This is a genomic window from Pseudomonas sp. 9.3L (assembly GCF_058536285.1).
Genome location: NZ_JBZUBK010000001.1, coordinates 1,811,697 through 1,865,936, shown reverse-complemented (window position 1 = coordinate 1,865,936; position 54,240 = coordinate 1,811,697). Strand labels below are relative to the sequence as shown.

Genomic DNA, 54,240 nt, shown 5'->3' with positions numbered 1-54,240 from the left:
TCTCCCGCTGCACTTGGCGCATGTACTGCTCCAGCACCTGATACACCGTCCAGCCGTTAGGGTGCCAGAACACCATGCCAGGCGCTTCTTCCTGGAGATGGAAGAGGTCCAGCTGCTTGCCTATACGGCGGTGATCGCGCTTTTCGGCTTCTTCTATACGTTGAATATAGGCAGCCAGCTGCTTCTTATCCGCCCAGGCGGTGCCATATACGCGCTGAAGCTGCTCATTCTTGGCATCGCCACGCCAGTAGGCGCCGGAGAGCTTGGTGAGCTTGAACGCCTTGAGAAAGCGGGTGTTAGGTACGTGGGGCCCGCGGCACATGTCCACGTACTCTTCGTGATAGTACAGGCCCATGGCGGTTTCGCCCGGCATGTCGTCTACCAACCGCAACTTGTACTCTTCGCCACGCGCCTTGAATACCTCGATGACGTCTGCACGAGGGGTCATCTTCTTGATGACGTTGTACTCGGTATCGATCAGCTCACGCATACGAGCTTCGATCGCCGCCATGTCGTCCGGCGTAAATGGCCGTTCGTAGGCGATATCGTAATAGAAGCCGTCGTCGATGACCGGGCCAATGACCATTCTGGCAGTGGGGTACAGCTGCTTCACCGCGTGCCCTACCAGGTGGGCACACGAGTGGCGAATGATTTCCAGCCCCTCTTGGTCCTTGGGGGTGATGATTTGCAGGCTTGCATCGCTGCTGATCAGATCGCACACATCGACCAGTTGGCCGTCTACCTTGCCGGCGACGGTGGCCTTGGCAAGGCCGGCACCGATGGACGCGGCAATCTCGGCCACGGAAACGGGATGATCGAACGAACGCTGACTGCCGTCGGGAAGAGTAATAGTGGGCATGGCGCCTCCTCTCCTAGTGGTGACCCCTACCAAAGGTCACGTGGGTTGGGATGAGCCAGTACAGGATTCGGCGGTATGCCTGCCTCACAGTGGCAGGAGCCAAAGGCCAACCAGGGCCGAACCGGAGTGACTGGAAGTAAAAGGCCGCCTTTATTGACGGCCGAGCATCTTAGCACACTTGCACCAGAGGGTTAGGGCATACACAAGGTGAACTTGAGCTGCCTCTATTACCTCCAACCCTGTAACGCTGCATCGGCAGCAGGCATTCACCTTCAGGAGCCTTACATGCGCCTTTCCACGCTATGCTCGCTTGCACTCCCGGCTACAGTGGCCATCCTGTTACCGTTAACGGCCCACGCCCAGACCGGTTGGCCAACTGGGGCTCGTGCGCAGTACATGAACGACTGCGTGGCCACGGCCAAGCAACAAGTTGATGTTCAGACGGCCAGCAGCCATTGCGACTGCGGCGCTAAGGTGATCGAGGCGAAGTTCAGCACTGCGGAGATTCAGCAGTTGATGAGCAAAGCCCCGGAGCCGCCCATGGAGTTACGCGACCGTCTGCAGCGCGAAGTTCAAGTATGCAAGGCTAAAGGGTAAAACCTCGGCGCCAAAACATTGCCAGGGCGGTTTTCATAGCCGCTCGTCCGCTTGACTCGATCAAGTTCTGGGTTATTTAACGAAATCTCAGCTTTTTTATCTTCGACGGGGTTACCTGCGCCGCGTTTGTGTCTATGATGGCCGTGTACTGTTCGGTTGAGCAGTACCCGTACTAGATACTTTTGTTTCCTGGAGATACACCCCATGTCCAATCGCCAAACCGGCACCGTCAAGTGGTTCAACGATGAGAAGGGCTTCGGCTTCATCACTCCTCAGGGCGGTGGTGATGACCTGTTCGTTCACTTCAAAGCGATCGAATCTGACGGTTTCAAAAGCCTGAAAGAAGGTCAGACCGTTTCTTTCGTGGCTGAGAAAGGCCAGAAAGGGATGCAGGCCGCGCAGGTTCGTGGCGAGTAAGACTCAGCCGCCTCCAGTGCTTGAAAAGCCCGCCAAGGCAACCGCAAGATGCGGTTGAACTGGCGGGCTTTTCTTTGCCTGCATTTTTGCTTTAACCGCAGTTGGCGCGAATGATCTTGCCAGTATCATCGGCATTGAGGTTCAAGCGCTCGGACCGGTAGTCCATGGTGATCGCATCACGCGGGGCCAGAATCCGAGCCATCACTGAGCCTGATCGCAACCGGGCTTGCTCCAATAGCTCTTTGGACGCTGGCTGACCTACCGCGAACTGAGCCGCCTCTGCATTACAGCGCCCTGCGACTACCGCACTATTGCCCTGAGCCTTGGCGCCGGACGGTTCCGGCGTTGACGTACCCGCACAACCTGCCAGCAATGCCACCGCAGTGAATAACAGCCCTGCCCTACCTACACACCTCATGAAGCCTCCTCGATATAAAAGCGTTGCTCCCCTGCGACCACGCTGCAGCCAGGAGGTTGCACTGACCAAGTGTGCCTGCTCGCGCGAGGAGAACGCTCTTGGAAAGGTGACAGGATGTGTCTAGAAGCCTGCAGGCATTAATAGATGTCCAGGTAATCAGAACGCGGGTTTGGCCAGTTGGTCTGCAGCGCCTGTTGGATCTTTATCACCCACGCATCATCCTCTGCAGCCGCCTGCCCTACGCACCCGCTGCCAGCTGCCCAGGTTTCGAGCCGAAAGTGCACGCCTTCCAAGGCCTGGCCGCCCACTGCCGAGGTGGACAACCAGGCGATGCCTGCCGTATTCACACGCAGTTGAGAATGAACACGGTCATTGCCTTGCGCAAGCAGGCGCCGAACAGAGGTAAGGCTAGGCTCACCAGGGAGGGTAAGGTCAAGGTTCATGGCCAACCTAATGCTGATGGAAAGCAATAAGTGTGGCATGGCTCAAGGTTTATGCCTAAGTGTGACTGTTTAGGCATAACTGTCAGTGCTAAACGCTACGCCAGGTGATTAACTGCGCTTTTCACTTCACGGCGAACCGGCCATGACGTTAACGCTTATTACCGACATCAAAGCCAAATGGGCAGAAGGACAGTGCTCGTACAGCCCTAGCAGCCCGGAAGAACTGGCAATCATCAGCATCGACCTGCTGGTACGCGAGCTGGGCACTGATGCGGCCAGCCTGTTTATCCGCCAAGTGTTCGAGCGCTTTGCCAATGACACCCGACAGCCGAGCCCCACCTCAAAGTCCCTTGAGCGTTACCAGGGCCAGGCCAGTACCTGTTGACGTGTCGGGATCGAAGGCTGCGCACCTTCTCGGGTAACCGACACGGCCGCAGCCTGCTGAGCGAAGCGAACGGCCTCTACTTCTGCGCTGCCCTGCGCCAACGCAGCAGCGAATGCACCAGTGAAGGTGTCCCCCGCCGCCGTTGCATCCACGGCGGTAACGCTAAAGGCAGGGAAGTACTGAATGCCTTCGGGGCCCGCTAGTAGCGCACCGGCCTCCCCCAGGGTGACCAGTACCTTACCTGCGCCCCTGGCCAGCAAGGCCCGGGCCGCTGCTTCGGCACCCGCCTGCCCCTTCACAGGCATGCCAGACAGCAACTGGGCTTCAGTTTCGTTGGGCACCACATAATCGATCCAGGGAAGCCACTGAGCCAGCAGTGGGCCCGTGGCTGGCGCTGGATTGAGGATGACGGTCTTGCCCAAGGCGTGTGCCCTGGCCAGGGTATAGCCGACGACGGCTTCAGGCACTTCCAATTGGCACACAACGACCTTGGCCGCCAGCATCGCGTGCTCAATAGCGTCCACATGGGCAGTGCTTAAGGTGCCGTTAGCGCCTGGCACGATAACGATCGTGTTTTGACCCTCAGCGTCCACGGTAATCAGGGCGACGCCGGTGGGCACCTCGGGTACCAAGGCTACGCCACTACAGTCGATGCCATCGTCCAACAGTGCCTGGCGCAGCGCCCTGCCGTAGGCATCATCGCCCACGCACCCGACCATGCACACATCAACACCGAGCCGAGCCGCAGCGACGGCCTGGTTAGCCCCTTTTCCGCCTGGCGCTGTCGAAAAATTCGCCCCGGTTACCGTTTGGCCCGGCTGGGGCAGCCCTTGGACGCGGACGATCAAGTCCATGTTGAGGCTACCTACCACCAGCACGCTGGCCGTCGGTAGCACTGCAGGTTTATCACTCATCAATCAGGTGTTCCTAAAATAGCGTGGTCATGCTCACGCCGCCGAGAAGGGCGCGGTGGACTCACGGTGAATGATATGCGGCGTAATCACATGCCTACGGGGGGCGCCAGTGGCCTTGCCCTGCACCCGCTGCAAAAGGTGTTCAGCCGCCAACTCCCCTAATTGCATGATCGATTGCCCTACCGTGGTAAGCGCGGGGTACACGTAGCGGCACATTTGAATGTCATCGAAGCCTATGACGGACAAGTCAGTTGGCACCTGCAGTCCGCGCTCGGCGGCTGCGCGCAGCAGGCCCATACCGAGCATGTCATTAGCGGCGAACACTGCGCTAGGGCGTTCCTGATCGAGCAACAAGGCACCTGCGCGGTACCCGCCATCGGCGGTAAAATCGCTCTCCACCCGCCACTGTGGCTGCACGCTCAGGGCAGCTTGCGCCATGGCACAGTCGAACCCTTCCTGGCGCGACCTCGCGACGGACGCACTGCCCGGCCCATTGACGCAGGCAATCCGACGGTGCCCCAGGTCAATCAGATGGCGCGTGGCCAAATAAGCGCCCTGAGCATGATCGATGCACACTACATCTGCTTCGAAACCCGGAATTTCACGGTCTACTACCACCAGTGGCGCATGCGGCCAGCCGCCTTCTGCACCAGGCTTGGCATCATCGACCGACGCCAGGACCAAACCATCGATGCGTTTTTCCTGAAGCATGCGCAGATAATTGCGCTGCTTGGCCGGGTCATCATCGGAGTTGCAGAGGATCACGCAATAACCGTTGCGCTCGCACAGGTCTTCGATGCCCCGAGCCAGCTCGGCAAAATAAGGGTTAATGTTATTGGGCAATACCAGGCCGATGGTTGCAGTGGTGCGGGCCTTCAGCGACCGCGCCACGCCGCTGGGCACATAGCCCAACTGCGCGATGGCCGCCTCCACCTTGGTACGGGCAGCCTTGCTTACCGGCCTGCTGTCATTGACCACATGTGAAACGGTTGTGTACGAGATGCCCGCCAGGGCTGCCACGTCCTTGATGGTCGCCATATCAGCTGGCGCGTGCTGTGCGGCGGCTTCGGTAGGTGTCCAGCACCACGGCCGCGACGATGACAGCACCCGTGATCAAGCGCTTGGTCGGCTCGCTCGCGCCGATCTGCGCCAGGCCTGCAGCCAACACCGAGATAATCAGTACGCCGAACAGCGTACTGATCACAGAGCCCCGCCCGCCCATCAGGCTGGTCCCGCCAATCACGACGGCGGCGATAACCTGCAACTCAAGGCCAGCACCGGCGTTGGGGTCTGCCGCTTCCAGGCGCGAGACTTGAAACAGCGCCGCCAGCCCTGACAGCAAGCCCATGAGCGAAAAGACCAGTACCTTGTAAGGGCGAGGGTCTACACCCACAAGCCTTACCGCCTCTTCGTTGGTACCAATACCCACCAGATAGCGCCCGAATACGCTTCGGCTAAGCACCAGTTGGGCACAGCCCACCACGGCTAACGCAATCAAAAACGAGGGCGAAATGCCCCAGAGTAGCGGCTCGGATAACGCACTGTAGGCATCACCGATGTAAGCCGTTCTCGAATCGGTCAACTGGTAGGCCGCGCCTCGGGCCATTTCCAGCACCCCCAACGACACGATAAAAGAGGGTATGCGCCAGGCTACGGTGATAAGGCCGGTCAAGGTTCCTGCCAGGGTGGCACAGGCCAGACCGAGCGCGGCCGCCGGCAAGGCGCCCCAGCCCCAGCCGAGCATGGCAACACTCACCGCCGAGGCCGCCAAAGCCAGTACAGACCCCACGGACAGATCGATACCGCCAATGATCAGTACGAATGTCATGCCAACGGCCAACACCATCAAATCCGGGATCTGGTTGGCTAACATGCTGAAGGTGCTGTACGACAAGAAGTGGCTACTGAGCGTGGAGAACAGTACCACCAGCACCAGCAGCGCGGCCCCCAGCCCCAGGTAGGTGCGCACCGCACTTGAGGCTTGGCGCAGGCCGCCGCCGGGGTTGGACGCGAGTGTGGTTTTCATGCGAGTTCCTTGGCCCCGACCGGGGCGTGTTCAGTGCGCTCGCCCGCCAAGGCGGCGGCAAGCAATTGTTCCTGACTCCATTCGGCGCGATCAAAGATGCCGTTCATGGCGCCCTCGCACATCACCCCGATACGGTCACACAGCAGCATCAGCTCACGCAGATCGCTGGACACCACCACCAGCGCCTTGCCTTGACGGGCAAGGTCGCCCATTAGGCGGTAGATATCGAACTTGGCGCCTACATCGATGCCACGCGTGGGCTCATCAAACAGCATTACCTGGCAGTCGCGCTCCAGCCAACGCCCGATGACCACCTTCTGCTGGTTGCCACCCGACAACTCGCCAACCGGTTGGTCGGGCCCAGCGCTGCGGATGCGCATGGCCTCGATCCGGCGACGCGCCAGGTCGTGCTCACGCGGCAGGCTCATCCATCCCATGGCGGACACATTGGGCATATTGCCTAATGCCAGGTTTGCGGCGATGGACTGGCCCAACAACAGGCCTTCACCCTTGCGGTCTTCACTGATAAGGACGATCCCCTGGCGTACCGCTTCTGCGGGTGACCCCAGGCGTACCGGCACTAGCGGGTTGCCCATGTTCACACGGCCCGCGTCGGCCGGGTCAGCGGCGAACAGCAGACGCAGCAGTTCCGTACGTCCCGCACCGATCAAGCCAGAAATGCCGAAAATTTCGCCAGCACGTACTTCAAAGCTAACGTTACGGACTTTGCGCCCTCGGCTGAGCCCTTCTACTTTCAGCAAGGGCGAGCCTATACGTCGCTCGCCCAAGTCGATGCGCTCTCCCAGCTCCCGGCCGACCATCAGGTTGACCAATTGGTCTTCGCTAACATCACCCGTGCGCGCCACCGCCACCAAACGGCCGTCACGCAGTACGGCAACGCGCTGGGCAATACGGGCGATTTCTTCCAGCCGATGAGAGATGTATACCAGTGCCACACCTGCAGCGCGCAAGCGCTCCACTTGGGCGAACAATAGCTCCACCTCCCGCCCGGTCAGCATGGCAGTGGGTTCATCGAGGATCAGCACCCGGCAATCGCCGATAAGGTTGCGTGCAATCTCCACCATTTGCTGATGGCCAATGCCAAGCGCCGACACCGGGGTATCCGGGTCTAACCCGTCAAGCCCTACTCTGGCCATGGCTTCGACCGCATCGGCCCGCAACCGGGCGCGGTCTACCCAGCCGAATCGGCGAGGCAGACGTTCCAGAAACAGGTTTTCGGCGATACTCAGCGTTGGCAGCAGGTTCAACTCCTGCAATACCATTCGCACGCCCTGGCGTTCGGCATCACGCCGGCTGCCCGGCTGCCAAGGGCGATCAAGGAAGCTCAACCGGCCCTCGCTAGGCGTCGTAAGGCCAGCGATGATCCGTGAGAGCGTGCTTTTACCGGCTCCGTTTTCGCCGGTAAGGGCTAGCACTTCTCCGGCGATCAGCTCCAGGTCTACCCCGGCCAAGACAGGCTGGGCGTAGGTTTTGCCTACGCCTTCCAACCGTAACAGGGAGGCGCCGGGAATCATGGCGCGTCCTGGGTGACCAGGTCTACCGGGGTCTGGACGTTACCGCCACCCTCGCCTTTCTCGCCCTTGATCTCACGCAGGGCTTCTTCTATGCCGAATACCGCCTGCTTGGCCGCGTATTGGTCAGCGGTCGCAAGCACGCGGCCGTCTTTCAGCATCGGGGCAATGGCCTTGATGTTGTCATAGCCCACAACAAACACCTTGCCCGTCTTGCCAGCCGCCCGTACTGCCGACACCGCACCGAGCGCCATGCTATCGTTACCGGCCAGCAGCGCCTTGATGTCGGGGTATTCGTTCAACATAGCGGTTGCGACGGCATTGCCTTTATCGATTTCCCAATTGCCCGACTGCACCGACACCACCTTCATGTTGGCAGCGCTCATCGCGTCTTTGAAGCCTGCGCTGCGCTGTTGCGCATTAGTGGTGGTAGGCACGCCCTCAATGATGCCTACTTGATCACCGGCCGATAACTTCGCGGCCAGGTACTCACCCACCTTGCGGGCGCCGGCACGGTTGTCAGGCCCTACAAAGGGCACTTCAAGCTTTTTGCCCTTCAGCACGTCCGCATCGAGCTGGTTGTCGATGTTTACCACTTTGATACCGGCATCCGACGCTTTTTTAAGCACCGACACTAGCGCTTTGGAGTCTGCTGGCGCGATAACCAGCGCCTCTACATGGCTGTTGATCATCTGTTCAACGATACGAATCTGCGCAGAGGTGTCTGACTCGTCTTTTATGCCGTTGGAGATCAAGTCGAATTGATCGGCATGTTGCTTCTGATAGTCCTTGGCGCCGTTTTCCATGGTAAGGAAAAACTCGTTAGCCAAGGACTTCATGACCAGCGCAACTTGAGGTTTGTCAGCTGCATTCGCTGGAGAGCCAATAAGGCAGGCGCAAGTAAGCAGAGACACGGACAGAGAGCGTAGGAATGGCAGGGTGGTCATGGGGCATCCTTCTTATGATTATTGGCCCGTTGCCTGAAGGCAAACGTTTGCGCCTGCAAATATGGAAGGAGTTCGGTTATCTGTCAAATCCACCTGAGCACAGTGAGCAGGCCCTCGCAGTTCTTTGACGCCCACGCTGTTCGCCCTAAAACGTGTAGGCAAACTGGCTGATTCTTAAAAGTAAGTCGTTAAAGTAGGTTGCGAAAAAACAGCGCCAGCAATACTGTATGCGTATACAGCAACAAAAGGAAACATGGCGTGGTCCCTTCCCCACCCACTTCTAAGCCTCTCTGCTCCTATGAGCGCCTGGCTCAACGCGTTCAAAAAATCATTAACGGGCCAACCGCACAGCGCTCACGTTCGGCATTGTTGGTGCGCCAGCCTGATGAGAGCCCTGAGGATTGGCAGCGCTTGCTCGACGAAATTTCGGAGAACGACAACGTCACGCTGGCATGGCGTGACGATGGAGGGATTCAGCTGTTCTGGGTGGTACCAAGCGATGATTGAAGGCCGTGTGCTGAAAGGCCTTGCCGGGCTGTGCCTGGTATTGGCAAGCACGGCGCAGGCCGACGCGCCGCGCACGTTTTCCGAAGCCAAAAAGATTGGGTGGCGGTTGTACGCCCCTCAGTCCACCGAGTTTTACTGCGGTTGCAAATACATAGGCAATAGCGTTGACCTCAAAGGTTGCGGGTATAGGCCCAGAAAGAACCTGGCTCGCGCTTCTCGCATCGAGTGGGAGCACATCGTCCCCGCGTGGCAGATCGGCCACCAGCGCCAATGCTGGCAGAAAGGCGGGCGTCAGTATTGCACCCGGCACGACGCGCTGTACCAACAAGCCGAAGCTGACCTTCACAACCTGGTGCCTAGCATTGGGGAGGTAAATGGCGACCGCAACAACTTCAGTTTTGGCTGGCTACCTGAGCAAAAGGGTCAGTATGGCAGCTGCCTCACCCAGGTAGACTTCAAGGCGCGTAAAGTCATGCCCCGGCCGACCATTCGAGGAATGATCGCTCGTACCTACTTCTATATGAGCAAGCGCTATCGCCTGACATTGTCCAAACAGGATCGACAGCTTTATCAGGCCTGGAACAAGACCTACCCCGTGCAGGCGTGGGAACGCCAGCGTAACCAGCGCGTAGCCTGCGTGATGGGGCATGGTAATGAGTTCGTAGGCTCGGTGAACCTCAAGGCCTGCAATTGATCAGGGTGCAGGGTGTGGCTCTACTGCCGCCTGGATGCCTTGGCCGGCCATCAGGCGGTCACGGGTTGCCAACGCTTCTTCTCGGGTACCGAAGGGGCCAATGAAAATTCGCGGTTTCGGCCCGTCATTGGCTACATTGGCCACAAAACCGTGCTCAACCAGGCGCGCTGTCATGTCGCTGAGCGCGCCCGGATTATTGTCAGCGATGCGCACGTCCCAGCCATTGGGGGCATGGGCAGCTGCCCTGGCATTCTCGGCGTCAGGTTCGCCTGGCTGCTGCGCCAGCCCAGCCCCACAGGCCGCCCTCACCACGACATTGCTGCCGTCGCGATCAATTACCGCTTGATACCCTTCCTCGGTCTTGATCGCGGCATAGCTTTGGAAACCACCATATATACCAGTGGAATCCTTGCCCTTGACCTGCCCGCACACGTTGCCCTGAGGCGTGGTGCGGACGTTGGTGAACTTGGCCGAACCGGGGTTCTCCAGTTGCCCGGACACCGCCTTGTGCGCTTCTTCCACTGCGCTGCCGCAGCCCGCCAGGGCCAACAGTACCGTTACCGTCATTAATTTACGCACAGACCTGCCTCCAAACCGTCAAGCGAAGCATTCTACCACCACCCTAGTGGCTCGGCGTCTGAGCCGGGTTGTGGCATCATGTCGCTTTACACTTGCTGACCGAGGTCACCATGAGCGCCACTGACGAACGCCAGCAACTGGCCTATCACCGCTATCTGTTGGCTAATCCTGAGTTGTCGCAGGACATACAGGCACTGTCTGACGAAGAGCAATACCAGCAGGTGCAGTGGGCGTTTGAAGATGCCGCCCAGAGCTTGGGTCTGCAGCCCTGGGAGTATGTACTTGAATTGGTGGCGGACAGCCCGCAAGCCTTGGCGACGATGCGCGAAGCGGTTCATCGCGAGGTGGCCGAGGCTCTTGGCATGACCTGGCAACAGTACCAGGCCGTAAACGGCCTTTGACCCAGGCGCCCTGTGCCAAGCAGCCTGCAACAGTGAGCGCGTGGGACAGGTGTAAAAGCCGACTAAACGAAAAAGGGTGACCCCTGAGGATCACCCTTTTTCGTGCCTTGCGGCGAAGCTGGTAGGCACAATTGGACTCGAACCAACGACCCCCACCATGTCAAGGTGGTGCTCTAACCAACTGAGCTATGTGCCTGCTGTGGGTGCGCATTTTACGCACGCCTAAGGCAGTGTCAACTTGTAATTTCCGTAAGCCGCTGATTGACGGGGGAAATCCTGGTAACGCTTACCTGGTTTTGCCCAGATAGCCTCCCGGCAGGATGGCCCTAGCCGATACGCAGGGTTATGAGGTAGCATCTAGACGCTGTCAATAATATTAAACAACGAGTTGCTGCCATGCCGAACACTGCATATCCACCGTCTTACTACGCTGCATCGGCCAACCCTGCACCGGCGCGCCCGCCGCTTGAAGGCGCCTTTGAGGCCGACGTTTGCGTTGTAGGCGCAGGTTACACCGGCTTGTCCAGCGCCTTGCACCTGCTGGAGCAAGGGTTCTCCGTGGTGATTGTCGAAGCCGCCCTCGTAGGCTTTGGCGCTTCTGGCCGCAACGGCGGGCAGATCGTCAACAGCTACAGCCGTGATATCGACGTCATCGAACGCACGGTTGGCCCCCGCCATGCCGAGCTACTGGGCGCCATGGCGTTCGAAGGTGGGCGGATCATCCGCGAGCGGGTGGCGCGTTACAACATTGCCTGTGACCTCAAAGACGGCGGGGTCTTCGCGGCCATCACCAGCAAACAGATGGCCCACCTCGAAGCGCAGCAACGGCTATGGGAGCGATACGGCAATACTCAGCTTGAGTTGATGGACCGCCGCCGGATTCGTGAAGTGGTCGCCTGCGAAAAGTACATTGGCGGCTTGCTAGACATGAGCGGTGGCCACATCCACCCCTTAAATCTTGCGCTTGGCGAAGCCGCTGCGGTTGAGTCGCTGGGCGGTCGTATTTTTGAACACAGCCCTGCAACCCGTATAGACCGTGGCCCCAATCCGGTGGTGCACACCCCTAACGGCCAGGTAAAAGCCAAGTTCGTGATCGTCGCCGGCAACGCCTACCTAGGCAACCTCATCCCCGAACTGGCGGCAAAGTCCATGCCCTGTGGCACTCAGGTGATTACCACCGAGCCGCTGGGGGATGAGTTGGCGCATAGCCTGTTACCCCAAGATTACTGCGTGGAAGACTGCAACTACCTGCTCGATTACTACCGACTCACGGCAGACAAGCGCCTGGTGTTCGGTGGCGGCGTGGTATACGGCGCCCGGGACCCTGCCAATATCGAAGCCATTCTGCGGCCCAACCTGCTCAAGGCATTCCCCCAGCTCAGGGGTGTGAAGATTGACTACGCCTGGACCGGTAACTTTCTGCTGACCTTGTCTCGCCTGCCTCAGGTAGGGCGCATCGGCGACAGCATCTACTACTCCCAAGGCTGTAGTGGCCATGGTGTGACTTACACCCACCTGGCCGGCAAACTGCTTGCCGAAGTACTGCAGGGCCAAGCGGAACGCTTTGATGCATTCGCCTCGCTGCCGCACTACCCCTTCCCAGGGGGCCAAGCACTGCGCGTGCCACTTTCGGCACTCGGCGCCTGGTATTACAGCTTGCGCGACAAACTAGGCGTATAGTTCGCGTGCTGGCTCAGCGGGCCGTGCCAAGGGTTTGAAGCGCCTGATCAGCTGCGCGCTCCTGCCCTGCTCCAGCCAACCGGCTCGCGGCCTGCCGCCAGACTGACGCGTCCACCTGGGCCGGGAGTTGGGTAGGCGCTTGCGCCAACACCGCCCATTGCCCTGCCGCTTGCCACGCCGATAAAAAATCTGAAAACGGCATCATCGCCCGCCGCTGCTCCCCAACCCGGAGCAACAGGTGACGCTTGAATCGGTCGTAACCCACCAACAGGGCATAATGATCGCTGCTCCAAAAGGCACTGCCTTCGCGGTACCGCAGCAGCACCGGGTTGCCTGCTGCGACTTGCGCCAGCAGCCCTTGGAAGGAGGCCCCTACCGGGTACACCACCAAACCATAATGCCGGGCGGCCTCCTCGATACTTGCGTCCAAGGCGGGCAGCTCAGCCTGCAATGTCAAATAAGGTGTTACCAACCCTGGCGTAACGTTGAACCCTCTATCTCGAAGCAGCGCGGCCAGCGCAGTAGGCGCACCTTGATCGTCTGAGCCGCGGTAAAACGGGACCGCCGTCAGCTCCACGCGATCGGGCAGGCCGCCAATGCGCGGGGCTGGGGAGCTGGCACACCCGGCGAGCATGGCTGCCAGGCTTAGGGCTGCAATCCAGTGCCCAGGAGGGCGGCTCAAGGAGTCAGATGGCATGGTGTCCTCACGGCAATATACAGAGCGGCTAAAGCGCCTGAGGCATCATAGGGAGGTCGGGCGGCGTCGTACAGCCAGCCCAGGCGGCGAGAGCAGAAACCCTAAAGGCTGGTTATCGCCTGGAAGACCGCTCGTCAGTAGCCCGGAAACATAGTGGCCACTGGACTGCTCTGAATAGAAACGCCTGCGTTCGTTAAGCCTGAAGGAGGTAACGCTGATGAGCCTGACAGTGGCGATACTTTTAATGATCCTTGCCTGGTTCGTAGTAGCCGCAGCAATGCTGTGGGGCGTTCTGCGTGTAGTGCGTCGTCACTTTACCGCCACGCCTCGCCTACAGCGCACCGAACTGATAACCAGAGTGCGTGCCCCGAGCCCCTTCGCCTGAAGCATTCGCTGCCTTGAAAGCTGGGCCTCATAAGCGGGGCCCGCGAGGCCCCTAGACTCATTCCTTACGCAGAATGTTTGCCCCGCGAGCGACGCACCCACAGGTTGAGGCATTCGATGGCGGCTGAAAATGCCATGGCCGTGTACACATAACCCTTAGGTACGTGCGCCCCAAAGCCTTCCGCAATTAGCGTCATGCCAATCATGATCAAGAAGCCCAGTGCCAACATCACGACTGTTGGGTTGGCATTGATAAACTTCGCCAAAGGCTCAGATGCCAGCAGCATGACCAATACTGCCACTACTACAGCTACTACCATGATAGGCAAATGCTCGGTCATGCCTACTGCCGTAATGATGCTGTCGATAGAGAACACCAGGTCTAGCAACAGGATTTGCCCGATCGCCGACGCAAAGCCAATGCCTACCTGAGCGCTTACGTTGGCGTCTTCTTTAGCCAAGGGGTCGACGCTGTGATGGATTTCACTGGTCGCCTTCCATAGGAGGAACAGGCCGCCGGCAATCAGGATGATGTCTTTCCAAGAGAAGCCATGGCCGGCGATCCCAACTACCGGTGCAGTCAGCGTCACGATAAAGGCTACGGTGCTCAGCAGGCCTAGGCGCAGGATCAGTGCCATGCCGATACCCAGGCGCCGCGCCTTGGTACGGTGCTGCTCCGGCAGCTTGTTGGTGAGGATGGAAATAAAGATCAGGTTATCGATACCTAGCACCACTTCCATCACAATAAGCGTGGCCAGTGCAATCCACGCGGCCGGGCTGGCCATCAGGTCCATCAGGTATTCCATGAGTCAGCTCCAGGCCGGTTGAATGACGGCCATCTTAGTTCGCCTTATACTTCTGGAAAATTCGTATTTTTCAGGCCGACTGTTCGGCATTACCGAAACGTGGATCATGCTCAATTACCGTCAATTGCATTATTTCTGGGTAGTTGCCCGTACCGGCAGTATTACTCGTGCCTGCGAACAACTGCACCTTACGCCCCCTACTATCAGCGGTCAGCTGTCATTGCTCGAACGCAACATGGGGTTGCGGCTGTTCCAGAAAGTAGGCCGTTACCTAGAGCTTACTGAGGACGGGCGACGCGTGCTGGCCTATGCCGAACCCCTGTTTGAGGCAGGCGCTGCGCTGGAGTCAATGCTCAAGGCGCAGCCGGGCCAGCAGCCGTTAGGGCTAAGGGTCGGGGTGGCGGACGTAGTGCCCAAGTCCATCGTGTACCGGCTACTGGCGCCCGCCATGGCCCTGCAAGATCCTCCATTGCGCCTGACCTGTCGCGAAGACAAGCTTGAGCGGCTGCTGGCAGACCTGGCCATCCAACGCCTGGATCTGGTGATTTCCGATAGCCCGGTCCCCGCCCAACTGGACATCAAGAGTCGCACGCTGAAGCTGGGCGAATGCGGCATCGGGCTGTTCGCCACTCCGGCCCTGGCCGAGGACCTGGCGGGTGAGTTCCCACAGTGCCTGGAAGGCGCGCCACTGCTGATTCCGGGCGCACAAAGCATGGTGCGTGGGCGCCTGTTACGGTGGTTGGAAGACTGCCGCGTGCAGTGCCGGATCGTAGGTGAATTTGATGACAGCGCCCTCATGCAAGCCTTCGGCATAGCCGGTAGTGGCGTGTTCTTGGCACCTCGGGTTATCGCGGCGGATCTGGTACGTCGAGACGAGCTGCGCTTGCTGGGTGAAACCGACGCAGTCACCGAAGCCTTCTATGCCATCTCGGTAGAACGGCGGGTAAACCACCCGGGCATACTGGCCGTGGCCGAGGGTGCTCGCCAAGGTCTGTTCCACCCGTAATGGCCAGGCGCATCTGGTATAACGCTTAGCGCCCCTCCCCCACAGGTAAACCGCCATGACCGAACACGCCGCTGCCACCCAGCGTCCCGAATTGAGCGACGTGGATATCCGCATCCTCGGCTGCCTGGTAGAAAAACAGGCCAGCAACCCGGAGACCTACCCCCTTACCCTCAATGCACTGGTACTCGCCTGCAATCAGAAGACCAGCCGAGACCCGCTCATGCAGCTCACGCCTGGGGAGGTAGGCCAGCACCTGCGCGCACTGGAAAGCGCCGGGCTTGCGCGCCTGGTTATGGGCAACCGTGCCGATCGCTGGGAGCATCGGCTCGACAAAGCCCTCGAGCTAGTCCCCGCGCAAGTGGCGTTGCTAAGCCTACTGTTTCTGCGCGGCGCCCAAACGGTGGCCGACCTGCTAACCCGCAGCACCCGCCTTCATCCCTTTGACGATGCCCAGCAGCTTCAGCATCAACTGGAGCGGCTGATTGCACGCGGCCTCGCGCAACTGCTACCGCGCCAAGCCGGGCAACGAGAAACCCGCTATCACCATGGCTGGGCGAATGGGGCGGCGCTAGAAGCTGAGCACGACGCCCGACCTGCGTCTGGGGCTGGCCGGATCGAGGCGCTGGAGGCGCGAGTCGCAGCGCTGGAAGAACGCCTCGCCCGGCTAGGGGTGGATTGACTAACCTGCCGAAGCGAACGCTGCAGCTTCGGTCACCAGCGACAGCGACGGGCGCACGCCGGTATACAGCACAAATTGCTCTAAGGCCTGCAATGCCACCACATCCTGGCCGGTAATCACCGGCTTGCCCATGGCCTGGGCTGCCTGAATCAGGGGGGTATGAGCGGGCAAAGCCACCACGTCGAATACGTAACGGGCCTGGGCAATGGCATCTTGCTCGAACGCCAGGGTAGCGGCGTCCGGGTCACCGGCCATGCCTAAAGGCGTTACGTTGATCAACAGGTCGGCTTCCACGCTCCGGGCCGTGGCTTGCCAGGTATACCCACAGCGTTCAGCCAGGGCCTGACCGGCTTCGACGTTGCGTGCGATCAGCGTGCCCTGACTGAAGCCCGCATCGCGGAATGCACAGGCGACGGCCTTGGCCATGCCACCACTACCCCGTAGGGCAAGGCGCAGGTGGGTATCCAGGCCGTGGGTGTCGATCAGCTGCCGAATCGCCAGGTAGTCGGTGTTGTAAGCCTTCAGGTGACCACCGGTGTTGACGATCGTGTTGATGGATTCAATCGCTGCCGCCGACGCATCCAGTTCGTCCATGTAGGCAATACTCGCCTCTTTGAACGGCATGGAAACCGCGCAGCCACGAATGCCCAGTGCCCGAATACCGCCAATGGCCCCGGCAAGGTTCGTGGTGCTAAAGGCCTTGTAGAAAAAGTCCAGGTTTAGGGCCTGGTAAAGGTAGTTATGAAACCGAGTGCCGAAGTTGCCGGGGCGTGCGGCCAGCGACATACAAAGTTGGGTGTGTTTGTTTGGAAAGATGGCCATTCAAAATCCGCCAGGTGTTTGATGTGCAAGGAAACAAGCGTGTGAACTTACATAATCTTTACCCTGAACCGGTACAAATTTTTACACTTTCACTGTCATAGTAGGCACGGCTGCTCTTCACCCCACGCGTGTGGCCTGGGCATGGGCCGCCTCACGAGGAAGCATCATGATCCGTCATCTCCCCCGGTTCGCTCTGTTGATCGGTGCCTTGAGCCTTGCCGGCCAAGCGTCTGCCCACGGTGGTGGCATTGGGCCCGGCATCGTAGGCGCTGTGCTGGGCGCGGCAGTGGTTGGCGCGGTAGTGGCCAGGCCTGGCCCGGTGATCGTTCAGCAACCGGTGTATGCGGCCCCCCCGCCGGTGTACGTACAGGCACCGCCACCTCCGGTGTACTACCAGCCTGCGCCCTACTACCAACCTGCGCCTGGGTACATCATGGAAGCTCCACCGCCTCCGCCGCCAGGCTATTACTACGCACCCCGCGGCTACTATGGCCCGCCCCGCTGGTGAAGCTGCTTGACCTAGCCAGGGATATACCCGCGGCCTGGGCCAAACGCGCCAATAGATGAAGAAAGATTTAGCCTGTCAGGCAATCGACAGGCTGTTGGCCATAAATTTACAATGCAGCCAATCTTGATGGCATTGCTGCCATATCTTCATCCTTATTGCGAGCATCCTTCGTGAAAACCCACTTTTCGATACTAGGTTTGTGTTTCGCGCTCGCAGGCGCTTGCCTGGCGCCCTTTGCCTCAGCCACCGAGGCGTCGTTCAGAGACCCTGCGCAGGTGCACCTTGCGTCCCATAGCGCCCTGTTGGTGGATCTGCAAACCCGAGACATCATTTATCAGAGCAAGCCTGACCAAGTCGTACCTATTGCGTCCGTCACCAAGTTGATGACCGCCATGGTGGTGCTCGATGCCAAACAGTCCATGACTGAAGAGATCGCGGTAGACATCAGCCAAACCAAAGAAATGAAAGGCGTGTTCTCCCGAGTGAAGCTTGGCAGCACCCTAAGCCGGCATGACATGCTGTTGATTGCGCTGATGTCCTCGGAAAACCGCGCAGCCGCGACCCTCGCCCACCACTACCCTGGCGGATATCGAGCATTCATCGCGGCGATGAACGCCAAGGCCAAGGCGCTAGGCATGGCCCATACGCGTTATGTAGAGCCCACGGGGCTCTCCGAGCAGAACGTATCCACGGCCCGAGACCTGAGCAAGTTGCTGATCGCGGCCCGCAACTATCCAATGCTGTCTGAGCTGAGCACCACCAAAGAAAAAACCGTCGCGTTCAAAAAGCCTAACTACACCCTAGGCTTTCACAACACAGACCATCTACTGAACCAGAAAAACTGGGACATCGAAATCACCAAGACGGGCTTCACGGATGAAGCCGGGCATTGCCTGGTACTGGTGACGAACATGGCCGGCCGGCCCGTGGCCATGGTGATACTCGACGCTTTCGGTAAATACACGCACTTTGCCGATGCCAGCAGGTTGCGCACCTGGATGGAGACGGGCCGCAGTGCCAAGGCGCCGGCGGTGGCCATGCAGTACAAGGCCGACAAGCACCGTCAATTGACCGACTGAATAGCCCCGGCCCGGCGGGTGCTTGTGCCTTTGGAAAAAGGGCAGGCACCGCGCGCCGTTCAAACGCGCTAGGGTGCCTGGGTAGATGAAATATTCTTCAAATAGGTGATTGCCCAAACTTGGCACAATGCCAGGGTCCGCTTCTGACTTTGCAGGTACCTCCATGACACGCGTATTGACCATCGAAGACGATGCCGTTACCGCCCGGGAAATCGTCGCGGAATTAAGCAACCATGGCTTGGAGGTCGACTGGGTCGACAACGGTCGGGAGGGATTGGTCAAGGCTGTGAGTGGTGTGTACGACGTGATCACGCTTGACCGAATGCTGCCGGAGCTGGACGGGCTGGCCATCGTCACTACGCTGCGGACCATCGGTGTGTCCACACCGGTACTGATGATCAGCGCGCTGTCGGATGTGGATGAGCGGGTCAGGGGCTTGCGCGCAGGGGGCGATGACTACCTCACCAAGCCGTTTGCCTCGGATGAAATGGCCGCTCGGGTAGAGGTGCTGTTGCGCCGCAAGCAGGCAGGCACCCCTCAGGACAACACCCTGAGGGTGGGTGACTTGGAGCTGGACCTGATCACCCGTGAAGCACGCCGTGAGGGGCACCCTCTCAACCTCCTGCCCACTGAGTTCAAGCTGCTGGAATTCCTGATGCGCAACGCAGGCCAGGTGCTCACCCGCATGATGATCTTCGAAGAGGTGTGGGGTTATCACTTCGATCCAGGCACCAACCTGATCGATGTGCACATCGGCCGCTTGCGTAAAAAAATCGATCCGCCAGGCAGCGCGCCCTTGATCAAGACCGTCCGGGGATCTGGCTATGTCATTGCCGAACCCCTCTAAGGGGTGGCGCTCCTCCAGCAGCCGGCTGCTGGCACTCTACAGTTTTCTATTCGTGGCCTGGAGCAGCATCCTGCTGGGTGTGCTCTATTTCGAAGTGTCTGACTACCTTAATAGCCTGGCGCGGCATTCGCTCATGCAGCGCCAGCACCTGTTCGCACGCTTCGGCGGGCGAGACCTGGAAGATGCCCTGGCGGCTAGCCAGGCGTTCGATGACCGTGCCTTCGATGCCTATGGGCTGTTCGATGACGAACTGTACCCCGTAGCCGGGGAGCTGCACCGGATTCCCAGGGGCCTGGCGCTGGACGGCGACATTTATGAGCTGGACGACTGCATCGATTCCAGCGACCCCAAGTTGCCCCACGACAGTTGTGCCGCCGTTGCCATGCCCACCCGCGATGGCCGTTGGCTGGTTTTGGTGAGGGATAACGGCTCGGTCTTCGCCGTGACACACATCATTTTGCGAGCCTTGCTGTGGGGTGTCTCGCTCACCATCTTGCCGGGGATCGCCGGTTGGCACCTGCTGCGCCGTCGGCCGCTACGGCGCATACGGCATATTCAGGTAAGCGCTGAGGCGATCATGGCCGGCGACCTCTCCAAGCGCTTGCCACTGTCGACTCGACGCGATGAGCTGGACATGCTCGCAGCCATCGCCAACGCTATGCTCGACCGTATTGAAAAGCTGATGCTGGAGGTCAAAGGCGTGTGCGACAACATTGCCCATGACCTGCGCACACCGCTCACCCGCTTGCGTGCCCAGCTCTACCGCATCAAGCAACAGACGCACGACGCTTCGCCTCAGGCGCTGCAACTGGACCAGGCGATTGCCGATACCGACACGCTGATGGCTCGGTTCAGGGGGCTGCTACGCATTTCGGAAATAGAAGATCACCGCAGGCGCTCCGGGTTTGTCGAGCTGGACCCCCTGGAGCTGCTGCACGAGCTGCATGACTTTTACCTGCCACTGGCCGAAGAAGGCGAACTGACCCTGGTACTTGAAGCGCCCAGCGCCCTACCTTCCATTACCGGGGACCGTGCGCTGCTATTCGAAGCCATTGGCAACCTATTAAGCAACTCGATCAAATTCACGCCCGTGGGGGGCACGGTGATGCTCAAGGCTGAGGTGCATGGTGGCATGGCGCGGATCAGTGTGGAGGACTCAGGCCCCGGTATTCCTGAGCATGAGCGCCGTGCCATTTTCCAACGTTTTTACCGCACTGATGACGCCGTCCAAGGCGGCTTTGGCCTTGGCTTGTCTATCGTTGGCGCCGTGGTGAACCTTCATGGCTTTGGGCTTGAGGTCACCGACAGCGCTCTTGGCGGCGCCAGCCTGGTGCTCGATTGCCGCCCTACCAACGTATTGGTGGCCACATGAACCTACTCTATATCACCGAACAGCCCGACCCTTCGCTGATGCAACTGTTTGCCGATCATCCCGGCGGCGTGGTGCGCAGTGCGCCCGAGCAAGCCGACCGCCACCTGGCCGGACATTACGGCTTCATTGTGCTCGATCTGCACCAGGCGCAACCTGATCTGTTAAGCAAGGCGGTGATTCGCCGGGGCCGCGCGCGCCTGCTGGTGCTGCTGGGGCAGAGCGACTCCAGCACCCGTGCTCAGGTGCTGCACGCCGGGGCGGACGCTTGCCTGGCCCACCCGCTGACCGCAGTTGAGCTGCAGGCCCGCATGCAGGCCTTGAGCCGGCAACATACAACCACGGCAACTGCAGCCGTTGCCCACACCGAGCTGTGGCTGTCCAGCAACCGCCTGCTGCTCGGCCGAGGTACGGCTCAGGAAAATGTAACCGTGACCGAACAACGGCTGTTGGCGCTCCTGGCCCAGCAAGGCCAGCCGGTGAGCCGGCGCGCCATAGAAGACCATGTCTGGGGCAGTGCCCTGCCCTCTCGCGGGGCGCTGATCGAGCGCCATGTCTGCAACCTGAGGCGCAAGCTGGCGGAGCTGGGTGTACCCTACGCCTTGCAAACCCTGCGCGGCTACGGCTACTGCCTGAACGAACCCCTACGGCTGCGCACGGATTAACACCTGGGCTAGCCGTGGGTGAACCCCGGCGGGCGTTTGGCGATGAAAGCGCTCATACCTTCCTTTTGATCCGCTGTGGCAAAGGTGGCATGGAACACGCGGCGCTCAAACCGTACGCCTTCGGCCAAACTCACCTCAAACGCCCGTGCCACGCTTTCCTTCACCATCATTGCCACCGGCAGGGACTTTTCTGCAATCACCCCGGCCACCTTCATCGCCTCTTCCAGCAGCGCGGCTTTGGGAACGATGCGGGCCACCAGGCCAGCCCGTTCCGCCTCCTCGGCGTCCATCAGGCGGCCCGTAAGGCACAGCTCCATGGCTTTGGCCTTGCCCACGGCCTTTGCCAAACGCTGAGTGCCGCCCATGCCCGGAAGTACACCCAAGTTGATTTCCGGCTGGCCAAATCGGGCGTTGTCTGCGGCCAGAATAAAATCACACATCATTGCCAGCTCACAGCCACCGCCCAAGGCATACCCGGCCACTGCGGCAACCATGGGTTTGCGCCGAGCGGCGATCCGGTCTGCCTCGCGGAACAGGTCGTCCATGTAGATACCGGGGTACTCAAGGGTTGCCATCTCTTTAATATCGGCGCCGGCGGCAAAGGCTTTCTCTGAGCCCGTGATCACGATACAGCCGATAGCAGGGTCCGCCTCGAGCTGGTCCAAGGCCTGATTCAACTCAGCCACCACCTGAGCATTGAGCGCATTCAAGGCCTGCGGCCGGTTCAGGGTCAGCAGCGCAACCCGCCCTTCGGTAGTCAGTACAATGGTTTCAAACGCTGGCATTGCAAGTGTCCTATTGAATTAGTCGATGCATTCGATGGCAACGGCCGTGGCCTCGCCACCGCCGATGCAGATGGCCGCAATACCCCGTTTGAGGGAGCGGGCGCGTAAGGCAGCGATCAGTGTGACCAGAATGCGTGCCCCTGACGCTCCGATGGGGTGACCCAGCGCGCATGCCCCGCCATTCACGTTGACGCGGTCATGGTCGATCGACAAGCGCTGCATGCAAGCGAGCGCGACCACGGCGAAGGCTTCGTTGATCTCGAACAGGTCCACATCGGCCAATGCCCAGCCGGTGCGCGACAGCACGCGCGTGATTGCACCTACCGGCGCCAAAGGGAAGCGCCCGGGCTCATCGGCGAACGCCGCGTGCCCGCGAATCACCGCCAGCGGCGTTAGCCCTTGGGCCCGCGCCTCGCTCTGGCGCATCAGCACAAGCGCCGCCGCGCCATCGGAGATGGAGCTGGCATTGGCGGCCGTGACACTCCCGCCGTCGCGAAACGCGGGCTTGAGGGTCGACATTTTTTCAGGCCGCGCCTTGGGCGGCTGTTCGTCCTCGGTCACCCACAGCAGTTCCCGGCCCACCGGGGCCTGCACCTTGATGATTTCCTCGGTGAAACTGCCGTCTTTCATGGCCCGGCGAGCGCGCTCCAACGACGCCACGGCGTAGTCGTCCTGAGCCTGACGATCGATGCCCTCGCTGACTGCGCAGTCCTCGGCAAAAGTGCCCATCAATCGCCCAGGGCTGTACGCATCCTCCAGGCCGTCCATAAACATATGGTCGATGACCCGGCCGTGCCCCATGCGATAGCCACTACGGGCTTTATCCAGCAGGTAAGGGGCATTGGACATGCTCTCCATGCCCCCCGCCACCAGGGTTCTGACATGGCCTGCCAGCAGGCAGTCATGGGCCACTATCACCGCCTGCATGCCAGAGCCACACATCTTGTTCAAGGTGGTACACGGCGTTGCGGTGGGCAACCCCGCACCCAATGCCGCTTGGCGTGCTGGCGCCTGGCCCAGACCGGCAGATAGCACGCACCCCATCAGCACCTCATCCACGGCGCTTGGCGATACCCCGGCGCGGGCAACAGCCGCCGCAATGGCAGCGCTGCCCAAGGCGGTCGCCGTCAGGCCACTCAGTACGCCTTGCAGGCCACCCATTGGCGTGCGCGCGCTGCCAACAATTATAATCGGGTCGTTCATGGTCAAGGCTCTCCTGTCAGCGCGCAGCCATGCGCAGGGCTCCGTCAAGGCGAATCACTTCACCGTTGAGCATGTCGTTGGCAATGATCTGCAGTGCAAGCGCCGCGTACTCTGCCGGCTTGCCCAGCCGGGGTGGGAAGGGCACGGCGGCGGCAAGCGACGCACGTACGTCATCGGTCATACCGGCCATCATCGGTGTCTCGAACAGGCCTGGCGCAATCGTCATTACACGGATCCCGTAGCGCGCCAGCTCACGCGCCGCCGGTAGGGTCAGGCTGGCGATGGCTCCCTTGGACGCTGCGTAGGCCACCTGGCCAATCTGCCCATCATAGGCTGCTACGGAAGCCGTATTGATGATCACCCCACGGCCGCCGTTGGCGTCAGGCGGGTTATCGACCATGGCGGCCGCCGTGAGCCGCAACAGGTTGAAGCTGCCGATGAGGTTCACATTGATGATGGCCGAAAACGCCGCCAGTTCATGGGGGCCGTCGCGCCCCAGAATGCGTGCGCCCAGAACCACGCCAGCACAATTCACCAACCCCTGTAGCGCGCCGAAGGCCTCGATACCGGTGTCAACGGCGGCCTGTGCCTGGCCTGCGTCGGTGATGTCTGCCACGGCATAAGGCATTCCCAATGCGTGGGCCTGGGCCGCAAGGGCAGTGGCATTGAGGTCTACCAGCAGCACCTTGCCGCCTGTCTCAACGATGGCCTGCGAGGTCGCTGCGCCCAGCCCGGAGGCGGCCCCGCTTACGATAAAGTGCATGTTATTGATGTCCACGTTGCCGCCCTTGTTTAACCCTTCGACCCGCCCATGCTGAAGTGGCGAGGCAGGGCCGGCAATGGCGTCGCCGCTCACTCCATGTGAGCGTTTTTGCCAGTGCCGCGTACAAGGCTGCGGTAATCGCCGGGCTTGGCATCGAACCACTGGCGAAACGCCCGGTAAAACGAACGCTCATCGGCAAAGCCCAACTGCTCGGCGATGACTGCAATGCTGTCATCGCGTTCCGCCAGCCAGGTCACTGCCCGCTCTTTGCGCAAGCTGGCCTTCACGTGCTGAAGGTTCACGCCCTGTGCCGCCAGCCGCCGCCGTAGCGTTGCCACTGACACCCCATACTCGGCGGCCAGTGCTGAGGCCTCGGGCCAGGCCGTCAGCGGGGTATTTTTAAGATGCTCTCTGATACGCTGCGCAAACCCCGAGGGGTCGCGGTATTTCACCAGCAGGTTGCCCGGCAGTCGCTGGCAAAACGTATTGAGGTCGTGTGCGCTTTGCCGTACCGGCAGGGCCAGGCAGTCCGCAGGGAACACCAACCGGGTGAAAGGCTGGTCGAACCGTAGGTTAGCGCCAAAAAACCGCTGGTAGTCGGCCGTATGTTGCGGCGTGCCACTGCGCAGCTCAACTGCGAGGATGGGCACCCGCCGGCCCGACAGCCAGCAGGTCAGCCCATGCGCAATCATCCAGAAGGTAAAGCAGGTGAACGGCCGCAGTGGCTCAGCCTGTGCGTCCGGCGTTTCAAGGGTGATGACCGCCACGCTGCGTAGTTGCTCCAGTTGGGCGCTCATACCTAGCATCAGGCGCAGGAATTCCAGCGCAAGGCACAGCCCCGCCTGCACGCTCGCTTGACCGGTAGCCGCCCGCCACAGGTGCGCCAGGCTGCCCGCGCGCAACGGGCGGGGGCCCATGTTGAAGAACTCATCGTCTAACGCACTGGCTAGTGCCGCCCAGAGCCGTGCATAGGTCGCAATGGCCACACGGGCGTCGTCATCTAGCAGGCTCGAGTGCGCAATGCCCGCTTCGACGAGCGCAAGGGTGGCCTGTTGCGGGCTGACCGCATGTAACGCCTGGCGCACCAATACGATGGAAATGCTGTCTTTGGTCATGGCCGTCCGGTGGGGCTGTGTGCCAGCCATGGTAGAGTGCCGCGACGAGAAAGTCAGCGTGGCCTGCCGTTGGCAGGCCACCCCTGTAAAAGGAGTGCATGATGCGACTGCGCGTGATCACCGGCGCCCTCGCCGGCCTACTGGCCCTATGGGCCAGCGTGGGTTCAGCCCAAGCGGCAGAACCCGCGCCCGTCTATGGTGCGGAACTTGAAGGCTTCGACTACCCCTACACCCTGCAACATTACCCTTTCGAGTCTCAGGGCCGCAGCGTACAGATGGGGTACATGGACGTGGCCGCAGCGGGTAAGGCCAACGGCCATACGGTAGTGCTGCTGCACGGTAAAAACTTCTGCGCCGCCACGTGGGAAACCACGATCAAAGCGCTGACTCAAGCAGGTTACCGCGTGGTCGCCCCCGACCAGATAGGCTTTTGCAGCGCCAGCAAGCCTGAACACTACCAATACAGCTTTCAGCAGTTGGCAACCAATACCCACGCCCTGCTCACCCAACTGGGCATAAAGGAAGCTATCGTTCTGGGGCACTCCACGGGCGGTATGCTTGCCACCCGTTACGCGCTGTTATACCCAGAGGCCACTGAGCGCCTGGTGCTGGCCAACCCTATTGGCCTGGAAGACTGGAAAGCCTTGGGTGTGCCCTACCGTAGCGTGGACGAATGGTTTGCACGGGAAGTAAAGCTGTCTGCCGACAGCATCCGCGAATACGAGCGTAAAACCTATTACGGCGGTCGGTGGGAACCCCGTTATGAGCGCTGGGTAACAATGTTGGCAGGCCTGAACAAAGGCCCTGGGCACAATGTGGTCGCTTGGAACTCGGCACTGATCTACGACATGATTTTCACCCAGCCGGTGTACTACGAGTTCCGCAATCTTAGGGTCCCGACCCTGTTGTTGATCGGCACGGCGGACACCACCGCCATTGGTAGCGACATCGCCTCGCCGCAGGTCAAGGCGACTCTGGGTCACTACGATGTGCTGGGCAAGCAGGTGGCCGGGATGATTCCAGGCGCAACCCTGGTGGAGTTCCAGGGGCTGGGCCACGCACCGCAGATGGAACAGCCTGCTCGTTTTCACCAGGCGCTACTCACCTGGCTTACCCATCCGGCAGGCGCCTCGACCACCCCCTGAGCAACGCATTGAACGCCCTTTAACCCTTCCCCTAGCGAGGAAAGACCATGAGTGAGTTACGCATCGCGGTGCTGGACGACTGGCAGGGTGTCGCCCAGTCAGTTGTCGATTGGAGCGCGCTGGCCAGTGTGGGCCAAGTAGATTTTCTACACGACTACCCTGCCAGCGGCGAGGTCATGGCGCAGCGGCTCGCCCCCTATGACGTTCTCTGCGTCATGCGTGAGCGCACGCTGTTCAATGCCCCTTTGCTCGATCAATTGCCTCGATTGAAATTGATCGTGACGGGCGGCATGCGCAATGCGGCCATCGACCTGGTAGCGGCCCAGGCGCGCGGTATCGTGACCTGTGGCAGTGCCAGCTACCGCCAGGCAGCCCCCGAGTTGACCTGGGCCTTACTGATGGCGTTAACCCGCAACCTGGTGCCAGAGGCGCTGTCCTTGCGCAGCGGGGGCTGGCAGGTGGCCCTTGGGGGTGACCTGGCAGGTAAAACCTTGGGCCTTTTAGGGCTGGGCAATATTGGCGGAACTGTCGCAGGCTATGCAAAGGCCTTCGGCATGGACGTCATCGCCTGGAGCGAGCACCTCACCGACGAGCGCGCCCAAGCCGTAGGGGCGCGCAGGGTAGAAAAACAGGCACTGTTCGAACAGGCTGACATCCTTAGCGTTCACCTGGTGCTAAGCGACCGCACCCGACACCTGGTCAATGCCCAAGCGCTGGCAGCGATGAAGCGCGGCGCCCTGCTGGTCAATACGTCGCGCGGGCCCATCGTGGATGAGCCTGCGCTTATCACGGCACTCGAGAGCGGCCGGCTTGGGGGCGCCGCTCTTGATGTGTTCGATCAGGAGCCGCTGCCGGCCGATCACCCACTGCGTCATTTACCCAATGTCCTGGCCACTCCACATATTGGCTATGTGACCGAGAACAACTACCGCCTGTTCTTCAATGCCATGATCGAGAACATCCTGGCCTGGCACGCCGGTGCGCCTATCAGAGTGCTCACGCCGGCCTGAGACCCCTTAGCCTCAGCGCTTTGGGCCAGGTTGGGGCCTTGGCGCGGGCTGTGGAAAGGTGCGGCCGTTACTCACACCACCGTTGTGTAAGCTGGGCCTGCCTTCGGGAGACGCTTGCATACCTTGCCGCTGTGCAGGGTTGCTAGGTACGGTGCCCTGCTGGCTGTTGGGGTTAATGCGCCGTGTGGGGCTGTTGAGGGGGTTGCCATTCACACCAGGGCGAGGCTCTTGGGCCGACGCAGGCCCCTGCACACACAGCGCCACAAGCATCAGCACGCCGAGGGTTTTCCAGGCTTTACACATGATGCCTCCGTTGCGTTGAATACTGCGGTTGAGCGGCTGCCGAACGCGTTGCGGCCCAGGGTGTCGCACGTAGAGAGCCTTAGGAGTTTGTCATGTTCGTTTCGCTACGCCGTGTGACCACGCTGCTCATGCTGTGTCTGAGCCTGGGGGCCTGCGCATTGTTCAACCCGCACGACCCTTTGACCGTGCAAGTTGCTGGGTTGGCGCCCGCACCCGGCGACGACTTGGAGCTGCGCCTGTTGGTCAAGCTGCGGGTACAGAACCCGAACCCCGAGCCCATTACCTATGCCGGTGTGGCCCTGAAGGTCACCGTGAATGGTCAGCCACTGGCCAGTGGCGTGAGCCCTGCACAGGGTACGGTCGGGGGTTATGGCGAGGCATTGATTTCTGTACCGGTAGCGGTCTCGGCGTTTTCTGTGGTGCGTCAGGCGTTTGGGCTCTCTACTCTACACACGGGTGAGCGTGTGACTTACCAAGTGGAGGGTAAGCTAGACGGGCCTAGGCCAGTGGGGGCGGTGAGGTTCAGTGACAAAGGCCAGTGGGACCCCAGCGTGCTGACAGCGCCAGCAGGCTAGCCCACCGCCTGCCAAGGGTTAGCGGCTGGCAGCCATCAATTTGTTGACCTCGCTGCGCACCAGGAGGGCGTAGTCCTCGGGAGACAACTGTTCAAGCTCAGCCCGTACCCACTCGGCCCATTTACCCTTGCGCCGGGGCTTTTCAGCAATCAGCCGCGCCGCTTCCGCTTTTGCTCGACCCAGGTTGGCCTTCCAGTTCTCGAAATACTTGGCCTTCTCGGCTTCAATAGCTTGGCGCTCGTCATAGGGTTTGTTGGCAAGATTCAGGCTCATGCACCTCTACCTGTAAGGACGGAAGAAGTGGCCTAGTTTACACCTCCTGCAACTTTCAGGTTCGCAGGTAATCCGATTGACCACAGTCGCAAATGAGGAACCCGCTATGGCCCGTAAACCCTCTAACCCCTTGATTGATGACCAAATCATGAATCAGGCCTTCAGTGAACTGGCGGCGTTGGTGGAAGAATCCGAAGGCCTGCTCGGCGGCGCCTATGGCCGCCGATACAGTCGTAAGGTCCGGCGTCAACTTGACCAGACCCTGCAACGTGCCTCCGCCCTAGCCAACCAAATGGCTGAAGGTATAGCCCCAGCGGTGGAGGGCACAGAACGCTATGTGCGCCAAAACCCTCTCCAGGCGCTAGGCATCGCTGCGGCTATCGGTGCGCTGATCGCCGCAGCGGTCAATCATCGCTGATCAACCTGCTGCCCACTGGTGTAGCTGTGCCAGGCGCTCTGATGCCAGCGCGATGCCCTCGCGTTGTGCCTTGGCGCGATTGAGGTAACGACGCTCCCCGGCAAGCCGGCTGACACCTGCGGCTTCCATGCGGCTTACCAACGTCGAGGCCCGCTGAGCAAAGTCGGCGCCCGCCCCTTTGGACGGGTCGATCACAATAATCAGCTGCCCTGTCCAAGGAGTCTGTGCGCCGGGGTGCTGGCTCCAGTCGAATTCGAATGAAAAATGCCCCCCGGTCAAGCCAGCCGCCAGCAATTCGACCATCATTGAGAGCGCAGAGCCCTTATGCCCACCGAAGGGCAACAATGCCCCACCCTCCAACACCGCCCGCGGGTCTGTCGTGGGTCGCCCCTCCCGATCCACTCCTGACCCTGCTGGCAGCACGTGCCCTTCCCGCGCTGCAATCTGTACGTCACCGTGGGCCAGCGCACTGGTTGCCATGTCGAACACCAGCGGCAGGCGCCCCGCGCAGGGGGCGGCGAAAGCGATAGGGTTTGTTCCAAATACGGGCTGCTTACCGCCCTCTGGCACCACACAGGTCATGCTATTGACCATGCTGAGGGCAAGCAGGCCTTCTTGGGCAAAGGGCTCGACATCCGGCCACAGCGCGGCGAAGTGATGAGAGTTGCGGATGGCCAGCACCGCAATCCCTGCCTCGCGCACCTTGCGTACCAACAGCGGCCTGGCGGCTGCCAAAGCAGGTTGAGCGAAGCCCCGGGCAGCATCCACCGCAACATAGCCGGCACCGAGGTCTTCGGTGTGGGGCACTGCTGTAGCGTCCACCCACCCACTCGCGATGGTGGCCCGGTAGCCTGCCATTCGAAAGACGCCGTGGCTCTCGGCGCCATCCTGCTGAGCCGTCGCACAATTGGCGGCAAGTACGTGCGCCACAGGGGCAGAGGCGCCGGCGTTCAGGAACACCTGCTCCAGCAGCGCAGTAAGTGCCGAATACTCGATCATTTCAGGCGCTGCGCGCGCGCCATGCGTTTGAGTCATGGCCTAGGCCCCTGTCAGTGGAAGGGCCGTTATTAAACCCGGTATGTGCAGGCACGTGTCAACGGCATTGGCACGGTGGGCTTAACGGCGTACGCGACGACGCATCACCCCGTTGATCACCACAGCGATCACCGCCACACCGATCGCGATGTACTGGAATGTCTGCTCTTGGAGGCGCCCCTGCGCTTGGAGCCAAGCCAGGCCCAGCATGATGGCGACAATGACGACAGAGAGCAGCAAAGAATATTTTAGACGTTGCATTTGGGTCATAAGCACTCATCGGTAGCGATGTCATGGGGCTGGCGCAGCTAACAGCGCCAGCAGGCGCACCATCTTAACCTGCCCGCCGCCGCTTTCCAGCCCAAGTCATTCCTGCTTAATAACCCTTTGCAGCCCGTGCAGGCTTCACCTCTTCAACCACGGAGGTTTACCATGCGTTTATTCACCTGCCTGCTTGCCCTTGTCAGCCTGGCGTCCACGCCTGCGATGGCGTTAACCCTCAACGACATTCACGAGCCTGAGCTGCGCCATTACGCTGCGACGCTAGCCCGCCAGGCGAGCAACTTTCAGTGGCAACAGCTGTGGCAAAACAGCCGTCGCGAGGGGGTTTTCAGCCCTTCCGGGCCACAGGTCCGTTTCACGCTGCCCATGCAGGATATACCGCCCCTTGTCCGTGAAACCCTGAGCCAACCGGATCAATTGGACGTGCGCTCGCGTACCACCACCTACCTGAGAAAAGAATTCGCTCCTCGCACCACGGGTGAAGTGAAGGGCCAGCCATTAACTGCCATTTGCCTCTGGATGGACTGGCGGGGTGCGCCTGAGCGGGGCTTCACTCGTGGGCTACTCAGGGACGAAGAGTTGCTTTATGTCAGCTTGTCGAAAACCAAGCCTTGCTAAGCAAGCAAGGCCCTGTACGGGTGCTCTTTTCAAGGCATAGCGAAGCATTGGCCGACACTGTGCAGAAACATTCCCTTCACCACAGGCGGAAATTTCCTCCGCAGCCAGCGTCTTTCATGCCCATGTGGCGCAGGCCGCGCCTGAGCACAATGCCTCCGCCACCCGGCTGAACGGATCCCCCACCCTGAAAGGATTTCACATGCAAACGCTGGACTTGAATCAGGTAGACACTTCACGACTTCCCCATTCTCTACGCGCGCTGATCGATTGCATCGGCGTGGAACATGCCTATCGCCTGACGCAGCTCTATGGCGGGCGGCCTCGCTATATTCCAAAGAACCCAACCCGCTCGGCCTTGGCTAAATTGCTGCCAGCAGCGGCGCTTGAAGCCTTGACGGCCCGTTTTGCCGGCACGTCTCTGGAAATTCCGAAGCCGGATCACTTCGAACGCCAGCTTCGGGACAGGCGCATTCTCGAAGAAAGCATTCAAGGCCTTTCACGGGCTGAACTGGCTAACCGATACGGGCTGAGCTTGCGCCAGATCGGCAACATCCGCCGCAGCCAGGCCGTTGCCCAGGCTTAGCTTCCTACTGCATAGATTGCATCGCAATAGGCACAGTCACAACCGCGGCCCATACCGCGCTGAACTCACTTGGAATGGATATCTCTTATGACAACTGGACACAACGAACTGATTGGCTCGGTCATCAACGCATTGCCGCTGGACCGAATGATTGCAGGCCCGCTGCAGGCTATGATTCAGGCGCAAACCGCTGCGAGTAAATCCTACGCCGACTTCCTCATGGGCGTGTGCATCCAGGACGGCAAAGCCGTCTCGGTCAAGTTCGACTACGACGAAACCATCACGGACGAAAACGGCACTTACAAGGGTACCGTTGCCAAGTCGATGCAGATCCCGCTGCTGGCGGCGGTTACCCACCCCAACATTTCGATCAGTGAAGGTACGATCGAGTTTGAGCTCAATATCACTCAAGCTTCGGAAGATACAAGCGAAACGGGCGGCAGTGCTGAAATGCAGGCTCAATTAGGTTGGGGCCCCTTCAAGATGTCGGTTAAAGGGCAGGTTAGCCATAACAAGGCGCAGACCCGCAAGACCGACACGCGCGCGCGTTATGCCTTTAATACCAAAGTGGTTCGCCAAGACCCACCTGAAGCGCTGATGCGTGTGATCGATATGCTTACAGAGGCCGCGATCAAGCCGGTACGCCTGGCAAGCTCCACCTTGAATGAAGACGAAGCCGCGTTGAGTGCTACCGCGTTGCCACCACCGCTTCCGGTCGCTAACGTTCCGACATAGGGCAAGTCAGCATCCTAATCGCGCGTTAGTACATTAACCGCCCACCCGTTGCCCTGCCTGGCCAGGGCAACACTTCGCCAAGGAGACCCTCGCGTGGGACTTTTTTCCCGGAAAGAACCCATGGTCCCCAGCGACCTGCGGGACATTACCCGTGGCCTTCATGAAGCCGCCAGCAGCGCCAATAACCTCATTGCTCAGCAGTACATCAAGCTGTTTGACCAATTCTTCGATTATGACCCCGAAGACCTTGGCACGCCGATGAAGGCAAAAATGGTAGACGTCGCTTTAGGTGACCAGTACTCCATGCAAGTACCCTTGATAACCCTGGTATCACCCCGGGGCCTTGCACTGGACACCATGACCGTGGACCTCTCGGTGAAGGTGTCGGCCACGGAAGCAGAGCGGGTGAGCCATGAACTGGAAAATGGAGACCTAACGTGCGAGCGCTTTTACGTCACCATGGGCGCACCACGCCAGGACCCCGCCCAACGCAGCCCTGAGGAAGTACAGATCAAGCTGACCTTCAAAGCGTGCGAACCGCCTGAGGCGGTGCACCGCATTATAGAGGAATACACCAAGATGATTGCCCCGCTGCGCGTTCAGCACGCCGGCGGTAGGCCTATTAAGCCCGGTGGCCTTCCCGATTAAAAATCCTTTTTGTAGAACAGGTCCAGTGAGCTTGCGACACCACTGGCCGCTTCCAGGTAAAGCTGTCGGGTTAACGCGTAGCGCAGTGCGACGGTACTGGCTGGTTCAAATACCCCCACCCCATATCGCAACGTAAGCCGGTCAGTGAGGTTGCCACTGGCGACCACACTGGTGCGGTTGCCACTGCCTTCAGTATCAAGCTGAAAATCCTGGATTCCCAAGTCTTTAGCCAGCTTCCCCGTGGTGGAAGCACTGCCCATCAGACCAAGGCCCAATGCCGCTTGAGCCAGCAGGTTACTGTCCTCACCATTGCTACTCAGCGGGCGCCCCAGCACCAGCCAGGAGAGCGCTTCCTGCTGGCTCATGGCAGGCTCCGAAAACACATCGGTCGTCGGCTGTTGCGCACTGCCGCTTAGGCGAATACCTGCGATCACATCACCGGTCTGACGAATGGCCTCTACATCCAGGTAGGGCTGATCGATTGGCCCGGTAAAGAACAGGCGCGCGCGCCGCAGCGTCAGGCGCTGGCCATAGGCCCGGTAGCGGCCGTCGCGCAGCTCCAGGGCGCCTCGGGTGTCCAGGTTGTCACCAATGTGCAAGTGCCCTACCAGGTCAGACTGCAAGCCAAAGCCACTGAAGGTGAGTTTTTCCTGGCCAACGTCTACGTTCACGTCCATGGCAATGCCGGCTTGTGCGCGAACGGGTGCTTCTCGCCCTACCACTACAGCATCGCTGGAAACCTTCACTGTAGAAGGTGGCAACTCACGAACGGTGATCGCCCCCTTTGGCACCGTAACGTTGCCACTCACTGCCAGCTTGTCATTAGCCAGGGTCAGGCGAAGGTCAGCACCCGCTTCCACATTGGCGTAAGGCGCCACCACTAAAGGAAGCCGATAGGCTTGCACTGCCATATCCAGGCTCAAAGGGCCCGACCAATCAAGCGCGCCCTTGACCTGCCCCGTACCCTGTGCACCGCTGCGCCAGGTACCTTCAAGCTGTACGTGATCCCCGCTCATGCGCGCCTCAACCCCAAGACCTTCGATAGGCAGCGGCAAGCCTGGCGCAGACAGGGCGCCCCCCGTCAACGAAAACGCCCCATTGACGTTCGGATGTAACAGCGTGCCGCCTAACTGGCCGCTGCCCTGTAACGTACCCGCGACCCGCTCGGCCTGCTCGATCAAAGGGCTGAACACACTGAGGTCCAGGGCACTAAGGTTAAAACTACCCGAGAGTGGCTTGGTCTCACCGAAGGGGTCGATCTTTGCCTGAACCGCCAGTTGACCAAGGCGACCGCCGTCGAAGTTGAGCTGGGTATCTACCAGACGAGGGGTGATTTGGCTCGCCAGGCGTAACACGCCATAGGGAAACTTCACGCGCTGATTGCCCTGTGCCACGGCAAGCATACCGTTACTCATATCCACCAGCAGCAAGCCCTTGGGACCCGTGCTGCCAAGGTCCAGCTGGACGTCAGCGCTGGCGGTGCCCTGCCAGGTCAGGCCAGGTGGAAGCCACGGCTGAATACTGGCTAATGGGAAGTCGCGCAACCGCATCTTGAGTTGTGGGTCTGGGGCCAGCTGTTGATTGTCCGTGCAAAGGCTTGCGGTGCCGGAGCGCCAGCAATGAGCGCCCAACAACACACTGCCATCGTTGTTGCGCGTCAGCGTGGCTGGTGCTTGCAAAGCCCACGCTTGTCCATGACTGGCTACCCTGCCGCTGGACACACGGCCGGCCCAGGCACCCTTCCCCCAACCGCCCTCAACGCCTAGGCCAAACACAACCACGGGGCCCTGAAGTGCCACGTCCAACCTATGGCGCTCGGCAGTACCAGCGGCACTGGCTGTGAATGCGCCCAAGTCGGTGTCTCCAGCCGCCAGGCCACTGCCCTTGAGCGTCAGGGTCGCTCGCTGACTCGCATCAAGGGCGGCGGTTACACCCAGCAACGCCACTCGGTTAGCCTGCCAAGCCAGGCGCTTGCCCTCCAGGCGCACTTGACCCTCCGGTTGATCGAGGCTGCCCTTTAGATCGACGCGGCCTATAAGCGCGCCGGCAAGGCCTGGCCAGAGCTGATCCAGGCGCGGTGCGTCCAGGGTCAAAGCCCCGTCGAGCCGGGTTTGGCTGTTGGCGTTGCCGGTGACTCGGTTAGCGCCAAGGGCGATGTCTACATCCTTAACTACCCAGCGCTCGCCATTGCCCTCTACCGAACCCTTGAACCGAGCCGGCTGGCCGCGCAGTTGACCGGTGACCCCCAATTGGGTGGTCAAGGCGATCTGCCCCGTGTTCCAGTGGCCGTTGCTGGCTACCGTGCCGCCTAATGTGCCAGGCAGGCTGGCAACCCAGTAGGCAGGGTCAAGCTTAGCCAATACCAGGTTAGCGACCCACGCTACGCCGTCGCTGAAATCAAGCTTGACCTGGCCACCCAACTCCCCGGCGCCCGCCTTTAGTTGCAGTTGCGGTAATACCAGGTGAGTCGCGTCGCCACTGAACGGGGTGAGCAGGCCGAAAGGGCCTGCCGGGCCGCTGAACTGCCCGTCCAGATTACCCAGGTAATTACCTTGGCTATAGCGCACTTGTGCTGTTATCCGCTTAGCCTGCACGGGCGGAGGTGTGGGCTGTGGATAAAGGCTTGCCCAGGGGAAATCCAACCAGTTGAGCGTCGCGTCGGCTGAAAGACCCTCTGCCCAGGCGACCGTGGCCTGAAGATCAGCGCGGTGTTCGGGGCTGGCCACCAGGCTCAGCTCGCGCAGCGTCGCGCCCTCGCTGCCGACGGTTCCCTCAAGCGCAAGCGCCACTGGGCCTTGCTCGCCTGGCAAGGTAGCGCTGCCGTGGATCGCATAGCCTTGGGCCAGGTCACCTTGTGCAGCCACTTTAAGGCCATTAAGGCGCAGAGTGGCAGGCAGTGACTGCTGGGGCGTGAAACGCTCCGATTCGAGCGTTAGCGTGGCGGGCACATGCTCTGCTAGCGGTTGCAATGCAGCCGCGAGGGTAGCGTCCAGATAGCCGGTACTGTGCAAAGTCACGTTGAGGGTCTCGGCAACATTCCCGCCAAGGGTGCCGCTTACGGCCCAGGGGCGCCCATCGACGGTAGGCAACACCCCTTCAAGCGTAAGCTCTACCGGCCAGTTACCCGTGGGCTGAACAGTGCCTTGAACGGTTAGCTGCATGTCGCCATAGCCTACGTGCAGCGTGCCCACGCGCAGCCCTTCAACACCCCAGTTCGCGGTTAACCTTACATCGCTCACCACGGGCTGCCCGGCCAAACGCAGCTCACCCAGGTGAGCCTCCCCTACGTCCAGCCCCAACGGCAACTGCAAGGTCGGTAGCGTAAAAGCCTTGTTGGGTGATGCAGGCTCACTGGCGGCACCAGGCTCGACAGCGACGCGGTTGGCGCTCAGGCGATCGACGCATAAGGTAAGGCGTAACAGGCAGGATGGTCGCCAGGCCCATAGTGGTTGCTCGACCGTGACACTCAAACCGTCAGCGCCCGTCCAGGTCAAACGGTCCGCGCTCCACTGCCCGCCCAGCCGCCCTTGGAAATCTGCGACCTCCAACCCAGGTACATGGGCAAGTACCCAGCGGCTACCACGATCGGTGCCCAGTACGCTTGCAATCAGCGCCACCGTCACCAATAGCGCAACGCTTAGCCCTGCCATGGCCAGCAGGCCCCAGCGCACTGCCCGGTTCATAACTCAGGCCCCATTGAGAAGTGCAGCCTGAACCCGCCCCCTTCATCCAGGCCGCGCGCCACGTCTACCCGAATCGGGCCCACGGGTGACACCCAACGCAGGCCGACCCCTACACCGGTTTTAAGGCTGGGCAGGCTCAGGCTATTGAAGGCGTTGCCTTGGTCTACAAAGGTCGCTACTCGCCACTTTGGCGCAATCGCGTATTGGTATTCAGCAGTACCGGCCACGGTATAACGCCCGCCGATACGGTCCCCGTCGCTGTTCTCCGGCGACAGGCTTTGGTAATCGTAGCCCCGCACGCTCTGGTCACCCCCTGCGAAGAACCGCAAGGAGGGTGGAATGGCCTTATAGCCGTTGGTAAGGCTGCCGCCTACTTGCAGGCGAGCGAGGAAACGGTGGCGTTCGAACAAGGTGGTCAACCCACGTAACTGGAGATTGGCCCGTAGCAGGTTCGCATCTGACAACAGGCCTTCCTTGGCTGCCTGCGCCTCGACATTCACACGGTAGCCCCGGTTAGGGTCTACCTTGTTATCGCTGTGCAAGTAGCTGTAGCTGATGCCCGGCATGACCAAGTTGCTTAGCCCTGTGTCATCACCCAGGCGGTATTCTTCGCGCTGCCATTTGAGTGATATGACCCGTTCCCAACCACTAGACAGTGTGCTATGCCATTCTGGCCCGGCAGTGAGCAGCTTGCTCAGCGCGTCGGTGTCACTGATCTCTTCGTATTGATAGCCCCCGGCATAGCGCATTTTGTCGGTCAGGGGAGATGCCAGCGGTACGTCGTACCACAGCCCTACGTTTTGCCGCGGGGCCGACAGCTCTGCTTCGGCTCCGTAGCTATGCCCTTGCGGGTTCACCCAATGGCGCGTCCAGTTGGCCTTGAGCCGAGGGCCTACGTCTGTGGAGTAGCCGCCGCCCAGGCCCAAGGTGCGGGGTGCGCGGGCGGTAAGGTTTACCGTAACCGGGATACGGTGTTGAGCACTGGGTTGGGGCGAGGCGTCTACAATGACACCTTGGAAATACCCGCTGGCCTGCAAGTCGTGGTTGAGCTGAGCCACCAGGTCTGCGTTGTACGGGTCCCCTGGGGTGAAGGGCACCAGACGGCGCAGCAGGTCGGTGGCAATGATGGAGTCCCCTTTGAAGCCGACTTCACCGAAGGTATAGCGAGGCCCGCTCTGGTAGTGCAGCACGATATCAGCGGTGCCCGCTGCAGGATCGACCAACAGCTGTTGCTGCTCGAAATGGCCATCGAAGAACCCGAAGCGTGAAGCCTGATTAAGAATGAGCCGCTTGGCATCCTCGTAATGGCCGTGGTTCAAGGTTGCCCCTGGCGCCAACGCAGGCCCACGCGGCACCACGAAGGTGCGCAAGCTACTGGCGGGGCCGCTTACGCGAATCGACACCTGCCGCAAGCGAACCGGCTCGCCCGGCTGAACATTGACCCGCAACGTGGGCTGCTGGCCTCCGGTGACCTTCGCCTCGACCTTGGCATGGTAATAACCCAGCGCCTCTACCGCAGTGCGCGCTTGCACTTCGGCGGTACGACGCATCTGCTCCAGCGCACGCTCGTCCCGATCCGCCACGCTGCCCACGTACGCCTCGATATTGGCACGTAGTGCGGGATTAGGCGGCGTGAGCGCAACCTGGAGGCGCCCTTGCGCCGCAGCGCCGTGCGTATAAGCACTTGCCGCAAGCCCGCTTGCCGCAAGCCAGGCGAGCCATAGCCCGCCCTGTGTTCGTCTTGAATGCCTCATGGGGGCGATCTTAACACGCTAAGCGCATCGGCCCGAACCTCTCCCTTTCGCTAGCCTGCTCCCGGCGGGTCCGCTAGGATCAGCTTTTTTACAAGGTAGCCGGGTCATGAAAATCGTTTCATTCAACATCAATGGCCTTCGTGCACGCCCTCATCAGCTGGCCGCGTTGATCGAGAAACATCGCCCGGATGTCATCGGCCTGCAGGAAACCAAAGTAGCGGACGACCAGTTTCCGCTGGACGCCATCAAAGCCTTGGGGTACGAGGTTCACTACCATGGGCAAAAGAGCCACTACGGCGTGGCACTGCTGTCGCTCAAGCCACCCCTGGCGTTGCATAAAGGATTTCATACCGATGACGAGGAGGCCCAGCGACGCTTGATCGTTGGCCAATTCGAGGACGATCAGGGTCAAGCCATTACCATCATCAATGGCTATTTCCCCCAGGGCGAAAGCCGCGACCACCCCACCAAATTTCCGGCCAAGCAGCGGTTTTATAACGACTTGCAGCAGTTGCTTGAAACGCAGCATTCGAGCACAGCGCCCCTCGTGGTGATGGGCGACCTTAATATTTCCCCTGAGGATACCGACATCGGCATTGGCCCGGACAGCATGAAGCGGTGGCTACGCAGCGGCAAATGCAGCTTCCTTCCCGAGGAGCGGGAATGGTTGGCGCGGCTCAAACAGTGGGGGCTGATCGATACCTGGCGGCACTTGCATCCGGAGGTGGATGACCAGTTCAGTTGGTTCGATTACCGCAGCCGGGGCTTTGAGGACACGCCCAAGCGGGGGCTAAGGATCGACCTGATCATGGTCTCTGCCGGCCTTGTGCCCAGGGTGAAGGCTGCAGGGATCGACTACGCGCTCAGGGCTATGGAGAAGCCGTCCGATCACGCGCCCATCTGGTTGGAACTGGCCTAGCCATTCTATTCACTCACGCCTATTCACCAGCAAACCATTGCTATCGGTGTCACGCCTTTATACGCCTGGTGTATAAGCGTGAGGCATACCCTTTCATAACCCATCAAGCCTGCTGCCTATGAACCTGAGCGATGTGGACCTAAACCTGTTCGTGGTCTTCGACGCGATCTATACCGAAGCCAACCTGACGCGTGCTGGGCAGATCGTCGGGATTACCCAACCTGCCGTGTCCAATGCGCTGGCCCGGCTGCGCGAAACCTTCAACGACCCGCTGTTCGTCCGTACGGCCCAAGGCATGGTGCCTACACCCATGGCGCAGAACATCATACAGCCGGTGCGCAGCGCGTTGGCGCTGCTACGCGTATCGGTTCAGGAAAGCCACCTGTTCGATCCTGCCACGGCCGCCAAGACCTTCCGCATCAGCATGGCTGATTTTACTGAAGCAGTGGTGCTGCCGCCGCTGATACGCAGGCTGTGCCTGGCAGCGCCGGCAGTGATGATCGAAAGCTTTCTATGCAAGCGTCGAGAAACTACAAAAGAGCTGGCCGCCGGCAGGCTGGACTTCGCCGTGGATGCACCCTTGAATACAGACCCACAGGTACGCCATGTAAAACTCACGGAGGACCATTACGTCTGTGCGATGCGGCCTGGTCACCCGCTTGAAGGCCAGCCGCTTACCCTGGCGAATTACCTGGCGCAAGCTCATATCCACGTATCCAGCAGGCGTAATGGCCTTGGCGAGGTAGACCTGGCGCTTGGCAAGATGGGCTTGCAGCGCAAGATCACCCTCAGGTCTCAGCACTACATGATGGCGGCCCAGGCGTTACGGCATACCGACATGGTTATCACCGTTCCCGAACGTTTTGCGCTGCGCCATGGATTGCCTTGCAGCCCCCTGCCCTTGCCTGAAGTGAGTAAGGTAGAAACCCATCTGTATTGGCACGAGACGACCGATCAAGACCCCGCCAACCAATGGATGCGGGAGCAACTGATCCAGATTTGCGCCTCGCTGATTACGCACCCGGCGTTGGTCAACGCTGAATCAGAATAATGTGAACAAAGTGTTACCTGTAGGTTAGAGGCCCCAGGCAAAGCGGGTAACGCAGAAACACATTCATGACGAATTGCCTCCTGCAGCCTTGAATAGATTTTTAAATAATTGATAAATAAAGACTTATTAAAGTTGGCACGCTGCCTGCTATGTTCTCTGGCATAAGAACAATAAAAGGCATGCTTCACCCAATAACAACAATATGAACGGCTCTGGCATAACAAGAACAACCGCGACAGAGACGAAGCCAACAGATTTTTTTGAGGAAGGTGCGTTTTCCAGGGCAGTACCCGCCACTGATCACACAGAATAAAACTGCCCTGAGGCAGCAGGTGACCGGTTGGACTTAAGGTGGGGATGGATCAGCGCTCAAAAAAATACGTTTGCTTTTGGTTCCTCATGGAATCCACTACGCACGGGCCGCTGACAATAAAAACAACAGGCGGCCTGAGACCAATAATAAGAGCAACTGCGACACACCTTGAGGGGAGCTTCGGCTCCCCTCGTGCATTCAAACGAGGTTCAATATCGCCCTCACTACCACGCCCTTCACTTGCCAGCCAGGCTCCCAGCTCAGTACAGGCCAGGTGCTATTCAACGCCCGCAGGTAACGCCGCCCGCCTTCTTCTACCAGCTCCCTGAACACGGCCTGTTGCTGTTGAGGTGCGCTGACCACCACCAAGCTACCGTTCACAGGCCGGGCCTGAGGGTCTACCAGAATAAGCGCCCCCGAGGGCACGCTTCGCCCGTGGGCTGCGCTCATGCTCTCACCCTCAACGGCCAACCAGAACGCCGGCCCTACGGCGTGGTAATCCGATAAGTGATGAATGCCCGTGCTATGCCGCGCAATAGAAGGCGCATCGTCTGCGGCCGCCGACCATTCCAGCAGCGGATAATTGAAGCCTGGGCCGCTGATGGCCCACTCCGGGCCCACTTCGGTGGGCGCGACACCGTAGCTGGAGCGCTGCTCGCTGACCCGGAGGATTTGCACTACTTCAAGATCCACTTCGCCCAGCTCGCGCAAGACGCTGTTCATAGTGTCGAGGTCCGGTTGGCGACGCCCGCTCAGCCAGTGGTTGAGCGCACCTTGGGAGCGATTGATGCGCTCCGCCAACTGCTCCTGCGTAAGCCTGCGCTCACGCATTTTTTGTTTAACGAGTTCGATCCAGGTTTCCATGGCGCGTACCTTAACCGCTGGCACAAAGGGAGCCATACACACTGCGTAATATAATCCGGGCCCATGAGATTCAAGACGTAATTATACTGACGCTTCACTGAATCGCCACCTTGTCTATCCTCTACGCATGGAGCCCCTATGGAACACACCCTTTATCCTCCACCTCACCCCTTCATGGCCACGCCAAGCCTGGGGACTACCCCTGCACTCTCCCATGCAGAGGCGTTATTGCGCTGCGCATCGGCGGTGGCGTACGAAAGCGCTGATCATCATCGGGGTGAAGCCCGGTATCTGGCGCTCACTGTCGTTCACCTGGTGGACATGGCCCGCACTCTGGTCATACAAGGCTTGGAAGCAGGCCCCGCTACTGTAGTGACACCGGCGCCTGAACACTGACACCACGCATAGCCCAGTGCAATGTTACCTACGGCAAGGTGTACACTTTGATTTTTTCCATAGCGAAAAATCATATGCACACCCTGTCAGATTCCGTTCATATCAGCGCAGACTTCGACACCGGTAATATTCAGGTACTGGATGCCACTGATCCGTCCCGCATTCGTTTGGCCATCCGCCCCGACACCCGCAGCGATCATTTTCAGTGGTTCCACTTCAAGGCGCAGGGTTTACAGCCCGGTCAGGCCTATACCTTTGTGCTGGAGAACGCCGGGCAGTCCTCGTACCCACAAACGTGGCACGGTTATAACCCGGCCACATCCTACGATGGCGCCAACTGGTTCCGGGTACCCGGCACCTTTGATGGTCGCACCCTTACGTTCAAATTGGTGGCCAAGCACCCTACCGTGTCCTTTGCGTACTTCGAACCTTATCGAGAAGCACGGCATGTGGCGCTGCTCGCCCGTGCAGAGCACGTGCCGGGTGTGGCGCTGCTAGCTGAAGGCAAAAGCCTGGAAGGCAGGCGCCTGCCGTTGTTCCGCGCTGGGACTGGCGCGCCTGGCAAGCGTAAGCTTTGGATCATTGCCCAGCAGCACCCAGGCGAACATATGGCCGAGTGGTTCATGGAAGGGGTCATAGAAGCGCTGGAGCAGAATGAGCCTTGGATGCAAGCCTTGCTAGAACAGGCTGAGCTGTATTTTGTGCCGAACATGAACCCAGACGGTACCTTCCACGGCCACCTGCGTACCAACGCCGCAGGGCTGGACCTCAACCGTGCCTGGCAAAATGCAAGCCCTGAGCACAGCCCTGAAGTCTATTTCGTACAGCAGCACATGGCGGCCCATGGCGTGGACTTGTTCATAGACGCCCACGGCGACGAGGGGATTCCTCACGTATTCACTGCTGCTTGCGAGGGCAATCCTCGCTACACCCCACGTATCGCTGAGCTTGAAACCACGTTCCGCAACGCACTCTGTGCACAGACCCCAGATTTTCAACAAACCTACGGTTATACCCGAGACTTGCCGGGGCATGCCAATATGCGCCTGGCCTGCCATGCCGTTGGGCAAGGCTACGACTGCCTGGCCATGACCCTGGAAATGCCTTTCAAAGACCATGCCGATGCGCCTAACCCTCACACCGAATGGTCAGGCCAGCGTTCTATCCAGCTGGCTAAAGACCTGCTGAAGGTTGCTGCGTCAATGGCGCCTAAGCTGCGCTAACGGTCGGTAGGGCCCGCTTTCAGGATGAAAGCGGGAATAAACTGCGCTGGTCAGCGTCCAGCAAGTTCTAGCAACGACACTGATCCTATGGCCGACCTGAACGAACAATTGCGCGATGTGCTGCCCAGACTCCGACGGTTTGCCTTGTCACTTACGCGTGACAGCACTAACGCCGATGACCTGGTGCAGGCAACCCTTGAGCGCGCGCTGAGCCGATGGACCACCAAACGCGCCGAAGGCGACCTGCGGGCCTGGTTATTCGCGATCTTGTATCGGCGCTTCGTGGACAGCCACCGCAGTGCCAAGCGGTATGCCCGTATGCTTGAATTCTTCAGTGGCAAGGAGGAGGCACTGCCCTCTGCGGAGCGTACGGTGGTTGCGCAGGCGGCCTTGAGCGCGTTCGACCTATTGAAGCCAGAACAGCGAGCCTTGCTGTTTGCCATTACCGTCGAAGGCCTGACCTACCAGCAGGCAGCGGACATGCTGGGGGTACCCATCGGCACGGTTATGTCACGCCTGTCCCGCGCCCGCAAAGCGCTTCATCACTTGACCGAAGGCGAGATTACCCGCCCTACCTTGCGGATGTTGAAATGATCGTTCTGCCCCCGTCCGATGACGACCTGCACGCCTACATCGATTTGCACCTGAGCTTGGAAGACCGGCTACGCCTGGAGGCCTGGCTCGAAGCGCACCCCGACGTGAAGGCACAGGTATGGGCCTGGCAACAAGACGCCCACCAGCTGCGTGCAGCCTGGAGCGGGGCCTTGCAGCAGGCGCCCAACCCTAACCTGGACCCTACCCAGGTGCAGCGCGCCCTGCGCCATCGTCGAACACGACGCCTGGCTCAAGCGGCCGTTTTGATGATGGCGGTTGGTGTTGGCGCATGGGGCGGCTGGCAAGCCCGAGGCCCTGGTCAGACTCTGGCGGCCGCGCCCATGACTGACGCCTTGCAGGCTTACCGCCTGTTCGCAGCACAAGGCACTCTGCCTGCAGACTATTCGTCCAACGACAGTACCGAGCTTCAAGCCTGGCTGGACCGCTACTTCCGCAGCGCCCAGCGCTTGCCAGACTTGGCCGCTGCAGGGTTCCGCCCACGCAGTGCCCGCCTGCTCAGCACTGACCAAGGCCCAGCCGCGATGGTGGTGTACGAAAGTACAAACGGGCAGCGTGCCAGTTTCTATGTGCGCCCCCCTGGCCCCGGCTATCACCTGCTACCCCGTGGCTCACGCCGTGACGGTGAGCTTGAAGCGGATTACTGGTCAGACCCTACCTACAACTACGCAATGGTCAGTACCCTGGGCGCGCCTACCCGTGATGTGCTCAATCAGGCGATAGGAGGCGGCATCTGAATACCTTGGACGCACTTAGAGCGGGAAAATTGGCCGGCGCCACTCGCCTGGACCTGAACGGGCTGCACCTCGATCACGTGCCGCCTGAAGTGCTTAGCCTGGCCGATACGCTCGAAGTACTCAACCTCAGCGACAACCAGTTGGTGGCCTTGCCCGCCTGGCTGCCCCAACTAACACGGTTGAACGTGGTGTTCTGCTCCTTGAACCCGTTTACCCTGCTGCCTACGGTATTGGGCGAATGTCCGGCACTGGAAATGATCGGCTTTAAAGGCTGTCACATCACGACTGTCCCACTGGAAGCGCTGCCGGGCACGCTGCGCTGGCTGATACTGACGGATAACCGCATCAGCCAGTTACCTGAGGCTTTTGACCGTTTTCCCCGGCTGCAAAAGCTGATGCTGGCAGGGAATCACTTGCGTACCTTGCCGCCGGGTTTGGCTGAATGCACGGCGCTGGAGCTGTTGCGCATCGCCTCCAACACCCTGGACACGCTGCCGTCCTGGCTGTTCAACTTGCCTCGACTGGCCTGGCTTGCGTACGCAGGCAACCCATTACACCCACACCTGCGCCTTGATAGCCTGCCTCGCCACGCTGCCATTCGCTGGTCAGATCTGACTGTAGGGGCAACCTTGGGTGAAGGCGCATCAGGCACGGTGTACCGTGCGGCCTATGAAAACGAGCAGGTAGCCGTCAAGGTGTTCAAGGGGTCTCGCACCAGCGATGGCTCACCCTACGACGAGATTGCGGCGTCTGTACAAGCGGGCCGCCATGCGAATCTGGTGCCCTTGCGGGCGCCCTTGGAGGGGCACCCGTCGGGGTTGCCTGGCCTGGTAATGGACGTAGTGCCTCCGGCATACCAGCGTCTCGCTCACCCGCCGAGCCTGAGCAGTTGTACGCGAGACCAATACGACGCAGGCGCGCTCTTTCACCTGGAGCCAGCGCGCAGGCTGCTCTACAGCGTGGCGCAGGCTGCCACGCATCTGCACCAGCGGGGCATCTTGCATGGCGACCTGTATGGGCACAACCTGATGGTGCGCCACGACGGTCACACGCTACTGAGCGATTTCGGTGCAGCCAGCGCTTATCGACCAGATGACAGCCCACAAGCGCTGGCCCTTGAGGCAATCGAAGTACGGGCCTTCGGGATCCTGCTGGAAGAAATCCACTCACGCTGTGCGCTGGCGCCTTCAGCGTGGAAGCAGCTGAGCGAAGCGTGTCAGCAGCCAGTACCGGCCGCCCGGCCACGGTTCGTGGACCTACTGGCGGCGTTGGCAGCGCGTTAGCCTTTCAAGCCCACATAAACGTTCTGGACGTCATCATGGCCATCGATAGCGTCCAGGAAGGCCTCCACCTCAGCCAACTGCGTTTCGTCGCTGAGGCCGACGGGGTTTTTAGGCATGTAGCCGATTTTGGCTGACAGCACCTCGAACCCTTGTTCGGGCAATGCTTTCTGTACGGCATCAAGGTCGGCAGGCGCGGTGATGAACAAGGTAGCGCCCTCCTCGGCAGGCTCGCAGTCCTCAGCGCCGGCCTCGATGGCGGCTTCTTCTGGGTCCAGGCCTTCTTTTTTTGGCGCGGCTTCGATCATGCCACAGTGGTTGAAGTCCCAAGACACCGAGCCCTCGGCGCCCAACTGCCCCTTGCGAAACAGTACCCTGATCTCTGCAACTGTACGCTTGACGTTGTCGGTAAGGCACTCAACGATCACCGGCACTTGGTGCGGCGCAAAACCTTCGTATTTGACCAAGGTGTAGTTGACCACCTCACCACTCAACCCTGCACCCTTATTGATCGCGCGTTCCAGGGTTTCACGGGTCATAGAGGCTTTTTTCGCCTGCTCTACGGCCAAGCGCAGGCGGGGGTTCATGTCAGGGTCGGCACCATTGCGCGCCGCGATTTGAATCTCCTTGGCCAGCTTGCCGAAAATCCGCCCTTTGGCATTGGCCGCTGCTTCTCTGTGCTTAGCTTTCCACTGTGCGCCCATAGCTACTCTCTTATTACTTACTGATACGTCGGCTGAGTTTGCCAGCCGGTGGCGGCCAGTCTATACGATTGACCTTCCCACAAAAACAAAGGCCACCCGAAGGTGGCCTCTGCGTGTAGCGCAGCGGTGAATTACTTCACAGCCCAGCCGGGCAGCTCAGCCAGTGCCTTGCCGATGTCAGCCAGGGAGCGAACGGTTTTAACGCCCGCGTCCTGCAGTGCCGCGAACTTCTCGTCCGCAGTGCCCTTACCGCCGGAGATGATCGCACCGGCATGGCCCATGCGCTTGCCAGGTGGCGCGGTCACGCCTGCGATGTAGGACACTACAGGCTTGGTCACGTTGGCCTTGATGTAAGCAGCTGCTTCTTCTTCAGCCGAGCCGCCGATTTCGCCGATCATTACGATCGCCTCAGTCTTCGGATCTTCCTGGAACAACTTCAAAATGTCGATGAAGGTCGAGCCTGGGATCGGGTCACCGCCGATGCCTACGCAAGTGGACTGGCCGAAGCCTGCGTCGGTGGTCTGCTTGACGGCTTCGTAGGTGAGCGTGCCGGAACGCGACACGATACCGACCTTGCCTGGCAAGTGAATGTGACCGGGCATGATGCCGATCTTGCATTCGCCGGGCGTGATCACACCTGGGCAGTTAGGGCCGATCAGGCGTACACCCAATTCGTCGCACTTGACCTTGGCGTCCAGCATGTCGAGGGTAGGGATACCTTCGGTGATGCACACGATCAGCTTGATGCCACCAAAGGCCGCTTCAAGGATGGAATCCTTGCAGAACGGAGCCGGCACGTAGATCACAGAGGCTTCGGCGCCTGTAGCTTCGACCGCTTCCTTGACGGTGTTGAACACCGGCAGGTTGAGGTGAGTCGTGCCGCCCTTGCCGGGAGTCACGCCACCCACCATCTTGGTGCCGTAGGCAATAGCCTGCTCGGAGTGGAAGGTACCCTGCGAGCCAGTGAAGCCCTGGCAGATGACCTTGGTATCTTTATTGATCAGGACGCTCATTACTTGCCCTCCGCGGCTTTGACGACTTGTTGAGCAGCGTCGGTCAGGCTGGTAGCCGCGATGATGTTCAAACCACTTTCTGCGAGCACTTTGGCACCCAGTTCAGCGTTGTTGCCTTCAAGGCGAACGACGACCGGGATCTTCACGCCCACTTCCTTCACTGCGCCAATGATGCCTTCTGCAATCATGTCGCAGCGCACGATACCGCCGAAGATGTTAACCAATACGGCCGCGACGTTGGAGTCCGACAAAATGATCTTGAAGGCTTCAGTGACGCGCTCTTTAGTGGCACCGCCGCCCACGTCGAGGAAGTTGGCTGGCTTGCCGCCATGCAGGTTGACAATGTCCATGGTACCCATGGCCAGGCCAGCACCGTTGACCATGCAGCCGATGTTGCCTTCGAGGGCAACGTAGTTCAGTTCGAACTTGGCGGCATGCGCTTCACGCGGATCGTCCTGGGACGGGTCATGGAACGTCTTGAGCTTAGGCTGACGGTACATGGCGTTGGCGTCGATGTTGATCTTGGCATCCAGGCAGTGCAGGTCGCCGTCCGCCTTGATAACCAGCGGGTTCACTTCCAGCAGTGCCAGGTCGTGGTCCTGGAACAATTTAGCCAAGCCTGTGAAGATCTTGGCGAACTGAGACACCTGCTTACCTTCCAGACCCAGCTGGAACGCCAGCTCACGGCCCTGGAATGGCTGAGCGCCTACCAGAGGATCGATAGTGGCTTTGAGGATTTTCTCAGGGGTGTCATGAGCGATTTTCTCGATATCCACGCCGCCTTCGGTGGAGGCCATGAACACGATGCGACGGCTGGAGCGGTCCACGACTGCGCCCAGGTACAGCTCCTTGGCGATGTCGGTGCACGACTCTACCAGGATCTTGGTCACTGGCTGACCATTGGCATCGGTTTGATAGGTAACCAGGCGCTTGCCCAGCCACTGTGCCGCGAACGCCTTAGCGTCTTCACGGCTCTTGACCAGCTTGACGCCGCCAGCCTTACCACGGCCACCGGCATGGACCTGGGCTTTGACCACCCATTCGGTGCCGCCAATCTTGTCGCACGCTTCTGCAGCGGCTTCCGGGGTGTCTACCGCAAAGCCTTGGGATACTGGCAGGCCGTATTCAGCGAACAGCTGCTTACCCTGATACTCGTGAAGGTTCATGCTTTCTACCGTCTTCGTTAGGTACTGCACTTTCGGCGCTGCGCTCGCAGAGTGCCGCGCCACCTGTGACTACTACCCTCGCCAGAGGCTGGGTGTCGAGTCCGACATGCGTTCCGCGGTTCGCTCGGTGTTGAACGAACGACGGGCAGCACGCCGTGGTTTCTTGTTATTAACGCTTCTTGCGGTTGGCGATATGAATGGCGCCGCCATTCACCGCCAAGGCAGCTTCGTGCAGCGCCTCGGACAGTGTAGGGTGCGAGAACACCATCATGCCGAGGTCTTCAGCGCTGGTGCCGAATTCCATACCGATCGCGCCCTGCTGTACCAGTTCGGCAGCGCTTGGGCCAATCACATGGACGCCCAGCACACGGTCGGTCTTGGCATCGGCGATCACTTTGACGAAACCGCCGGTGTCGTTGGCGGCCATCGCACGGCCGCTGGCCGCAAACGGGAAGGTACCCACGTTCACTTCCACGCCTTCGGCCTTGAGGGTTTGTTCGGTTTTACCGACCCATGCGATCTCCGGGTGGGTGTAAATAACCGAAGGAATGAGGTCGTAGCTCATCGTGGCCTTATGGCCCTTGATGCGCTCTACCACCATGATGCCTTCTTCCGAAGCCTTGTGCGCCAGCATCAGGCCACGGACCACGTCCCCAATGGCGTAGACACCTGGCACGCTGGTAGCGCAGTAGTCATCGACGAAGATAAAGCCGCGCTCGTCGATGTCCACGCCACAATCGGAGGCCAGCAGGTCGGTGGTCACAGGGCGACGGCCGACGGCAACGATCAGCTTGTCGAACACGATTTTCTGTTCGCCATTGGCGTCAGTGAAGGTCACTTCGACTTCTTCACCATTGACCTTGGAGCCGGTCACGCGGGCGCCCATACGAATGGTCAGGCCCTGCTTGGTGAAGGTTTTATAGGCCTCCTTGGAAACCGCTTCGTCAGCAGCCGGCAAGAATTTTTCCAGTGCTTCGAGCACGGTCACTTCAGCGCCCAGGCGAGCCCATACCGAGCCCAGCTCCAGGCCGATCACGCCAGCGCCAATCACACCCAGACGCTTGGGTACACTTTGAAACTCAAGCGCACCGGTCGAATCGACAATTACCTTCTGGTCCACTGGCGCGGGCGGGATGTCGATCGGGCGCGACCCGGAAGCCAGGATCACGTTGTCCGCTTCGACCAGCTCGACATTGCCATCCTTGCCGGTGACTTCAACTTTACGGCCAGCCAGCAACTTGCCATGACCTTCGAGCAGCGTAACGCCGTTGGCCTTGAACAGCGTTGCAACGCCAGAGGTGAGGTTCTTCACGATCTGGGCTTTGCGGCCTACCATGGCGGGAACATCCATGGTCATGCCGGAGTGATTGATACCATGGGCCTTGAAGCCATGCTCGGCCTCATGGAATTTCCACGAACTATCCAGCAGGGCCTTGGACGGGATGCAGCCAACGTTCAGACAGGTGCCACCCAGGGCGGTTTTGCCTTCTTCGCTCTGGTATTTCTCGATACAGGCGGTTTTCAGACCAAGCTGAGCGGCCTTGATGGCAGCCACATAGCCGCCAGGGCCAGCGCCAATTACAACGACGTCGAATTTCTGAGTCATAAGAATTCCTTAGCTTCACGCGTCAAACCACAAGGCTTTGACGGAACGCCCAGCGACAATGCATGTGCAGCGTCACTGGGCGTTCCCCTCATGGCTCGAAGCTGGCGATTTAAATGTCGAGCAACAGACGAGCCGGGTCTTCCAGCAGGTTCTTGATCGTGACCAGGAAAGTCACTGCTTCCTTGCCATCGATCAGGCGGTGGTCATAAGACAGTGCCAGGTACATCATGGGGCGAATCACAACCTGCCCATTGATTGCCATGGGCCGCTGAAGAATGTTGTGCATACCCAAGATGGCAGCCTGAGGCGGGTTGACAATAGGCGTCGACATCATCGAGCCGAACGTACCGCCATTGGTGATAGTGAAGGTACCACCGGTCATCTCTTCGATCGACAGCTTACCGTCACGAGCCTTTTTACCAAAGGTCGCGATGCCATTCTCGATCTCGGCCAGGCTCATTTGCTCGGCATTGCGCAGCACAGGCACGACCAAACCGCGGTCGCTGGACACAGCAACGCCTACATCGGCATAACCGTGGTAGACAATGTCGGAGCCGTCGATAGAGGCGTTCACGGCCGGGAAGCGCTTCAGGGCTTCGGTAGCTGCCTTCACGAAGAAGGACATGAAGCCCAAACGCACACCGTTGTGGCTCTTCTCAAAGAGGTCCTTGTACTTGGAGCGCAGGGCCATGACTTCGGTCATGTCAACTTCGTTGAAGGTGGTCAACATCGCCATGCTTGACTGGGCTTCGACCAGGCGCTCTGCAACCTTGGCACGCAGGCGGGTCATAGGAACGCGTTTTTCTACGCGGTCGCCAGCGCCAGCAGTGACCGGTGCGGCCGGCGTTGCAGGCTTGGCGGCAGGCGCCTGAGCCGGTGCATTCTTCTTGGCTTCGACCGCCGCAACGACGTCTTCTTTGGTAATGCGGCCGTCTTTACCGGTCCCTTTGATAGTGTTCAGGGCAATGCCGTTCTCTTCAGCCAGCTTACGAGCAGCCGGGCCGCCCATGGCGTCTTCGTCCGCACTGGCGGGTTCGGCAGCGGCTGCCGCGACGGTGGCCGAAGCGGACGCCGGTGCTGCAGTGGTTGGCGCAGCAGCAGGTGCAGCGCCGCCTGCTTCGATGGAGCCCAGCAACTCGTCGGACAGAACCGTGTCGCCTTCGTTCTTCACGATGGCGCCCAGCACGCCGTCGGCGGTGGCCAACACTTCCAGTACGACCTTGTCAGTCTCGATGTCGACGATCAACTCGTCGCGCTTGACGGCATCGCCCGGCTTTTTATGCCAGGTGGCAACGGTACCGTCTGCAACCGATTCCGGGAAGGTGGGGGCTTTGATCTCGATAGCCATTATCAGTGGTTCCTTAATTCGGTTCAGTACGCGGTGGCATTAGACAGTGAAGGCATCACGCAACAGGTTTTCCTGCTGCTCGGCGTGCATGGAGGCATAGCCACACGCTGGCGCGGCGGATGCCTCGCGGCCGGCGTATTCCAATACCAGCGACGCGTTGTGATTGCCGATAAGACGACGCATATGATGCTGACTGCTGTACCAAGCCCCTTGGTTCATAGGCTCTTCCTGGCACCAGACCACGTTACGCAGATTCGTATAAGGCGCGAGAATCTCGGCCAAATCGGTGTCAGGGAACGGATACAGTTGCTCAAGACGCAGGATGATCGTGTCATCACGGCCATCTGCACGGCGTTTTTCCAACAGGTCGTAATACACCTTGCCGCTGCACAGCACCAAGCGCGTTACCTTCGCAGGATCAAGGTTGTCCACCTCGGGAATCACTGTCTGGAATGAACCCTCAGACAAGTCCTCAAGGGTCGAAACCGCCAGCTTGTGACGCAGCAGGGATTTAGGGGTGAGCACGATCAAAGGCTTGCGCAGTGGTCGAATGACCTGACGACGCAGCAAGTGGTAGATCTGAGCCGGCGTGGTCGGTACGCACACCTGAATATTGTGCTCGGCGCACAACTGCAGATAGCGCTCCAGGCGCGCAGACGAGTGCTCTGGCCCCTGCCCTTCATAACCATGCGGCAGCAACATGGTGAGCGCGCAGAGGCGGCCCCACTTGTTTTCGCCACTGGTAATGAATTGGTCAATGACAACTTGGGCACCGTTGGCGAAGTCGCCGAACTGCGCTTCCCAAATCACCAGTGAGTTTGGCGAGGTGGTTGCGTAGCCGTATTCGAACGCCAGAACCGCTTCCTCGGACAGCAAGGAATCGTACAGCTCAAAGCTAGGCTGGCCTGCAAACAAATGACGCATCGGCACGTAGCTGTTGGCGTCCTTCTGGTTGTGCAGCACGGCGTGGCGGTGTGAGAACGTGCCACGGCCAATGTCCTGGCCGGTCATGCGCACAGGATGGCCTTCGAACAGTAAAGTGGCATAGGCCATGGTTTCGGCGTAGCCCCAGTTGATCGGCAAGCCACCGGCCTGCATCTTCTGGCGATCCTCGTAGATCTTCTGCACCTGACGCTGAACCACTAGCCCTTCAGGGATCTGGAGCAGCTTGGACGACAGCTCTTGCAGCGTTTTGAGGTCGAAACGCGTGTCGTGCCGGGCAGTCCAGGCATGGCCCAGATAAGGGCGCCAATCTACAAACAGCTCTTTATTAGGCTCTTTGACCAGGCTCTTGACCACATGCAGCCCGTTATCCAGCGCGCTGCGGTACTCATCGATCTGGGACTGGGCCACATCGGCCGTCAACGCGCCGCTTTGAACCAGACGCTCGGCATACAGCTCACGGGTCGTGCGCTGCTTGGCGATCTGCTGATACATCAACGGTTGGGTGCCGCTCGGCTCATCCGCTTCGTTGTGGCCGCGACGACGGTAGCACACCAGGTCGATGACCACGTCACGCTTGTACTGCATGCGGTAATCGATGGCCAACTGCGTCACGAACAACACCGCTTCCGGGTCATCGCCGTTCACGTGCAGGATAGGCGCCTGAATCATCTTGGCGACGTCGGTGCAATACTCGGTCGAGCGCGCATCGGCAACGTTGCTGATAGTGAAGCCTACCTGGTTGTTGATGACGATGTGAACGGTGCCGCCGGTTTTGAAGCCGCGGGTTTGTGACATCTGGAAGGTTTCAAGTACCACGCCCTGGGCTGCAAAGGCTGCGTCACCGTGAATGGACACAGGGACAACCTTATCGCCGCTGGCGTCATTTCGACGATCCTGGCGGGCACGTACCGAACCCTCGACTACCGGTGAGACGATTTCAAGGTGCGACGGGTTGAACGCCAGCGCCAAGTGTACTTCGCCGCCAGACGTCATGACGTTGGAGGAGAAGCCTTGGTGATACTTAACGTCACCCGAGCCCAGTTCGACCTTTTTCTTGCCTTCAAACTCATCGAAGAGGTCACGCGGGTTCTTGCCAAAGGTGTTGACCAAGACGTTGAGGCGACCACGGTGGGCCATCCCGATCACCAGCTCCTTGGCGCCGTAGGAGCCGGAACGCTGGATGATCTCGTCAAGCATTGGAATGAGGCTTTCACCACCTTCCAGACCGAACCGCTTGGTGCCTGGATACTTGGTGCCCAGGTATTTTTCCAGGCCTTCGGCAGCCGTAACGCGCTCCAGTACATGGCTTTGCACTTCGGGCGAATACACCGGGCGACCACGAACGCTTTCTAGACGCTGCTGGAACCAGGCGCGCTGTTCAGAATCGACGATGTGGGTGAATTCGGCGCCAATGGTGCGGCAATATGTCAGCTGTAACGCTTCTTGAATCTCGCGTAGGCTCGCTTCTTCCTTGCCGATGAACAGGTCGCCGGTACGGAAGGTCGTATCAAGGTCGGCATTGGTCAAGCCGTAATGATTGATCGACAGGTCTGCCGGAGCGGGCCGTTGCCACAAGCCCAGAGGGTCTAACTGAGCCGCCTGGTGGCCTTGCATCCGGTACGCATGAATCATGCGCAACACTTCAACTTGCTTCTTTTCGTGGTCGCTGCTCACGCTGCCAGCCGACACCGGCTGAGCACGGCGCTGATTCTTGGCCAACAACACGAAGTGATCGCGGACGGTCGAGTGCGAAACGTCGGGGGCGGTGCTGCCTTCAGCGGGCAACTTCTGGAAGTAGGTGCGCCACTCTTCTGGCACAGCGTTAGGGTCGTGCAGGTAAAGCTCATAGAGCTCTTCCACATAGGCAGCGTTAC

At 60.0% G+C, this 54,240-nt stretch carries 59 protein-coding genes and 1 tRNA gene (2 of these 60 running past the window's edge); 30 read left to right on the top strand and 30 right to left on the bottom strand.

All coding sequences use genetic code 11. The annotated features are described in order from the left end of the window. On the bottom strand, positions 1-859 hold the start of the coding sequence (gene thrS / locus AC4LE2_RS08510; RefSeq protein WP_491825339.1) for a threonine--tRNA ligase. The gene continues 1,064 nt to the left of window position 1, outside the view; the window shows 859 of its 1,923 coding nt (coding positions 1-859); its start codon is at positions 857-859; its stop codon lies beyond the left edge, outside the window. A gap of 285 nt (positions 860-1,144) precedes the next feature. Between thrS and AC4LE2_RS08505 the strand changes: the two genes are divergently transcribed. Together AC4LE2_RS08505 and AC4LE2_RS08500 are read left to right on the top strand one after the other, a co-directional pair. Further along, positions 1,145-1,456, top strand: a complete 312-nt coding sequence (locus AC4LE2_RS08505) for a hypothetical protein (protein ID WP_491825338.1) — start codon at positions 1,145-1,147, stop codon at positions 1,454-1,456. A 204-nt stretch (positions 1,457-1,660) separates the two neighbouring features. After that, positions 1,661-1,873, top strand: a complete 213-nt coding sequence (locus AC4LE2_RS08500; RefSeq protein ID WP_003234260.1) for a cold-shock protein — start codon at positions 1,661-1,663, stop codon at positions 1,871-1,873. Between the two features lie 91 nt (positions 1,874-1,964). Here AC4LE2_RS08500 and AC4LE2_RS08495 read toward each other — a convergent pair whose 3' ends face one another. Both AC4LE2_RS08495 and AC4LE2_RS08490 read right to left on the bottom strand, forming a co-directional pair. Further along, positions 1,965-2,291 carry an I78 family peptidase inhibitor gene (locus AC4LE2_RS08495; RefSeq protein ID WP_491825337.1) on the bottom strand — a complete coding sequence of 109 codons (327 nt, stop codon included), beginning with the start codon at positions 2,289-2,291 and terminating at the stop codon, positions 1,965-1,967. Positions 2,292-2,428: 137 nt separating this feature from the next. Next, complete coding sequence (locus AC4LE2_RS08490) at positions 2,429-2,734, bottom strand: hypothetical protein (protein ID WP_491825336.1); 306 nt, start codon at positions 2,732-2,734, stop codon at positions 2,429-2,431. 142 nt (positions 2,735-2,876) lie between these two features. Between AC4LE2_RS08490 and AC4LE2_RS08485 the strand changes: the two genes are divergently transcribed. Then, positions 2,877-3,119, top strand: coding sequence for a hypothetical protein (locus tag AC4LE2_RS08485; protein ID WP_491825335.1), 243 nt, complete (start codon positions 2,877-2,879; stop codon positions 3,117-3,119). On the opposite strand, the gene rbsK is transcribed toward AC4LE2_RS08485, so the two are convergent. The 5 genes from rbsK to AC4LE2_RS08460 are packed head-to-tail and all read right to left on the bottom strand — an operon-like array spanning position 3,092 to position 8,538. Further along, positions 3,092-4,033, bottom strand: coding sequence for a ribokinase (gene rbsK, locus AC4LE2_RS08480; RefSeq protein ID WP_491825334.1), 942 nt, complete (start codon positions 4,031-4,033; stop codon positions 3,092-3,094). The genes AC4LE2_RS08485 and rbsK overlap by 28 nt on opposite strands. A 33-nt stretch (positions 4,034-4,066) precedes the next feature. Continuing rightward, positions 4,067-5,071 carry a LacI family DNA-binding transcriptional regulator gene (locus AC4LE2_RS08475; protein WP_491825333.1) on the bottom strand — a complete coding sequence of 335 codons (1,005 nt, stop codon included), beginning with the start codon at positions 5,069-5,071 and terminating at the stop codon, positions 4,067-4,069. 1 nt (position 5,072) lies between these two features. Then, positions 5,073-6,059 (bottom strand): ABC transporter permease, encoded by a 987-nt coding sequence (locus AC4LE2_RS08470; protein ID WP_491825332.1) that lies wholly within the window; start codon positions 6,057-6,059, stop codon positions 5,073-5,075. Continuing rightward, positions 6,056-7,594, bottom strand: coding sequence for a sugar ABC transporter ATP-binding protein (locus AC4LE2_RS08465; protein WP_491825331.1), 1,539 nt, complete (start codon positions 7,592-7,594; stop codon positions 6,056-6,058). Before AC4LE2_RS08465 ends, AC4LE2_RS08470 begins: the two co-directional genes overlap by 4 nt. Next, a complete protein-coding gene (locus AC4LE2_RS08460; RefSeq protein WP_491825330.1) occupies positions 7,591-8,538 on the bottom strand; it encodes a sugar ABC transporter substrate-binding protein in 948 nt (315 codons plus the stop codon). The genes AC4LE2_RS08465 and AC4LE2_RS08460 overlap by 4 nt, the downstream gene beginning before the upstream one ends. A gap of 258 nt (positions 8,539-8,796) precedes the next feature. Between AC4LE2_RS08460 and AC4LE2_RS08455 the strand changes: the two genes are divergently transcribed. Next, on the top strand, positions 8,797-9,045 hold the full coding sequence (locus AC4LE2_RS08455) for a DUF1654 domain-containing protein (protein WP_491825329.1): 249 nt from the start codon (positions 8,797-8,799) through the stop codon (positions 9,043-9,045). Then, positions 9,038-9,739 carry an endonuclease gene (locus AC4LE2_RS08450; RefSeq protein ID WP_491825328.1) on the top strand — a complete coding sequence of 234 codons (702 nt, stop codon included), beginning with the start codon at positions 9,038-9,040 and terminating at the stop codon, positions 9,737-9,739. The genes AC4LE2_RS08455 and AC4LE2_RS08450 overlap by 8 nt, the downstream gene beginning before the upstream one ends. Here AC4LE2_RS08450 and AC4LE2_RS08445 read toward each other — a convergent pair whose 3' ends face one another. After that, entirely contained in the window at positions 9,740-10,318 is a 579-nt protein-coding gene (locus tag AC4LE2_RS08445; RefSeq protein WP_491825327.1) for an SPOR domain-containing protein, read from the bottom strand. Between the two features lie 110 nt (positions 10,319-10,428). On the opposite strand from AC4LE2_RS08445, the gene AC4LE2_RS08440 reads away from it, so the two are divergent. After that, on the top strand, positions 10,429-10,719 hold the full coding sequence (locus AC4LE2_RS08440) for a DUF6388 family protein (protein WP_491825326.1): 291 nt from the start codon (positions 10,429-10,431) through the stop codon (positions 10,717-10,719). Positions 10,720-10,838: 119 nt separating this feature from the next. Here the strand turns inward: AC4LE2_RS08440 and AC4LE2_RS08435 are convergent. After that, a tRNA-Val gene (locus AC4LE2_RS08435) sits at positions 10,839-10,915 on the bottom strand. A 200-nt stretch (positions 10,916-11,115) separates the two neighbouring features. Here AC4LE2_RS08435 and AC4LE2_RS08430 point away from each other — a divergent pair. Further along, positions 11,116-12,399 carry an NAD(P)/FAD-dependent oxidoreductase gene (locus AC4LE2_RS08430; RefSeq protein WP_491825325.1) on the top strand — a complete coding sequence of 428 codons (1,284 nt, stop codon included), beginning with the start codon at positions 11,116-11,118 and terminating at the stop codon, positions 12,397-12,399. A gap of 13 nt (positions 12,400-12,412) precedes the next feature. Here the strand turns inward: AC4LE2_RS08430 and AC4LE2_RS08425 are convergent, their stop codons facing one another. Beyond that, entirely contained in the window at positions 12,413-13,096 is a 684-nt protein-coding gene (locus AC4LE2_RS08425; protein ID WP_491825324.1) for a C39 family peptidase, read from the bottom strand. A gap of 217 nt (positions 13,097-13,313) precedes the next feature. Here AC4LE2_RS08425 and AC4LE2_RS08420 point away from each other — a divergent pair, with 217 nt between their 5' ends. After that, positions 13,314-13,481: a hypothetical protein gene (locus AC4LE2_RS08420; protein ID WP_491825323.1), complete on the top strand. Its 168-nt coding sequence runs from the start codon at positions 13,314-13,316 to the stop codon at positions 13,479-13,481. A gap of 64 nt (positions 13,482-13,545) precedes the next feature. Here the strand turns inward: AC4LE2_RS08420 and AC4LE2_RS08415 are convergent, their stop codons facing one another. After that, entirely contained in the window at positions 13,546-14,286 is a 741-nt protein-coding gene (locus tag AC4LE2_RS08415; protein ID WP_491825322.1) for a TerC family protein, read from the bottom strand. Between the two features lie 106 nt (positions 14,287-14,392). Between AC4LE2_RS08415 and nhaR the strand changes: the two genes are divergently transcribed. Together nhaR and AC4LE2_RS08405 are read left to right on the top strand one after the other, a co-directional pair. After that, positions 14,393-15,292, top strand: coding sequence for a transcriptional activator NhaR (nhaR, locus tag AC4LE2_RS08410; protein WP_491828093.1), 900 nt, complete (start codon positions 14,393-14,395; stop codon positions 15,290-15,292). Between the two features lie 55 nt (positions 15,293-15,347). Continuing rightward, positions 15,348-15,971: a YceH family protein gene (locus AC4LE2_RS08405; protein ID WP_491825321.1), complete on the top strand. Its 624-nt coding sequence runs from the start codon at positions 15,348-15,350 to the stop codon at positions 15,969-15,971. Here AC4LE2_RS08405 and AC4LE2_RS08400 read toward each other — a convergent pair whose 3' ends face one another. Next, positions 15,972-16,793 (bottom strand): shikimate 5-dehydrogenase, encoded by an 822-nt coding sequence (locus AC4LE2_RS08400; RefSeq protein WP_491825320.1) that lies wholly within the window; start codon positions 16,791-16,793, stop codon positions 15,972-15,974. Between the two features lie 166 nt (positions 16,794-16,959). Between AC4LE2_RS08400 and AC4LE2_RS08395 the strand changes: the two genes are divergently transcribed. From AC4LE2_RS08395 to AC4LE2_RS08375, 5 genes are all read left to right on the top strand, one after another. Next, positions 16,960-17,301, top strand: a complete 342-nt coding sequence (locus AC4LE2_RS08395; protein ID WP_491825319.1) for a hypothetical protein — start codon at positions 16,960-16,962, stop codon at positions 17,299-17,301. A 170-nt stretch (positions 17,302-17,471) separates the two neighbouring features. Further along, positions 17,472-18,380, top strand: coding sequence for a D-alanyl-D-alanine endopeptidase (gene pbpG, locus AC4LE2_RS08390; RefSeq protein ID WP_491825318.1), 909 nt, complete (start codon positions 17,472-17,474; stop codon positions 18,378-18,380). Positions 18,381-18,543: 163 nt separating this feature from the next. Further along, positions 18,544-19,227 carry a response regulator transcription factor gene (locus AC4LE2_RS08385; protein ID WP_491825317.1) on the top strand — a complete coding sequence of 228 codons (684 nt, stop codon included), beginning with the start codon at positions 18,544-18,546 and terminating at the stop codon, positions 19,225-19,227. After that, positions 19,205-20,599, top strand: a complete 1,395-nt coding sequence (locus AC4LE2_RS08380) for a sensor histidine kinase (RefSeq protein WP_491825316.1) — start codon at positions 19,205-19,207, stop codon at positions 20,597-20,599. Before AC4LE2_RS08385 ends, AC4LE2_RS08380 begins: the two co-directional genes overlap by 23 nt. After that, positions 20,596-21,261, top strand: a complete 666-nt coding sequence (locus AC4LE2_RS08375; RefSeq protein WP_491825315.1) for a response regulator transcription factor — start codon at positions 20,596-20,598, stop codon at positions 21,259-21,261. The genes AC4LE2_RS08380 and AC4LE2_RS08375 overlap by 4 nt, the downstream gene beginning before the upstream one ends. Positions 21,262-21,269: 8 nt before the next feature. Here the strand turns inward: AC4LE2_RS08375 and AC4LE2_RS08370 are convergent, their stop codons facing one another. The 4 genes from AC4LE2_RS08370 to AC4LE2_RS08355 all read right to left on the bottom strand — a co-directional run bounded on the left by AC4LE2_RS08370 (position 21,270) and on the right by AC4LE2_RS08355 (position 25,127). Then, the gene (locus AC4LE2_RS08370; RefSeq protein WP_491825314.1) at positions 21,270-22,046 is read right to left on the bottom strand and encodes an enoyl-CoA hydratase; all 777 of its coding nucleotides are present in this window, start codon (positions 22,044-22,046) and stop codon (positions 21,270-21,272) included. 18 nt (positions 22,047-22,064) lie between these two features. Then, on the bottom strand, positions 22,065-23,249 hold the full coding sequence (locus AC4LE2_RS08365; RefSeq protein ID WP_491825313.1) for an acetyl-CoA C-acyltransferase: 1,185 nt from the start codon (positions 23,247-23,249) through the stop codon (positions 22,065-22,067). Between the two features lie 16 nt (positions 23,250-23,265). Continuing rightward, positions 23,266-24,027 (bottom strand): SDR family NAD(P)-dependent oxidoreductase, encoded by a 762-nt coding sequence (locus tag AC4LE2_RS08360; protein ID WP_491828092.1) that lies wholly within the window; start codon positions 24,025-24,027, stop codon positions 23,266-23,268. A 74-nt stretch (positions 24,028-24,101) separates the two neighbouring features. Beyond that, positions 24,102-25,127 carry an AraC family transcriptional regulator gene (locus AC4LE2_RS08355; protein WP_491825312.1) on the bottom strand — a complete coding sequence of 342 codons (1,026 nt, stop codon included), beginning with the start codon at positions 25,125-25,127 and terminating at the stop codon, positions 24,102-24,104. Between the two features lie 101 nt (positions 25,128-25,228). Between AC4LE2_RS08355 and AC4LE2_RS08350 the strand changes: the two genes are divergently transcribed. Both AC4LE2_RS08350 and AC4LE2_RS08345 read left to right on the top strand, forming a co-directional pair. Further along, positions 25,229-26,272: an alpha/beta fold hydrolase gene (locus tag AC4LE2_RS08350; RefSeq protein ID WP_491828091.1), complete on the top strand. Its 1,044-nt coding sequence runs from the start codon at positions 25,229-25,231 to the stop codon at positions 26,270-26,272. Positions 26,273-26,319: 47 nt separating this feature from the next. After that, positions 26,320-27,282, top strand: a complete 963-nt coding sequence (locus AC4LE2_RS08345) for a D-2-hydroxyacid dehydrogenase family protein (RefSeq protein WP_491825311.1) — start codon at positions 26,320-26,322, stop codon at positions 27,280-27,282. A gap of 12 nt (positions 27,283-27,294) precedes the next feature. On the opposite strand, the gene AC4LE2_RS08340 is transcribed toward AC4LE2_RS08345, so the two are convergent. Beyond that, positions 27,295-27,585, bottom strand: a complete 291-nt coding sequence (locus AC4LE2_RS08340; protein ID WP_491825310.1) for a hypothetical protein — start codon at positions 27,583-27,585, stop codon at positions 27,295-27,297. Between the two features lie 92 nt (positions 27,586-27,677). Between AC4LE2_RS08340 and AC4LE2_RS08335 the strand changes: the two genes are divergently transcribed. Then, on the top strand, positions 27,678-28,160 hold the full coding sequence (locus tag AC4LE2_RS08335) for an LEA/WHy family protein (protein ID WP_491825309.1): 483 nt from the start codon (positions 27,678-27,680) through the stop codon (positions 28,158-28,160). Between the two features lie 18 nt (positions 28,161-28,178). Here the strand turns inward: AC4LE2_RS08335 and AC4LE2_RS08330 are convergent, their stop codons facing one another. Then, positions 28,179-28,433 carry a hypothetical protein gene (locus AC4LE2_RS08330; RefSeq protein ID WP_491825308.1) on the bottom strand — a complete coding sequence of 85 codons (255 nt, stop codon included), beginning with the start codon at positions 28,431-28,433 and terminating at the stop codon, positions 28,179-28,181. A gap of 106 nt (positions 28,434-28,539) precedes the next feature. On the opposite strand from AC4LE2_RS08330, the gene AC4LE2_RS08325 reads away from it, so the two are divergent. Next, the gene (locus tag AC4LE2_RS08325) at positions 28,540-28,851 is read left to right on the top strand and encodes a glycine zipper domain-containing protein (protein WP_491825307.1); all 312 of its coding nucleotides are present in this window, start codon (positions 28,540-28,542) and stop codon (positions 28,849-28,851) included. On the opposite strand, the gene AC4LE2_RS08320 is transcribed toward AC4LE2_RS08325, so the two are convergent. Together AC4LE2_RS08320 and AC4LE2_RS08315 are read right to left on the bottom strand one after the other, a co-directional pair. Further along, the gene (locus AC4LE2_RS08320) at positions 28,852-29,886 is read right to left on the bottom strand and encodes an Ldh family oxidoreductase (RefSeq protein ID WP_491825306.1); all 1,035 of its coding nucleotides are present in this window, start codon (positions 29,884-29,886) and stop codon (positions 28,852-28,854) included. It abuts the gene before it with no gap. Positions 29,887-29,967: 81 nt separating this feature from the next. Next, positions 29,968-30,156, bottom strand: coding sequence for a hypothetical protein (locus AC4LE2_RS08315; protein ID WP_491825305.1), 189 nt, complete (start codon positions 30,154-30,156; stop codon positions 29,968-29,970). A gap of 162 nt (positions 30,157-30,318) precedes the next feature. Here AC4LE2_RS08315 and AC4LE2_RS08310 point away from each other — a divergent pair, with 162 nt between their 5' ends. From AC4LE2_RS08310 to AC4LE2_RS08295, 4 genes are all read left to right on the top strand, one after another. Next, the gene (locus AC4LE2_RS08310; RefSeq protein WP_491825304.1) at positions 30,319-30,786 is read left to right on the top strand and encodes a hypothetical protein; all 468 of its coding nucleotides are present in this window, start codon (positions 30,319-30,321) and stop codon (positions 30,784-30,786) included. Positions 30,787-30,985: 199 nt separating this feature from the next. Next, positions 30,986-31,369: a Mor transcription activator family protein gene (locus tag AC4LE2_RS08305; protein WP_491825303.1), complete on the top strand. Its 384-nt coding sequence runs from the start codon at positions 30,986-30,988 to the stop codon at positions 31,367-31,369. An 87-nt stretch (positions 31,370-31,456) separates the two neighbouring features. Continuing rightward, positions 31,457-32,104, top strand: a complete 648-nt coding sequence (locus AC4LE2_RS08300) for a DUF2589 domain-containing protein (protein WP_491825302.1) — start codon at positions 31,457-31,459, stop codon at positions 32,102-32,104. A 120-nt stretch (positions 32,105-32,224) separates the two neighbouring features. Then, positions 32,225-32,752, top strand: coding sequence for a DUF2589 domain-containing protein (locus tag AC4LE2_RS08295; protein WP_491825301.1), 528 nt, complete (start codon positions 32,225-32,227; stop codon positions 32,750-32,752). Here the strand turns inward: AC4LE2_RS08295 and AC4LE2_RS08290 are convergent. Together AC4LE2_RS08290 and AC4LE2_RS08285 are read right to left on the bottom strand one after the other, a co-directional pair. Beyond that, positions 32,749-36,435 carry a translocation/assembly module TamB domain-containing protein gene (locus AC4LE2_RS08290; protein WP_491825300.1) on the bottom strand — a complete coding sequence of 1,229 codons (3,687 nt, stop codon included), beginning with the start codon at positions 36,433-36,435 and terminating at the stop codon, positions 32,749-32,751. The two genes, AC4LE2_RS08295 and AC4LE2_RS08290, sit on opposite strands and share 4 nt — an antisense overlap. Next, complete coding sequence (locus tag AC4LE2_RS08285) at positions 36,432-38,189, bottom strand: autotransporter assembly complex protein TamA (RefSeq protein WP_491825299.1); 1,758 nt, start codon at positions 38,187-38,189, stop codon at positions 36,432-36,434. The genes AC4LE2_RS08290 and AC4LE2_RS08285 overlap by 4 nt, the downstream gene beginning before the upstream one ends. Positions 38,190-38,295: 106 nt before the next feature. Between AC4LE2_RS08285 and xthA the strand changes: the two genes are divergently transcribed. Continuing rightward, positions 38,296-39,108, top strand: coding sequence for an exodeoxyribonuclease III (gene xthA / locus AC4LE2_RS08280; protein ID WP_491825298.1), 813 nt, complete (start codon positions 38,296-38,298; stop codon positions 39,106-39,108). Between the two features lie 118 nt (positions 39,109-39,226). Then, on the top strand, positions 39,227-40,159 hold the full coding sequence (locus tag AC4LE2_RS08275) for a LysR family transcriptional regulator (RefSeq protein WP_491825297.1): 933 nt from the start codon (positions 39,227-39,229) through the stop codon (positions 40,157-40,159). Positions 40,160-40,670: 511 nt separating this feature from the next. Here the strand turns inward: AC4LE2_RS08275 and AC4LE2_RS08270 are convergent. Further along, complete coding sequence (locus AC4LE2_RS08270) at positions 40,671-41,336, bottom strand: LexA family protein (RefSeq protein WP_491825296.1); 666 nt, start codon at positions 41,334-41,336, stop codon at positions 40,671-40,673. Positions 41,337-41,474: 138 nt separating this feature from the next. Between AC4LE2_RS08270 and AC4LE2_RS08265 the strand changes: the two genes are divergently transcribed. The 5 genes from AC4LE2_RS08265 (at position 41,475) to AC4LE2_RS08245 (ending at position 45,587) form a co-directional block, all read left to right on the top strand. Then, positions 41,475-41,732 (top strand): DUF6124 family protein, encoded by a 258-nt coding sequence (locus AC4LE2_RS08265; RefSeq protein ID WP_491825295.1) that lies wholly within the window; start codon positions 41,475-41,477, stop codon positions 41,730-41,732. A gap of 74 nt (positions 41,733-41,806) precedes the next feature. Next, on the top strand, positions 41,807-42,955 hold the full coding sequence (locus AC4LE2_RS08260) for a M14 family metallopeptidase (protein WP_491825294.1): 1,149 nt from the start codon (positions 41,807-41,809) through the stop codon (positions 42,953-42,955). 87 nt (positions 42,956-43,042) lie between these two features. Continuing rightward, a complete protein-coding gene (locus AC4LE2_RS08255) occupies positions 43,043-43,549 on the top strand; it encodes a sigma-70 family RNA polymerase sigma factor (protein WP_491825293.1) in 507 nt (168 codons plus the stop codon). Beyond that, positions 43,546-44,304, top strand: coding sequence for an anti-sigma factor family protein (locus tag AC4LE2_RS08250; protein ID WP_491825292.1), 759 nt, complete (start codon positions 43,546-43,548; stop codon positions 44,302-44,304). The genes AC4LE2_RS08255 and AC4LE2_RS08250 overlap by 4 nt, the downstream gene beginning before the upstream one ends. Next, on the top strand, positions 44,301-45,587 hold the full coding sequence (locus tag AC4LE2_RS08245) for a leucine-rich repeat-containing protein kinase family protein (protein ID WP_491828090.1): 1,287 nt from the start codon (positions 44,301-44,303) through the stop codon (positions 45,585-45,587). Before AC4LE2_RS08250 ends, AC4LE2_RS08245 begins: the two co-directional genes overlap by 4 nt. Here AC4LE2_RS08245 and AC4LE2_RS08240 read toward each other — a convergent pair. The 6 genes from AC4LE2_RS08240 to AC4LE2_RS08215 form a co-directional block, all read right to left on the bottom strand. Beyond that, a complete protein-coding gene (locus tag AC4LE2_RS08240; protein ID WP_491825291.1) occupies positions 45,584-46,288 on the bottom strand; it encodes a YebC/PmpR family DNA-binding transcriptional regulator in 705 nt (234 codons plus the stop codon). The two genes, AC4LE2_RS08245 and AC4LE2_RS08240, sit on opposite strands and share 4 nt — an antisense overlap. Before the next feature lie 131 nt (positions 46,289-46,419). Then, positions 46,420-47,301 carry a succinate--CoA ligase subunit alpha gene (sucD, locus tag AC4LE2_RS08235; protein WP_491825290.1) on the bottom strand — a complete coding sequence of 294 codons (882 nt, stop codon included), beginning with the start codon at positions 47,299-47,301 and terminating at the stop codon, positions 46,420-46,422. Further along, positions 47,301-48,467: an ADP-forming succinate--CoA ligase subunit beta gene (sucC, locus tag AC4LE2_RS08230; protein WP_491825289.1), complete on the bottom strand. Its 1,167-nt coding sequence runs from the start codon at positions 48,465-48,467 to the stop codon at positions 47,301-47,303. Before sucC ends, sucD begins: the two co-directional genes overlap by 1 nt. A gap of 169 nt (positions 48,468-48,636) precedes the next feature. Further along, positions 48,637-50,073, bottom strand: coding sequence for a dihydrolipoyl dehydrogenase (gene lpdA, locus AC4LE2_RS08225; RefSeq protein ID WP_491825288.1), 1,437 nt, complete (start codon positions 50,071-50,073; stop codon positions 48,637-48,639). A 109-nt stretch (positions 50,074-50,182) separates the two neighbouring features. Beyond that, a complete protein-coding gene (odhB, locus tag AC4LE2_RS08220) occupies positions 50,183-51,421 on the bottom strand; it encodes a 2-oxoglutarate dehydrogenase complex dihydrolipoyllysine-residue succinyltransferase (protein ID WP_491825287.1) in 1,239 nt (412 codons plus the stop codon). Positions 51,422-51,460: 39 nt separating this feature from the next. Next, on the bottom strand, positions 51,461-54,240 hold the 3' portion of the coding sequence (locus tag AC4LE2_RS08215) for a 2-oxoglutarate dehydrogenase E1 component (protein ID WP_491825286.1). 52 nt of this gene lie beyond the right edge of the window; 2,780 of the gene's 2,832 nt are visible here — the last part of the coding sequence; its start codon lies beyond the right edge, outside the window; the stop codon is at positions 51,461-51,463.

Coding starts and splice junctions, on each gene's coding strand:
- AC4LE2_RS08330 (WP_491825308.1), bottom strand. CDS start 28,433: ATGAGCCTGAATCTTGCCAACAAACCCTATGACGAGCGCCAAGCTATT.
- AC4LE2_RS08485 (WP_491825335.1), top strand. CDS start 2,877: ATGACGTTAACGCTTATTACCGACATCAAAGCCAAATGGGCAGAAGGA.
- sucC (WP_491825289.1), bottom strand. CDS start 48,467: ATGAACCTTCACGAGTATCAGGGTAAGCAGCTGTTCGCTGAATACGGC.
- rbsK (WP_491825334.1), bottom strand. CDS start 4,033: ATGAGTGATAAACCTGCAGTGCTACCGACGGCCAGCGTGCTGGTGGTA.
- AC4LE2_RS08505 (WP_491825338.1), top strand. CDS start 1,145: ATGCGCCTTTCCACGCTATGCTCGCTTGCACTCCCGGCTACAGTGGCC.
- nhaR (WP_491828093.1), top strand. CDS start 14,393: ATGCTCAATTACCGTCAATTGCATTATTTCTGGGTAGTTGCCCGTACC.
- lpdA (WP_491825288.1), bottom strand. CDS start 50,073: ATGACTCAGAAATTCGACGTCGTTGTAATTGGCGCTGGCCCTGGCGGC.
- AC4LE2_RS08465 (WP_491825331.1), bottom strand. CDS start 7,594: ATGATTCCCGGCGCCTCCCTGTTACGGTTGGAAGGCGTAGGCAAAACC.
- odhB (WP_491825287.1), bottom strand. CDS start 51,421: ATGGCTATCGAGATCAAAGCCCCCACCTTCCCGGAATCGGTTGCAGAC.
- AC4LE2_RS08405 (WP_491825321.1), top strand. CDS start 15,348: ATGACCGAACACGCCGCTGCCACCCAGCGTCCCGAATTGAGCGACGTG.
- AC4LE2_RS08450 (WP_491825328.1), top strand. CDS start 9,038: ATGATTGAAGGCCGTGTGCTGAAAGGCCTTGCCGGGCTGTGCCTGGTA.
- AC4LE2_RS08440 (WP_491825326.1), top strand. CDS start 10,429: ATGAGCGCCACTGACGAACGCCAGCAACTGGCCTATCACCGCTATCTG.
- AC4LE2_RS08415 (WP_491825322.1), bottom strand. CDS start 14,286: ATGGAATACCTGATGGACCTGATGGCCAGCCCGGCCGCGTGGATTGCA.
- AC4LE2_RS08420 (WP_491825323.1), top strand. CDS start 13,314: ATGAGCCTGACAGTGGCGATACTTTTAATGATCCTTGCCTGGTTCGTA.
- AC4LE2_RS08265 (WP_491825295.1), top strand. CDS start 41,475: ATGGAACACACCCTTTATCCTCCACCTCACCCCTTCATGGCCACGCCA.
- AC4LE2_RS08470 (WP_491825332.1), bottom strand. CDS start 6,059: ATGAAAACCACACTCGCGTCCAACCCCGGCGGCGGCCTGCGCCAAGCC.
- AC4LE2_RS08325 (WP_491825307.1), top strand. CDS start 28,540: ATGGCCCGTAAACCCTCTAACCCCTTGATTGATGACCAAATCATGAAT.
- xthA (WP_491825298.1), top strand. CDS start 38,296: ATGAAAATCGTTTCATTCAACATCAATGGCCTTCGTGCACGCCCTCAT.
- AC4LE2_RS08500 (WP_003234260.1), top strand. CDS start 1,661: ATGTCCAATCGCCAAACCGGCACCGTCAAGTGGTTCAACGATGAGAAG.
- AC4LE2_RS08295 (WP_491825301.1), top strand. CDS start 32,225: ATGGTCCCCAGCGACCTGCGGGACATTACCCGTGGCCTTCATGAAGCC.
- AC4LE2_RS08335 (WP_491825309.1), top strand. CDS start 27,678: ATGTTCGTTTCGCTACGCCGTGTGACCACGCTGCTCATGCTGTGTCTG.
- AC4LE2_RS08300 (WP_491825302.1), top strand. CDS start 31,457: ATGACAACTGGACACAACGAACTGATTGGCTCGGTCATCAACGCATTG.
- AC4LE2_RS08270 (WP_491825296.1), bottom strand. CDS start 41,336: ATGGAAACCTGGATCGAACTCGTTAAACAAAAAATGCGTGAGCGCAGG.
- AC4LE2_RS08375 (WP_491825315.1), top strand. CDS start 20,596: ATGAACCTACTCTATATCACCGAACAGCCCGACCCTTCGCTGATGCAA.
- AC4LE2_RS08370 (WP_491825314.1), bottom strand. CDS start 22,046: ATGCCAGCGTTTGAAACCATTGTACTGACTACCGAAGGGCGGGTTGCG.
- AC4LE2_RS08385 (WP_491825317.1), top strand. CDS start 18,544: ATGACACGCGTATTGACCATCGAAGACGATGCCGTTACCGCCCGGGAA.
- AC4LE2_RS08400 (WP_491825320.1), bottom strand. CDS start 16,793: ATGGCCATCTTTCCAAACAAACACACCCAACTTTGTATGTCGCTGGCC.
- AC4LE2_RS08320 (WP_491825306.1), bottom strand. CDS start 29,886: ATGACTCAAACGCATGGCGCGCGCGCAGCGCCTGAAATGATCGAGTAT.
- AC4LE2_RS08315 (WP_491825305.1), bottom strand. CDS start 30,156: ATGACCCAAATGCAACGTCTAAAATATTCTTTGCTGCTCTCTGTCGTC.
- AC4LE2_RS08290 (WP_491825300.1), bottom strand. CDS start 36,435: ATGAACCGGGCAGTGCGCTGGGGCCTGCTGGCCATGGCAGGGCTAAGC.
- AC4LE2_RS08310 (WP_491825304.1), top strand. CDS start 30,319: ATGCGTTTATTCACCTGCCTGCTTGCCCTTGTCAGCCTGGCGTCCACG.
- sucD (WP_491825290.1), bottom strand. CDS start 47,301: ATGAGCGTCCTGATCAATAAAGATACCAAGGTCATCTGCCAGGGCTTC.
- AC4LE2_RS08340 (WP_491825310.1), bottom strand. CDS start 27,585: ATGTGTAAAGCCTGGAAAACCCTCGGCGTGCTGATGCTTGTGGCGCTG.
- AC4LE2_RS08365 (WP_491825313.1), bottom strand. CDS start 23,249: ATGAACGACCCGATTATAATTGTTGGCAGCGCGCGCACGCCAATGGGT.
- AC4LE2_RS08425 (WP_491825324.1), bottom strand. CDS start 13,096: ATGCCATCTGACTCCTTGAGCCGCCCTCCTGGGCACTGGATTGCAGCC.
- AC4LE2_RS08475 (WP_491825333.1), bottom strand. CDS start 5,071: ATGGCGACCATCAAGGACGTGGCAGCCCTGGCGGGCATCTCGTACACA.
- AC4LE2_RS08490 (WP_491825336.1), bottom strand. CDS start 2,734: ATGAACCTTGACCTTACCCTCCCTGGTGAGCCTAGCCTTACCTCTGTT.
- AC4LE2_RS08460 (WP_491825330.1), bottom strand. CDS start 8,538: ATGACCACCCTGCCATTCCTACGCTCTCTGTCCGTGTCTCTGCTTACT.
- AC4LE2_RS08380 (WP_491825316.1), top strand. CDS start 19,205: ATGTCATTGCCGAACCCCTCTAAGGGGTGGCGCTCCTCCAGCAGCCGG.
- AC4LE2_RS08395 (WP_491825319.1), top strand. CDS start 16,960: ATGATCCGTCATCTCCCCCGGTTCGCTCTGTTGATCGGTGCCTTGAGC.
- AC4LE2_RS08255 (WP_491825293.1), top strand. CDS start 43,043: ATGGCCGACCTGAACGAACAATTGCGCGATGTGCTGCCCAGACTCCGA.
- AC4LE2_RS08260 (WP_491825294.1), top strand. CDS start 41,807: ATGCACACCCTGTCAGATTCCGTTCATATCAGCGCAGACTTCGACACC.
- AC4LE2_RS08495 (WP_491825337.1), bottom strand. CDS start 2,291: ATGAGGTGTGTAGGTAGGGCAGGGCTGTTATTCACTGCGGTGGCATTG.
- AC4LE2_RS08250 (WP_491825292.1), top strand. CDS start 43,546: ATGATCGTTCTGCCCCCGTCCGATGACGACCTGCACGCCTACATCGAT.
- AC4LE2_RS08345 (WP_491825311.1), top strand. CDS start 26,320: ATGAGTGAGTTACGCATCGCGGTGCTGGACGACTGGCAGGGTGTCGCC.
- AC4LE2_RS08430 (WP_491825325.1), top strand. CDS start 11,116: ATGCCGAACACTGCATATCCACCGTCTTACTACGCTGCATCGGCCAAC.
- AC4LE2_RS08285 (WP_491825299.1), bottom strand. CDS start 38,189: ATGAGGCATTCAAGACGAACACAGGGCGGGCTATGGCTCGCCTGGCTT.
- AC4LE2_RS08275 (WP_491825297.1), top strand. CDS start 39,227: ATGAACCTGAGCGATGTGGACCTAAACCTGTTCGTGGTCTTCGACGCG.
- AC4LE2_RS08305 (WP_491825303.1), top strand. CDS start 30,986: ATGCAAACGCTGGACTTGAATCAGGTAGACACTTCACGACTTCCCCAT.
- AC4LE2_RS08355 (WP_491825312.1), bottom strand. CDS start 25,127: ATGACCAAAGACAGCATTTCCATCGTATTGGTGCGCCAGGCGTTACAT.
- AC4LE2_RS08350 (WP_491828091.1), top strand. CDS start 25,229: ATGCGACTGCGCGTGATCACCGGCGCCCTCGCCGGCCTACTGGCCCTA.
- AC4LE2_RS08240 (WP_491825291.1), bottom strand. CDS start 46,288: ATGGGCGCACAGTGGAAAGCTAAGCACAGAGAAGCAGCGGCCAATGCC.